Genomic DNA, 49,786 nt, shown 5'->3' on the forward strand with positions numbered 1-49,786 from the left:
GTCGGGCGGAGCAGGAACTTGTACGACCGTCTCAACGTGGCACCCCCGTGCGCCACGGCCGCTCGTTCTGCGTATCGATGTACCGGCGGACCGTCTCGGCGGACACCGCGCCGACGGTGGCAACGAAGTACGACCGGGACCAGAGCGTGGGCAGCCGGGAGCGCAGGTGCGCGAACTCGCCGCGTAGCACGTGGGACGTGAAGCCTTTGAGCTGGTTGGCGATGTACGACGGGGCGTGCTTCGGATGAGCTTTCACGAACAGGTGCACGTGGTCGGGCTCGATCTCCAGCGCGACGATCAGCCAGTCATGCTCGGCGCACTTCTCGCGGATCAGCCCGTCAAGCCGGTCTCGGACCGGACCGACGAGGACAGCACGGCGGTACTTCGGGCACCACACGACGTGGTAACCGAGGTCATAGGCGCCACCCGCGCCGACCTGCACCGTCCGKGACATGCCGTTGATTATACCAGCGTGGCCGGTATAACCGTTGCGGTCCGTGCCGGATTCCCCTGTCGCCTGAAGGCGACAGTCCCCTCCGGAGGTCATTGATGGTTGCTCAGACTACCTACTCGCTGCGTCACGCCTGCCTGTCCGGCTGGCTGGCGGCGGGTGTCCCGCCGACGCGGGTCGCTCAGTGGGCGGGCCACACGGTTCAGATGCTGCTGACGATCTACGCCCAGTGCATCGACGGGGACGAGGAGATTTGCCGGGCCCGTATCGCGGCTGCCCTGTCGGCCGACAGCGCATGATCCTTCGGGCACGTCTCAGACACAGACCGCCGCCGGTCACCGCCGCTGATCGCACGTCTTGAAAGGATGCGAAAATGCCCTCCCACCAGCGGAGACACGCCCTCACCAGCAATAAGTTTGCTATCCCAAAAAATCCTCGATCGCTTTATGCATTTCCCAGACCAGGATCTCAGCGGGAGCCGAGGCGCTGACCCGCTGACCGCCGGTTGCGGTGAACCGGACCGCGTCCCCGGCGCGCAGCACACCCGTCCCCTCCAGCGTCACCTCGCCCTGCGTCACGAACAGGTGCAGGTAGGGAGCCTCGGGAAGCGTGACGTCCCGACCAGGGCTGAGCCGGGCGGCGCAYAGGGCCGCGAACCGGTTTCTGATCGTGATCGCGCTCTGCCCGCGGTGCCTGGCCATCCCGGACGCTACCGGTACCAGGCCGCCGCGTAGCAGCTCGTCGTCGATCTCCAGCTGCTCGTAGCCGGGGTCGATGCCCCGACGGTCCGGCGCGACCCACATCTGGACGAAATGCACCGGCTCGTCATGCGGCTCCCCGCCGCCGTCGAGACGCCAGGAGTCGTTCTTCTCCGAGTGCAGGATCCCGCGACCGGCGCTCATCCGCTGCGCGAGTCCCGGGTAGATGACGCCGGAGTGGCCGGTGGAGTCCTGGTGCACGAGCGATCCGCGCAGGACCCAGGTGACGATCTCCATGTCCCGGTGCGGATGGGTCTCGAACCCGGTCCCGGCAGCGACCGTGTCGTCGTTGTTCACCAGCAGCAGACCGTGGTGGGTGTTTGACGGATCGTAGTGATGGCCGAACGAGAAGGAGTGGTGGGAGTCGAGCCAGCCGACGTGCGTCGCCGCTCTGTCGTCMGCCCGGCGAATGTCGATCCGGGGCTGTGGGCGCAGGCCCGCGGAGGAGGGTGCGGCGGAAGACGGGCCCGCGGTAGAAAGGGTGGCGGCCGGTGGGACCGCGGYCGGTGGGGTGGACGACCCAGGGGAGGACGGCGTGGCGCTCATGGTGAACCCTCCTTCACGGTAGGCAGGACAATGCCTGCGCAGTCCAGCGTCGTCGGGGCCACGGACATTCCACGGCCCGCGTYCCGCCCAGGCAGATGACCCGCCGGCTAGAGCAACGGAATCACATAAATAGGCATATAATCTGTCGATTTTGGTGGCCGGATGGTGCGACCATGCGTTCCACGCTGCGGCGGATACCGCTGTCAGATCTTGCTAGCATGTTGCGCATGTCGCGCACGATCACGCTCCGGCTCTCGGACGAGGCCTACGAGGCGGTCAAGCGGTACGCCGAGGCCGAGCACACCTCGATGAACGCCTGGGTCGAGGGCGTGCTTGACGCCGAGGACATACGTCGGCGCTGCGCCGCGCACGGGGCCTGGGTGCGGGCCGACCCGGCGGTGGCCGGCGCGGCCCTCGCCTTCGGGGAGGCCAACCAGCGGGCTCTCGCGGTGTCGGGGCTGCCCAATCTCGCCGACGCCGCCGGGTGAGGCCACCGCGGCGCGGTGAGATCTGGACCGCGGGCATCGGGCCGGCGCCGCAGGCGGTGCTGATCCTCAGCTCCACGGTCTACAACGAGATCGCCGACGAGCCGACCGTGCTGGTCGCCCTGGTCGTGGAGCACGCCACCGACGAGGGGTTCTGCGTCGACCTGGGGGAGGGGCAGTGGGCCGTGATGGGCCTGGTCACGTTCGTGGCCAAGGCCGCCCTGGGTGAATGCCTGCGCCGGGTCGACGCCCAGACGCTCACCACCGCCAACACCATGTTGTTCAAGATCTTGGCCACGCCCGAACGTTGACCTTACGGCAACGGCCCGAACTGGTCGAAGGCGAAAGCAGCGGTGGGGCAAGCGGCGGGTCACTTCCTCGATGCGCTCCAGCCCGGCGTCGGCGTCCGGCTTGGATGTCGGCCGACGTCATCGCCGCCGCGATCAATCCGTTCACGGCTACCATCCCCCAGGCGGAGGCGCAGTCTCCTCCCGGATGATTGCCTTCAGCGTCGCGTGGACGGCGGATGGATCGGTGAGGCGTGCGGCTAGCGTCTCGATCGCGAGTTCGAGGGGAATCGCCGCGGAGAACTTGAGCCCATCGGCAGCCTCGACATCGATGGCCGGAAGAGCGTCAACGAGGTCGTCACGTCGAACATCGAGCATTGTCCGTAGCGCGGCGGAGTTGACGTGCGGGCGAAGCCGCAGCCTGAGATCGCCGACCGGCGCGTCAGCGTCAACCAGCTCGCCGAGCCCCGAGGCGAGGGCCGAATTGGCCGCGAACCCGGCAAATGTCCACCAGATCGGCCGCTTCTCGGGGTCGCGGGTGAGGTAGGTGCGTTCGCCCGGCTCGTCACTGACACTGACACTGACAAAGGAATGCTGCGCGCGGAGCTTGTCCAACGCGTCGGCGGCCCGCCGGGATATCTCGATGCCGGCCGTTTGCCCGGCGAGGACGTCGAGGTGAGCCTGGGCGAGCGGATAGGACATGACCCGGGCCCCGCCGTTCCACCGGGACCAGCCTGGGTAGCGGCTCGGTTMGACCTGGACTCGTCTTCTCCGCCAGTCGACATGATTCACCTTCCAGGCACGACCGCCGAGAAGAACCACCCGCGGTCCGTGCTCCGGTCGAGYCGCGAGCGCGATCGGTGGCAGCTGGCCGAGCAGGCTACGTCCCCACCAGACCTGCACCATCGATTCGCCGGCGAAGGTTGACGTGAGGTCGAGGAAGTAGCGTCGCCCGTATTCCTTCTCCGCCCGCGGGCCGATCGATACCAGCCCGTCGGTGTGCACGACAAACCCGGAGCTGGCCAGATGCGCCAGTACGTCGACCGCGCCCGGAGTCCGGGCAAGCCCGCCGAGCCACTGCCAGACGTCGCGGTCGACGAGGCGGYCTTCCTGCAGGGCCAGTCCGAGGATCTGCTGGGCGACGATGTGACGGGGAAGCACGGGCGGGACGACCGGCTCGACGTATCCGCGTTGCCACAGCAGCGTGATAGCCGCCGCGAGCCACAGAGAGTTCTGCGACGTTGCCAGGAACAGCGTGTTGCGTCGGGTCCCGGGGCGCCGCCCGGTCCGCCCGAGGCGTTGCAGGAAGGAGATCACCGTGGCGGGGGCGCCGATCTGGATGACGCGGTCCAGGTCACCGACGTCGATCCCCAGCTCCAAGGTGGAAGTGGCGACGATGACGCAGTTGGTGGATGTCGCGAAGGCGGCCTCGGCCTGCCGCCGGTCATCCCGTGACAGGGACGAGTGGGATACATACGTCCGTACCCCGAGGTCACGCAGCGCAACCGTCAACTCCTCGACCTGGCTGCGGGAATCGCAGAAGACCAGCCTCTTCATCCCCTGATGAAGGCGGGCGACCACGAGGGCGGCGTTACGCAGGGAGCCCACGTAGTCGATCCCGACCTCCGTGGTGGCTGTCGCGTCCGTGGTGGCCGTCACGTCCGTGGTGGCCGTCACGTCCGTGGTGGCCGTCACGTCACTCGGCCGGACGACCGCGCGCGGCCGGGCGGATCCGTCCGCGAGCCAGTCGAGCAGTACGTCCGGGTTCCCGACAGTTGCGGACAAACCAATCCGCTGTACCGGCCGGTTGGCGAGCCCGCGTAACCGGGCCAACACCCCCAGCAGATGCCAACCGCGGTCGTCACCGGCGAAGGCGTGGACCTCGTCGACGACAACCGTCCGCAGGCCGGCTAAGAGCCATCGATGATCGACGCGCGCGGAGACGAGCATCGCCTCGATCGACTCCGGGGTGGTCAGCAGAAGATCCGGCGGATCCACGGCCAGCCGCCCGCGCACCGAGTCGGCGACATCTCCATGCCAGACGGCGGCCCGCCGGCCGAGCCATTCGCACATCGCGGCCAGCCGCGGTTCGAGGTTGTTCAGCAACGCCCGCAGCGGACACACATACAGCACCGACAGCCCGCGCCATTTCTCCCCGRCCATCCGGGACAGCAGGGGCAGCGCCACCGCCTCGGTTTTCCCACCGGCGGTCGGTGCCAGCAGCAGCACGTCATGCCCGTCGAGGACCGGACGTATCGCCGCCTCCTGCAACGGGCGCAGGGCAGGCCACCGCAGACTGTTGACGACGTGATACTGGACGGCCGGGTCGAGGGCGGCGAAGCCCGGGGCCCCGGAAGCCCCCGGGGCCCCGGAAGCCCCCGGGGCCCCGGAAGCCCCCGAGGCCCCGGAAGCCCCGGAAGCCCCCGAGGCCCCGGACGTCCGGGAGATCACAGCGGTAGGTCGATGTCGTCGACCGATGCCGCCGGGGGCGGTTGTGGCGGGCTGGGCATCGCCGCACGTTCGGTGTCGGTGAGCTCGGTGGCGGACAGCCGCGGGACGTACGCACGCCGGGGATCGAAGGCGGGATGCTGGTCGACGCGGTCGAGCACATCGACGAGTTTCTTCACGAAGATGCGGGGCGCGACGCCTACTCGCCCGCCGAACTGCCCGACCACGGCCTGCGCGAACTCGGCCAGGTAGCCTTCGTCCACTGCCGTGGCGAACCGCTCCGGATCACCATGGCCGGAGCTGTACAGCTCCCGGATCCGGCCGCCGAGCTCCAGCAGGGAATCCCGGTTGAACCCGGGCAGTCGCAGCTGCACCGCCCGAGGGTTATCGAAAGCTTGATCCGGGAGGAAGTCGACGTGGAGCCGCTGCGCGAGCGGGGCGAGCCGTTGCGCTCCCTGCGGTCCGTCGAAGAACGCGGGAGTGCCGGTGATGACGAGCATCAGCCCGGGGAATCGCCCAGCGTCCACGTCGTCGATGAGCTGGCGCAGCGCGTTGAGCGCCTTGTCACGCATGTCGCCCCGGACCCGCTGCAGCGTCTCGACCTCGTCGAGGACGACCACGAGACCGGCATGGCCGCTGTCGGTGAGCACCGCGAGCAGCCCCTGCAGGAAGCCGAGCGCTCCGTCGTGATCGAGGTCGCCCCGGACACCGCCGGCCCGTTTCACCGCCGCCGCCACGTGCGGTTGCCCGCCCAGCCAAGCGATCAGTCCCTCCGCGGCCGCGGTTTCGCCGGCCGCGGTCGCCCGCCGGTACGCCCGTAGGGCGGCTGAGAAGGACGGCGCGACCCGCCCGACGGCGGCCAGCCGCTGTTCCAGCAACTCGTCGACCCGGCGCGCCAGCTCATTCTCGACGACCTCGCCGCCGGCGAGAACGTCCTCCTCCAGCGCGAAGAACCAGGAATCGACGATGGGACGCAGCGCGCTCGGCGCGAATTCGGCGGTCGCGAGCCGTTCGGCGAGCCGGCGGTAGACCGTTTCGAGCCGGTGCAGCGGGGTCTCGTTCTCGGAGATCGCGATCTCGGCGGTGGCGAACCCCCGGGCCTTGGCCCGCTCGGCGAGCCAGCGGGTGAAGAACGTCTTTCCCGCGCCGTACTCGCCGCGGATCGCCCGGAACGTCGCCTGTCCGCCGGCGAGCCGGTCGAGATCCTCCTCGATCGCCGTGGTGAAGCGGTCAAGACCGACCGCGAGCACATCCAGGCCCTGCCGCGGCACGGTTCCGCGCCGAAGCGCGTCGATCACCTCCCGTCGGCGTTGTTCGGAGATGGTCACGTCAGACCGGCCTGCGTCGCCAGCAACGCGGCGTTCAGCCGCACGGTGTCACCATCGATCCGCAGCACCTCGTAGCCGTCGATGTTCAGCACCCGCTGCGCCGCGGCGAGGTGGCTGGCGATCCGCGCGTCCGGCACGTCGAGCGCGCGGGCGACCGTGGCCCGCGTGGCGGCGCCGCCACGGGCGTCGAGCGCCCGCAGGAGCAGCCCGAGCCGGTCCGCGGGCATGGCCCCGCGACGCATCCGGGCGAGCCGAGCCCGCATCACCTCGGTATCGAGCACGCGATCCACCCACGGTTGCGGCGTCACCTCGGACTCGTCGAACAGACCGAGGTCCGGCTGTGCGGCCGAGCCGGCACGTCCGGCCCGCGTGGTGCCCGTGGCCGGCGTGGTGCCCGTGGCCGGCGTGGTGCCCGTGGCCATCGGCTCCACCCACCAGGGAGGCGCGGCATGGTGCAAGGGAGTCCAACCGGGCAGGTCGAGGTCGACCCGACGCAGCAGCGCCAACGGGATCACGATCTCCTGGGCACTGGCGCCGCCGTGGTAGCCGTTGCGCAGGGCCGTATAACGTAGCCGTTCGTTCCAGGCGGCGACGATCCGGCCGCCGCCCAGCAGCACCCGCGGGCCGATGAGCGTGACCTCGTCCTCGTCGGGCGGGCGCGCCGAGGATCGCCACCGCGCGCCGCCGCTGTCGTCGGAAACCAGCCGGGAGCCGCGTTCATGGACGTGGCCGTGGTCGCTGACCAGCAGGACGGCCCGGCCCGATCCGTCCGCGGTGGCCAGCAGGTCGAGCAGCCGATCGACCGAGCCGGCGGTCCAGGGGGTGCGCCCACCCTTGTCCAGGGTGTCGTCGACGGTGTTCACAACGATGCCGACCACGGGGGCGTCGCCCCTGATCGCGTCCGCGACGCGCGGCTCAAGCACCTCGCCGGCACCGGCCGCGGCGAGGTCGCCCTTGTGGAACAGCGGCCAGYCCCGCTCGGCGAAGGATGCCTTCTCCTGGCTTTGCGTGCCGTCCACGAGCCGCCCGCACAGCAGGCTCGTCCGCGAGGTCCGGGTGACCGACGGCAGGGTGGCCAGCACCGGTCGGGCCGGGGTGAGGGTGTGTTCTACCCAGCCCCGGGTCGACAGGTCGGCGAGYAGCTCCCGCGCCACCCCGGTGGACATCCCGTCCAGTACGRGCAGCAGCAGCCGGCATCGGCCGGCCAGCGGCACCACGATCTGGTCGAGCACGTCCTCCACCGRCAGCAGCTCGCCCAGCGTCGACCCGGTGCGGGTGTGGTCGGCGAGCAGATTCGCGAACCGCCGTTCGTGTTCGCGGCGACGGGCGTCGACCGTCGTGCACAGTGTCCGGTAGGCGGCGGCGACCACCTGATCGACGTCGCCCTCCCACACCCGCGCCCGGGCCAGGTCGACCCATGCGTCCTGGTCCTGCTGCCGACGGGACGCCTCGGCAAGGCTCGGCGCCGGTGGTCGGGCGGACGCGGCCTCCTGGGCCAGCCAGCGCAGCAGCCGAACGGCCATCTCGGCGCGACTCACCCGCTCGGCATGGTCGGCGGCCAGCGCGTGCGCGTTCAGCCGCGCCACCTCATGTTCGACCGGCCCCAGATCCTCGGCGCGTGGCCGCCGCTTGCGCAGCACCGCGGCGACCTGCGAGCCAATGTGCCGCAGGCGCTGGGTGAGACCGGATTCGAGGACGGCGCTGGGATAAGACAGCTCAGCGGCGCCCTGCCCGGCCAGGATCTCCTCGGCGCGTCGCAGGATTCCGCCAGCCACGGCCCGCCCCTCCTGGCCGAGCAGCCGCTGAACCAGCCCTTCAGCCGCGCGTCCCCATTCCGCGGCGACGGACGGGGCGAGAGCGCCGTCGACCACCCGCGTCTCCAGCATGGTGCGCGGCACCTGCGCCGTGTCCCGGACCTCGGGATGGCTGAGAGCCGCGAGCACCAGTCCGACGGCGACGGCGTCGGGACCGTAGGGCCCGGCGAAGCACCGGAGAACGGCGGCCACCACGTCGCCTCGACCGCCGCGGCCGGCAAGCCATCCGCTCATGCCGGTACGCACCGCCGGGTCCAACGCGCGCCACCGCGCGAGGTGTTCGGCGTCGAGGCTCCATCGCAGCAGGCCCGCGAGGTCGAGGTCGAGCGGGGTGAGYCCGGCCTGGGTCTCGGCGAGTGTGGCCAATGCCGTGGCCCGGTCCAGGTAGCCGTTGCGCGCGGCGGGATACCCGTCCGGCGGGGGGGTGGCGAGCAGCGCGTTCACCGCCCACTGCTCGTCGACGAGGGCCGGATCGATGCCGTGTGCCCGAAACAGGCTGGTGAGCTGCTGCCAGCGATCAAGCGGCAGGATCTTCTGACCGGCGAGCYGGGCAGTGATGCTCGTCCCCAGCTCGCCGGTTTCGTACTCGGTGAGCAGGACGAGTACCTCCCCGGCAGGAAGATCGTCGACCTGTTGCAGCTCGTCGCGGATCGCGAGGGTGGACACGCATGGCCGGACCACCACGCCGCGGCCACCGGGCAGTTCCAGGCGTTCGTCGTGCGGCCACACCGGCGCCGCGGCCAGGGCGACGACGCGTGCCTTCTCGTCTCGGCGGAGCACCTCGGCCACCTTCGCCCGGACCAGGACCGGCGCGGCTACCACGGTCACCGCACGGCCTGCCAGGTGACTTTGATCCGCCAGCCCTGGGCGGTGAGCGCCGCGAGCGTGGACGTGAACTCGGCAACCGAGTCCTGATCGACCTCGCGGGCGCCGCTGGTTGCCACGCCGCCCGGTGCCGCCACGCCCGGTGCCGCCACGCCCGGCGGGTTGATGGTGCCGGTTCTGCTCGCTGGGCGGGAGACCCGTCGGCTCCATTCCAGCAGCAACCCGCGAGCCTTCCTGTCCGCCTTGGTGAGCGCCGGCTGGAGGTGCTGGACGTACTCGTTGGCCGCCCAGACCGCGGCGAGCTCGGTCACCAACGCGGCTGCCTCCGCGCCCCGCGGATGCTCGGGTCCCCAGTCGGCCACGGTGGTGAAGATGTTCCAGTCCACCTCCCGGATGGCCGCGTCGAGATCGGCGGCGGTGGTCAGGCTCCGACCGGTGTGCAGCGGGACCGCGGGGAGGTCGAAGGCGGCGAGCCGCTCGACCAGGGCCAGATTGTCGGTGATGGTCGCCRGGTCCGCACAGAGACGCAGCGCGCCCTGGGCGATCCGGACTCGTTCCGTCGCCGGGTCGGTGCCGTCCCGGAGCACGGTCGGTCCTCGGCGGATGAGGGCCGCGTGCAGCGCGCGAACCTTCGGAAGCCGGTCCGCGACGGCTGATCGTACCCGAGTGGCCAGCAAGGCGACGTTGCGCGCGGTACACAGTTCGGTGATGTCAGTGATCAGGAAGAGGGCGTGCGCCCGGCCGCGGGCCTCCTCCCAGGTGTCCCGATCGGGTAGCGGCTCGGCGACAACGCGCGCGTCCGCGGGCAGCGGGCGCGGGATGCTCACGTCGAGCGGCCGGCCGTGGAGGATGYCGCGGTTGGTCTGCTCGGCGAAGACCAGCACAACAAGGTCCGCGATCTCCTGGGGCAGACCCATCCGCTTCGGCTCGTCCAGCCAGGCACGCAGGTCTCCGACCGTGACCGGCCGGCCCGCCGCCTCGGCCTCGATGATCTTTCGGCCGAGGTGCCGTTCCCAGTGGTGGCCGAGGACGAAGTACTGGTCGCTCTGCTCGCCGAGCCCCAGCGGGTTGGCCACCTTCCGCATGACGGGCCGCTCGCTGGATTCGACCATGATCCGGTGCTCGGGATGTTCGATGGCCCGGCGCACCTGGGCGTGCACTTTTGCCAGGTCACCCGGGCGCACCTCGCCGTCGAAGTGGGGGTGGGCCGGGAACTCCCAGCTCAGTGCCTGGTCGAGCAGGTTTTCGAAGGCGGGGCGCAGGGCKGCACCGGCGGGGACCCGGGGCGTGAATCCCGGTTCGAGGCTGACGAACATGTCGATCCCGCCGTGCGCGGGATCGACGACCGTCTCGTCCGGGGTGACGAGGCCATAGGCTTGCAGCAGCGCGTTCGTCAGTTGGCTGCGCAGCTGGTCGAGCTGCGCGGTCAACTGCTGGTGGGCGATAGCCCGGTCATTGTCGGACAGGTGCCCGGCGAGTTGGTCGAAGCTCGGCCCGACGGCGTATTCCAGCCGCAGGTAGCGGCCCAGGCTCCATTGGGTGTGTGCGGTGAAGTGCCGCGGGACCCAGCAGAGGGTGCGCGCTGGGAGCGCGTCCCGCAGCCGCGAGACCCGGTCGAGGGCCTCGGCCGGGGAGTGGTCGTCCGGATCGAAGGGGACGTCGAGGGCGAGCCGCCAGCCGTTGTGGGTGGGCGTGAACATGCTGTCGCCCACGTCACCGGGGTCGCGAAGATAGCCGTAGATGAGCTCGACGTTGCGTTTGGTGCCGCGCCAGGTGGCGGTGACGATCGTCGCGCGGTCGATACCCTCCGGTTTCGTGGCGCCGAGCGCGTCGAACAGCAGCGTTCGCACGGTCAGCCGGCGGTCGCCGGGCGAGTCGGCCCCCTTGGCGTTCTCCAGAATGCCCTCGATGTCGACGCCTTCGAGCCGCACCGACAGGAGCGGGCTTGCGTCGTCCCCGCTGACCTGCACCGCGCCGAGCCGGGCCGCCCATTTGCGGACGACCTGGGTGACCGCGCCCGTCTCCTGACCCGGCACCATCGACCGGATGTACCCGTGGTTGAGGGCCACGATCCGGCGGGCGGTGAGATCCCGCATCGACGGGACCTCGGGGAGCAGGGCGGCGAGCACCAGGGTCTTGGCGATCCGGTCGTCCATGTACACGGCGTGTTTCGGGGCCACCCCGGTGACGGTTTCCTCGGTCAGCCCGTGGCTTTCCAGGATGAGCCGACGGATCTCGCCGTAGACCTTCTGCGCGTTGCGCCACAGCCCGCCGAGCTCGCCGCTGATCGGCGACGCATCCGTGATGAGCGCGTCGAACAGGTCGGAGACGGGGACGAGCTGGCCGAGCTGCAGGGTGTCCCGCTGGTCAACGAGTAGCTGCTGCATGACCCGCAGCGCGGTCCGCTCCCGCTGGAGGAACCCGGACAGCGCGACGAGCGTCTCGACGAATGCCGGGCTGAACGGATAGGTCAGCCGGAACGCGGCCCGGTCGGCGTGGGCGGTCATCAGCGCGGCCCGGATGTCCGCTCGGACCCGGTCCATCGCGGCGAACGAGGTGTCGATCTGTGCCCGGGTGGCATCGCTGCGCGGCCGCAGGACCCGCTTCGACATGATGAGCGGCAGGTTGTTGTCGGAGAGCTTGATCGAGCCGAACCGACCCTCCCACCACTTGAGACTGTCGGCGAAGGCAAGATGTTCGGTGCCGGGCAGGTTGGTGCCGACGAGCTCGCGCAGGTCCCGCTGGCGGGCGACGAAACTGATGATCGGCACCGGTCGGTCGGCGTTGGCCGCCTCGACGAGCTTGGCGACCTTGGGAGCCTCGTTCGCCACCCAGGCGTGATCGGCCATCCTGGTGGCGAACCACAGGATGAGCTCGTCGAGGAAGAGGATCAGCCCGTCGTAGCCGAGGCCGGCGGCATGCTGGCTGATCGCGGCCAGGCCGTCGTCGATGTTGACGTAGCCGGTGGCGGCGCCCCGGGCGAGCTCGGCGAACCCGACCAGCGCCTTCTCCAGGGTGCCGACCAGGTCGCGGCGCTCCTGCGCGGCGGGAGCGGCGGTCAGTGCCTGCTCGAACCGGTCGGCGTCCCAGGCCCCGTGGTTCAACGTGCCCCAGCGCGGGTCGGCAGCCGAGCTCCGGTCGCCGCCGCCGAGCAGGCCGAAGAACGCCTGGTCGCCGAGTTGGCCGCGCAACGCCACCGCGGTGTCGAGCAGCGGCTTGTCGATGAGGACGGCGGGCAGCGGCGCGTCCGGGTGCAGCGCGCGGACGTGCGCCAGGTAGCCGCCGAGGACCGCCTCCTCCAGCGACGTCTTGCCGACGAGGTGATACGGCACGACGAGGAACTGCTTRCCGATGACGTCACCGTCGAATGCGGTGATGACAGGGGCGAGCTCGCCGATCGCCCGGGCCCCGGGGTGGTTCCGCGCCAGCGCGCCGAGCACAGCCATGAAGTGGCTCTTGCCGGACCCGAACGAGCCGTCGAGGTAGGCGGCCTTGCTACTGCCGTCGGTGAGCGCGCTCTTGATCAGACCCAGCGCCTCCCCGAACCGGATGGCCAGCTCGGGGGTGACGACATACTCGCGCAGGGTGCGATCGATCTGGGTCACGCCGCGGGACAGGTCGAGGACGAAGTCCCCCGGGTACACGGCCTCGGGGATGTCGAGGAGTTCCGAGATCAGGGTCATGACCGGGCCGCCTTCGCCGGAGTCGTGGCGGGCTTATTCGCCGGCTTCTTCACCGGMTTCTTCACCGTGGTTCTCGTCTTCCTGGCCGCGGGGAGCCAGCCGGTGAGATCGTCACGGGTCAGCCCGAGCTGGCGCACCTGCTCGTCGAGGAAGCCGGTGTAGGCGTCCGCGGGCCGAATACCGAACTCCGGGTCCAGTTCCGAATGCCATTGCGCGACCCACGGCAGGAGTTCCAGCAGCCCGGCGAGCAACGGCTTGGTTTTCTCGGCGTCCCAGGCGTCGACCTCGCGCCGATCGGCGATATAGGTGGCCAGCGCCTGCGCCTGCTGGAGATGATCCCAGCCGGCCCAGCCCAGCAGCAGGGTCCCGTCCCGGGAAGCATCCGGGTACGAGATGAACCGCTCCTTGGGCACGTCCAGCTTCCCGCGGCTGCGCCAGTAGGACGTCTCGCGGAAGTCGGTCTGTTTGTACTTCGGCGGCACCTTGATGTCGATGATTTTACGCGGTGGGGCCGGTGGCAGCGGCTCGTCGGACTCCTTACGCCGCTCCTCCTCGGCCCGGATCCGCTCGTCCTCGGCATCCTGCTCCCGCTGGAGATCCCAGGTGCGTTCCCACTGCGCCCGGACCCGCAGCCCCATGTCGGTGTACCGCCAGGCGGCGAGGAACGGTACATGCTCGTCGCGCACGAGATCGGCGACCACGTCACCAAGAGCGGTGTCGCGGGCGTAGAGCCTGGCGACGGCGGTGAACTCGGCGTCGGTCCGCAGCTCGTCGGCGAGCTGGGCGACGGTGCGCGGGGTCGGTTCCGGTCGGTGCCACAGTTCGCGGGCCTCCAGCCGGTCGAGCAGCCAGTCGCGCAACGCCTCGGCCTCCATCTCCGCCCACGGCCGGCTCGCCCAGCGCCGCTTGCATTCCGGCCGCTCGATGAGGTGAAGGTACGGATCATCGTCGATCTTCGCCAGCCGCCGCTCGACGAGGGCCCGGTAGTCCTGCGGCCAGTGCGCGGGCAGCTGGATGATCGGCGTCGAGCGGTGCCGGGTGAACCATTCCGTCTCGGTCTCGCCGGCATCGTGCTGCCGCGCCAGCACGATCTCGAACGCCCGTTCGCCAAGCGCCAGCGGCGGCTTCGTCACACTCGAACCGATCAACCCGTCCGCGTCGTCGCCGAGCAGCCCGTAGAGACCGTAGACCTCCCAGTCCAGCTCCTCCTGCGCCGAGATCATCTCCGCCCGGATCCGCTCCCACTCCGCCCGCGCGTGCACGAGTGCCTCCCGGGTCGGAACAGCGTCCCTGGCCACCGCGGCCGGCGCGACCCGCTGGAGCTCCTGAGCCAACCCGTCCAGCCGCGTCGCCAACACCAGTGGCGCCCCGTCCGGCAGCGGAAACTCCTTCAGCTTGGTCCCGGTGAACTCGTAGCGGTTCTCCCATGCCTCGTCCTGGATACCGCGTCCGATCCCACTCCCGGACTTCGGCTGGCTCACCTGCTTGAGCCAGAAGYACGCCGCCGACGAGTTCAGCACCCCGACCAGCCGCAGATGTTTCTCCTCCGTGGCTCCCTCGGGCAGCTTGAGAACGGTTGCGGTACGATTGAATATCTTGCCGCCTCGGTCGAGTGTGAAGTGGTTGTGGGTCGAGAYGAACGGAAAGGCGATCGCCAGCGGGGTGTGCAGTCGGTTTGCATATATTTCTAAATATGCATACCATGGTCGATCGTTTTCGGCAAGACTTCTACCGAATATTGTGCGAGCAGACAGGATTGTTCGGTTTGGCCAGAGGAGATTTTGTACAACTTCCTGATCTTTTAAAAGGGGGATTCCTTTGGTTATGTCGGCATACGGATTAATTGCAATGGGAGGTTGTTCGATCGTGTAGTCACGTACTAGCTCGCCGAAAACATGGGGGACCATGTTGTCCTGAAACCTGGTCACCGCCGGAGAACTATGGGCAAGTATCCAAGCGTCATCTTCGCCGAGCTGGACGGTGCGTCCGATGTCAACTCCGAGATTATGTAGACGCGCGCTGGTTGTGTCTATCTGAGCTTGCAACTGAGCCGCTCCACCGCCAGCGAGTGACCAGGGATGCCTCGCAAGATCTATCCGCTTGATTCCGAGGGTGCTGATATACGCATCCGTGTGGTCAGCATTCGCGAAGTTCTCTACTATTCGTGTCCACACGAGGCCTTTGGCCGGGTCGGYCGGTGCGCTGGGCTCGCCCCTGACACCGAGTGCTGCCCGGACCTGTGCGCCGATGGGGCGGCGGTGGCGGCCGAAGATGAGGACGGTCGGGGTTCCGTGGCCGGGGATGTAGGCGCCGCTGGTGTCGACGAGCAGGGTGAGGTCGACGCTCGGGAAGAACTCCTCGATGAGTTTCTTGCCGAACTCGCGCTTCATGAAGGAGTTCGCGGTGATCTGGCCGGTGAAGCCGCCGTTGACCGCGAGTCGGAAGAACCGCTGCGCGAACGGCACGCTGAGCGCGTACTGGCGATGGCATGCGCTCCAGCGCACCCGATAGGCGTTGCTGGGGGCCCGGTCCTTGACCGTGATGTACGGCGGGTTGCCGACAACCGCGTGGTAGCGGGCTTCCAGGATCTCCTTCAGCTCGCGAGCGTCCTCGTACTCGTAGGTGAACTCACCCTCACCGGTGGAACCCGTCAGGGCGTGGGTGGCGACGCCGTCGAGTTCGTCCTGCTGATCCTCGGTGCCCCACAGCAGGGAGTCACCGATGGCGATGCGGATGCGCCAGACGGGGGCGTCGACGAGCCGGGTGATCCCGCAGACGGCCRGTGCGGCGATGACGAGGCGGAACCGGGCGATCGCCGCCGCGAACGGGTTGATGTCGACACCGTGGACCTGGCCGAGTACGCGCTCCACGTGGACCTTGACGTCAATCCCATGTTCCTGCTTCTGCCACCGGTCGAGCAGGAGGTCGAAGGCGCCGAGCAGGAAGTGCCCGGAGCCRCAGGCCGGGTCGATCATCCGAACCTCGGCGAGGCCGAACTCGTCGATCGCCGGGGCAAGGGTCCGGCCGAGGATGAACTCCTCGACGAACTCGGGGGTCTGGAGCAGCGCGTAGTCCTTACGTGCCTGTTCGGAAAGATCCTGGTACAGATCGCCGAGGAAGCGGGTGGAGGACGCCGGATCGGAGAAGTCGTGGACGAGAGCGCCGGTTTCCGGGTCGATCCGCCGCCAGAACTCCAGCAGGCCGGTCGCCGCGTCCGGTGAGATGTCCACCAGGTGCAGCGGGTTGTGCCGGTTGACCAGATCCCGGGTTGCGTCGTACRCCTCCAGCCGGGCGACCGCCGCCCGCAGGTAGTCCAGGTCGGAGTCATTCTTGTGGTCCTCCGCCTGGAAGTAGAAAGTCTGCCATTCCCGGGCCTCGGCCACCCCGTCGACCCGTTCCCTGGCCTCGCCTGTCTCGTCGGCCTCCTGCTCGGGGCGGACCGGGCCGGCCAGCATCGGACGTCCCAGCAGCGTGTTGTCCTCGCAGAATCGGGTGAACACGCAGGCCAGCACCCAACCGACCGCCACCTGGGTGAGCTGCTGGTCGAGCCACGTCTCGTAGCCGACGCCGGTGCGACAGCCGGTCTTCGCCTCCTGGTACCGCTTGTGCAGCCGATCGTCGACGTCCCGGTCCGACCGGGCCCGCGCGCGCAGGTCCGCCTCCAGGCCGCGGACCTGCCGCTGGAGATCGGCCAACAGGCGTCTCGCCTCGATCACGCTGCTCCTCCCTCAGCGCCGTCGGCGAGCCGAGACTCGTGCCGGACAATCCACTCCTCGGACAGCGCCAGGCCCTGGTTGCCGAACTGGGGCACGGGAGCGCCACCATCCAACAACGGTTGTTTGTCCACGTCGGCCCAGGGTACGAGCAGCCACACCGTACGCACCGGTGATGTCTCGGTCGCCATCCGCACCGATGCGCGCAGCTCATCCAGTACCACCAGCGCCGGATCGTACCGGGCGACCACCCCCGCATTCGTGATCAGCACCGCCGGCCCCGCGGCCTCGATCGAGGCCCGCACACCGGCGAGCCCGGCCTGCGCGACCCTTGAGAGGTTGGCCCAGTCGCGCGACGATCGGTCGGCGGCGTCGGCCGCCAGGACGATCGACCACTGCACCCGGTGCTGGGCGCAGAACTCCCGCATCCCCGCGAGCAGGGCTTGTTCCGCGTCGACAACGGTGACATCCTGCGCGGCCAGGCAGCGTTCGGCCCGGGCGAGTCGCCGCGGCGGCACCGACAGCACCAGCCAGCCGCCGTCCACCAGCGAACGGGTGAGCCGGTCATCCGCGGCCAGCACCTCGTCGRAGACCCGGCGCCATCCCATTGTCGTCCAGGCGGCGCCCGCGCCGGTGCTCCAGCGCGGCCTGGTTCCACGGGAGGTGACCAGGGAGGTGAGCCCGGTCACCTCGATGCGGCGGGTCACGTACCGCTTTTTCTCGTCGTCCCAGCACAGCGGCACCCCGGCCGCGTCGAGCAGGGCGTCCAGCTCGGGACGGCCGGGCAGCGCGCCCGCGTGCGGGAACCGCACGATGATCCGCTCGGCCACCTGCTCGGGGGTCAGCTCCGTGCGGCCGTACAGCGCCCCGGCGGCCAGCCGCAGCGCCCGTCCCGCGTCGAGGCCTCGCGGGTAGACCTCCAGGCGCGGCGTCACCGCGGCGTTCTCGGAGGCGATCATGGCGACGTCGAGGAGCCGTTCGGGGAAGATCAGGGAGGGGTCGGTGTCGCCGGGGGCGCGGACGGCGCGCAACGTCTCGATGACCCGAGCCGGAGCCGGCAGCGGGTCCGCGCCGGCGAGGTCGTCGGCCGCGCCGCCGAGCCGGGAGGCCCAGTCCAACCGATCGGCGGTGGAGGGCCCGTCCCCGGCGCGCGCGGGGCCGGCTGCGACGAGGATGCCGTTGGGCTCTCGGCTGTACACCAGCCGTGGATCGCCACCCATCTCGGAACCGCCGGAGGCGTCGTGGGTGGTGTCGTGGGTGGTGTCGTCGCGGGGGGAGTCGTCGGCCAGCTCGGCATCGATCGCCGCGCGTACGACGGCCTCGGCGAGCCGGGAGCGCAGCGGTTCCTCCACCGTGCTGCCCYGAAAGTCGAGCAGGGCCGCCGCGCAGTGCCGGGCGGAGGCGACCCCACCGACCGACTCGACGACCTTGACGATGGTGTCCCGCAACTCTCGCATCCCGTCGAGGGCCAGCCAATGCCGCTCGAACCTGGCTACCGCCTGCCGGACGGTACGTTGCTCGCGGTCAAGGGCCTTGGCCGCGTCGCGCACGCTCGTCCATGCGTTGCCGCCCTGCTCGCCGAGGCCGAGCAGGGCTTCGGCGACGGCCCGGTCGGTCGCGCGGGGGATGAGCCCGGCGGCGACGCGGTCGAGGAGCGTCGGCTCGGTGGGCCGCTCGGCCGGGGAGGAGGTGACCTGGCCGGCCAGCCGGTCCAGGTCCGCACGCAACTGCTGGCGGGTCTTCGTACCGATGCCGGGCAGCCAGACGACCTGGGCGGGCGACAGGTCGAGCGCGCCGCCCACCGTATCGATCGACAGCCGTTCGAACACCGACAGCACCGGGCGGGACAGACCGGCGGCGCCGATGGGCGTGTCCCGGCTGATGCGCGCGGAGGGCGGCTGCGGGACCACGCTGGCCGGTTCGGCCAGGATCGCGTTCCAGGCGCGGCGCATGTCCTCCGCGGTGTCGAAGCGCTGTCTGACGTCCCGGTGCAGCGCTCGGCGGAAGAACTCGGTGAGACCGGTCGCGTACGACCGGTCGAACAGCTCGGGTTCGATCGCCACGTCGGCGTCGACGAAACTCGGATGCCCGCCATGGGTTCCGTACTCGGGCCGGCGTGCGGTCGCCATCTCGTAGAGCGTCACCGCCGCGGCGTATCGCTCGGCAGCCTGATCCCATCGGCGGCGCTCGCCGCGGCCGAGGAACGGGTCGAGGTACGGGCGGGTGCCGGCTTCGATGGCCTCCAACGGCTCCTTCGCCAGGGAGAAGTCGAACAGGACGAGCTGCCGCTTCTTGCCCCTGCCGCCACGTTCGGCGACGCCGAGGTTGTCCGGCTTGATGTCGCGATGCGCCAGCCCGGCCCGCTGTAGGTGCTGGACGATCTCCAGCAGGTCGTCGCCCCACCCCTGGAGCCATTCCGGTTGTAGTCGGCCTCGCTCGCGCAGCTCCTGGGCGAGGGTGCGTTCCCCGGCTGAAGTGATCAACAGGGCCCGGCGTGGGCCGACGTCGATCACGCCGTCGCTCAGCAGCTGCACGACACCGGGATGCTCGCTGAGGGTGCGCAGCGTCTCGGCCTCGGCGACCAACCGCGGATCCCTGTCTCGGTCCAACGACACCTTGAGAACCGCGCGCCCGCCGTCCCGCTCGACGAGCAGAGCGAGCGCCGTCGAGCCGCGGCCCAGCCGGCCGAGGACCGAAAATCCGCCCTCCAGTTCGGCGCCGGCCTCGGCCTCCAGGGGATCAACGACAACCGGTGCCTCCTCCGCGATGGCGGCCAGCCGTTCCCGAACCAGGTCGAGATCGAGCAGGAACGCGGCCATGTCCCGGGTGCGTTGCTCCGGGTCGGCCTCGGTCGCCCGGGCGACGAGCTCGTTGAGCTCCTCGGAGACGGCATCAACCTGTTCGGCGAGTAACAGTCGGTTGTGTTCGGACAGACGTCGGCTGAGCTCCCCGGATGAGGCCGCGGGGGGTTTCCCGGTGAAGATCCGGTAGGCGATGGCGCCGACCCCGAAGACGTCGAGGGTGACCCCCTTCGCCGTGCCCCAGCTCCACTCGGGTGCGAAGTAGGCCGCGGCGGCGTCGTCGGCCAGTTCGACGTAGCCCCCCGTCGACGTGGCCGGGCCGGTGGTGCTCGGTATCCCTGACGTCGATTCGGAGCCGCGGGAGGCCGTCTGCCAGTCCGTGATCTGGAGGGCGAAGCGGTCGGACCGGCGCCGAACCCAGACGCATCGCGGGCTCARGCCCCGGTGCGTCAGCACCCGCCGGTGGGCGTACGCCATGGTCTCGGCAAGGACGCGCAGCAGTGCCAACCGATCGTCGAAGGACAGCTCGCGTTCGTGTTCTTGGAGGAAATGGTCCAGCCGGATCAGCTCGGGATCGTGGGGAAAGACGAGCGCGGGGCCCAGATCGTGCTCGACGAAGTCGATCGGCGCCGCGATCCCCGGATAGTCGATGCCGCGTAGTGCGAGGTACTCCCGCTCGGCGGCCCGCACGAGCTGGTCACGCTGGTGCACCGACTCCACACCACTGGCCAGATAGATCCGCACCCGCCGCGGCCGGTCGTCGGGAAACCGCTGGTTGCGGGCGAGGAAGTCCTGCCAGCCGACGCCCTCCTGGAAGGCGGGCAGCTCCAGGCGAAGGCTGCCGACGGTCCGCGCCCGCTGGGACGGGCGGATTCCGGCCTGGTCGACGGCCCGGGCCAGGGCATTACTGAGCTCGCCGTCCACCCGGCCGGGCTGCCGCGCGAAGTCCAGGAAACTCGGCAGCTGGGTCTGGTCATGCCGTCCGAAGACGTGCGCCCGGCCTTCTGGGACAAGGCGGATCTCCAGCCGCGCGTCGCTCAGGAATACCGCGCCCTCCACCCATGGCACCCGTCGGCCCCGCATCGCCGGCCGGGAAACCAGCAGCGACTTCAGTTTGCGGGCCTTGCGGTTTGCTCCGATGACGGGGTTGTCGACCGGGGCGCGGTGGCTCTGACGCCAGGTGCCCGCGTCTCCCACGAGGACACCRGACCAGGACTTGATCTCCAGCACGACGATGCCCGCCGGCAGGACGAGAAGCAGGTCGACCTCGTTGACGGAACCGTCGGACCCGAGAAACTCGGCGTTCGCCCAAGCCCGGTAGGGATCCCCGKTTGGTAGCTGCRCCTTGAGATAGGACAGGGCCGCACGCTCCCAGGCGTACTCGGACGGTGTGCACTGCGTCCAGCGCTCATCGTCCAATGGGCCCTCCCCCGATGCGCGGCCGGGCCCGGAACCGGACCGGCACAGTCCAAAGATCTTGAATCGTATCTCTGTGGCTGCAGGTGCTTGCAACCAGTGCTGTGGGTAGGCCGTCCCGCGATGGGCTCCAGCGGTGTCGGGGCTGCCCAATCTCGCCGACGCCGCCGGGTGAGGCCACCGCGGCGCGGTGAGATCTGGACCGGCGGGCATCGGGGGCCAGCCGGGCAGCGGCTGGTCCTTTCCTACCGGGCTTCTGCCGGGGCGCGTTCCACCGGCGGCCGATCAGGCCCCGGAACCGGTGCTGATCCGTTCCCGGTACCGGCTCGCCCGGTAGACGCCGAGGATGCGGTGGTCGGCGTAGAAGGACAGCTCCTCGAAGGCGCGGGCGACGGCCGGCTCCTCCGGGCTGCCCTCGATGTCGGCGAGGAACTGGGTGGCGACGAAGCCCCCGCCCACCATGTAGCTTTCCAGGCGGGTCATGTTGACCCCGTTCGTGGCAAAGCCGCCGAGGGCCTTGTAGAGCGCGGCGGGCCGATTGTGCACCTTGAAGAAGAACGTCGTGACGATCGGGCCGACACCGGCGGCCGCGCGCAGGTTCTCGCCGGACAGAATGAGGAACCGCGTCGTGTTGTGCTCCGCGTCCTCGAGATCGGCCTGGAGGATCTGCAGCCCGTACGCCTCGGCGGCGAGCCGGGAGGCGATCGCGGCCCTGGCCGGATCGCCAGCCTCGGCGATCTCCCGGGCGGCCCCGGCGGTGTCGGCGTGGGCGACCGCCGTCAGACCCAGCGTGCGCAGCGCCTCCCGGCACTGGGCCAGCGCCTGGGGATGGCTGTGCACCGTCTTCACCTCGTCGAGGGTCACCCCGGGCAGGCCGAGCAGCTGGWGACGGATCGGCAGGAAGTACTCGCCGATGATGTGCACCCCGGGGCGGGGGAGCAGATGGTGGATGTCGGCGACCCGACCCGCGGTGGAGTTCTCCACCGGGATCATCGCCAGGTCCACCTCACCCTCCTCCAGYGCGGAGAAGCACTCGTCGAAGGTCTGGTAAGGGACCGCGTCGTAGTCCGGATAGACGTCCCGGCAGGCGATGTGGGAGTTGGCTCCCCGCTCGCCCTGGAACGCGATCCTCTGTCGGGCGGTCATCCATGTCCTCGAATCCGCTGGATCGGKTACCGGCTGGGTCCGTGCCGGCTGGGTCCGTGCCGGTGTTGACTCCTCGACCGTACAGTCCCCGGGCGAGGAGTCCCCCCGCGCCCGAGGAGCGGGCTCAACCGCCGGCGGCGAGCGCGCGCGGCAGTGTCCGTGGCTCCGTCTCGGGCGGGAGCAGGCGGATGCCGGCGTGCAGCAGCACGACGCCGCGGCGGCCGACAAGCACCGGATCGAGCAGGATCTCGGCGATGGYCGGCAGTTCCTCCCCGAGCCGGGCGACGCGGTGCAGCAGGTCGGCCAGGGCGTCGGTGTCGGCGGCGGGCGCCCCGGAGCCGCCGAGCAGCAGCACACTGCCGCGGATCTCCTGGATGAGCTCGGCCGCGTCCCGGTCGGTCAGCGGCAGCGTGCGGGAGAGCGGGTCGACGAGCAGGTCCGCGACGACCCCGCCCAGGCGCAGTGAGAGCAGCGGACCGACGATGGGATCCTGCCGCAGCCGCACCACGGTCGACACCCCGGCCGGGGCCATCGGCTGCACGAGCATGTCGCCCGGCCCGACGGCGGCGCGGATGGCCTGCCAGGCCTGCGTGAGCCCGGCCGCATCGTCGACTCCGAGCTGGACGGCGCCGACGTCGAGCCGGCTGCGGAACCGTTCGTCGGCGATCTTCAGCGCCACCGGCCACCCGAACGCCTCCGCCGCGGCGAGGGCCTCGGCCTGGTCGCCGACCCGCCGGCTCGGCCAGGCGCGCAGGCCGACCCCGGCCAGCAGGGTCGCGACGGCGGCATCGGGCAGCCACGCCCCGTCCTTCGGGTAGCGCTCGGCCTCGGCGCGGGCGCGGTCCAGGTCGATGCCGGCCAGCACGGGGACGCTGCCCTGGTCCCGGGCCCGCCAGGCGGCATGGTCGGCCGCGCGGGACAGCGCGAGCGCGGCCGACTCCGGCGAGGCGTAGGACGGCACCGACCCCGGGCCCGGGGTACCCGAGCCGTCCCGGACAGCCAGTTGGGCGGGGATCCCATCCTGCCCGAGAAAGGAGGCGAGCAGCGGCAGGCCGCTCTCGACGGCCACCGCGCGCACCGAGCTCGCCAGCCGGTCGACCTGCGCGTGCGGGGTGACCAGGGTGATGATCGCGTCGACGTCCCCGGAGGTCGCGACCGCGCGCAGCGCGGCGTCGAACCGGTCCGGATCGGCCAGCGGCCCGAGATCGACGGGGTTCGTGGCGTACCGATGGCCGACCAGCGTGGCGAGGCCGGCGCAGGTCGAGGCGGACAGCGCCGGCACGTCGAGCCCGTAGGTACGGCAGGCGTCGGCGGCGAGCGCCGCGAGCGCGCTGGAGGTCCCGACGATGCCGACCCGCCGGCCGGCCGGCAGCGGTTGGCAGGCCAGCAGCTGGGTCGTGTCGAACAGCTGGCTCAACGTGTCGACGCGGATCACCCCGGCGCTGCTGAACAGGGCGCCGATGTCGCTGTGGGCGGCCTCCCGCCCGCTCTTGAGCGCCACGACCGGCTTGTGCCGGCTGAGCTCGCGGGCGATCCGGGCGAACCGGCGTGGGTTGCCCAGGCTCTGCAGATGCAGCATGACCACGCCGGTTCGTGGATCGGAGCGCCAGTACCGCAGCAGGTCGTTGCAGGAGACGTCCGAGCGGTCCCCGATCGAGACGAACGTGGAGATGCCCAGYGCGCGCCGGGAGGCGTCGGTGAGGAACGTGCCCGCGAGMGCCCCGGACTGGGTGAACAGGCCGACCCGGCCGGGCGGGGGGTCGCCGACCGCGAAGGTGGCGTGCAGCCGGACCGTCGGGACGGTGTTGATGACGCCCATCGCGTTCGGCCCGATCAGTCGCATGCCGCCGTCACGGGCGATCCGGATAACGTCCGCGAGCCGGGCCCGTCCCTCGTCACCCCCGTCGGCGAAGCCGGCCGCGACCACGATGACGCCGCGTACCCCCTTCTCCGCGCAGGCCCGCATGACCTCGGCGACCCGTGGCGCCGGCACCGCGACGACCACGAGGTCGATCTCGACTGGGACGTCGCGCAGGTCTCGGTAGGCGTAGACGGACGCCACATGGGTTGCCGCGGCGTTGACCGGATAGACAGAGCCGGTGAACTCGCTGGCGAGCAGCCGACGGAAGATCTCGTGACCGATCGAGCCCGGCTCGCGGCTCGCCCCCACCACGGCGACCGTGCGCGGGTGGAGTAGCCGGGCGATGCTGCGCGACTCCGCCAGGTTCTCCCGCAACGGATGCCTCCTCGCTGGTTYGTCGCTGGTTCGTCGCTGGTTCCTCGCTGGTTCCCGCTGGCGGCGGGGAAGACCGCGACGCCGGCGCGACGCCGTCCGGAAGCGAGGTTTACTCGTGTCGTCGCGGGTAGGTCCGGGTACGCCCGGACAGCATCAGGTAGTCAGCGAGGTGACCATCATGACCGATCCCGGGACGTCGCGCCTCCCCCGGGACGACGCGAAGCAGCAGCAACTCGACGCCGTCCGAGTCGGCGACGACGGCGCCCGCATGACCACCGACCAGGGGATCGGTGTCGAACACACCGACGACTCGCTCGCGGCGGGGGAACGCGGTCCGACGCTGCTGGAGGACTTCCACTTCCGAGAGAAGCTCACTCGGTTCGATCACGAGCGCATCCCCGAGCGGGTCGTCCACGCCCGTGGTGCCGGTGCCTACGGGTACTTCGAGGCGTACGAGTCGCTCGCCGACGTGACCCGGGCGCACTTCCTGGGCGAGGACGGCCGGCGTACCCCGGTGTTCGTACGGTTCTCGACCGTCGGCGGTTCCCGCGGTTCCGCGGACACGGTCCGGGACGTACGCGGATTTGCCGTAAAATTTTATACCGAGGAGGGTAACTTCGATCTCGTCGGTAACAACATGCCGGTGTTCTTCATTCAGGACGGCATCAAGTTCCCCGACTTCGTCCATGCGGTGAAGCCGGAGCCGCACAACGAGATCCCGCAGGCATCCTCCGCGCACAACACCCTGTGGGACTTCGTCAGTCTCGTCCCCGAGTCGATGCACATGATGATGTGGCTGATGTCGGACCGGGCGCTGCCGCGCAGCTACCGGATGATGCAGGGCTTCGGCGTGCACACCTTCCGGTTCGTCGATGCCGCCGGGCAGGGGACCTTCGTCAAGTTCCACTKGCGGCCGAAGCTCGGCACGCACTCCCTGGTCTGGGACGAGACACAGAAGATCGCGGGCAAGGACCCCGACTTCAACCGGCGGGACCTGTGGGAGTCGATCGAGAACGGTACGTTCCCGGAGTGGGAACTCGGCGTGCAGCTCGTGCCGGAATCCGACGAGCACGCGTTCGACTTCGATCTTCTCGACGCGACGAAGATCATCCCTGAGGAGCGGGTGCCGGTGCGGCCGGTGGGACGGCTGGTGCTCAACCRCAACCCCGGCAATTTCTTCGCCGAGACCGAGCAGGTGGCGTTCTGCGTACAGAACGTCGTCCCCGGCATCGACTTCACGAACGACCCGCTGCTGCAGGYCCGGCTGTTCTCCTACCTGGACACCCAGCTGATCCGGCTCGGCGGCCCGAACTTCGCCCAGCTGCCGGTCAACCGGCCGGTCGCGGCGGTGCATAACAACTCCCGCGACGGTTACGGGCAGCATCGCATCCAGCAGAGCCAGACGTCGTACTTCCCGAACTCGATCAGCGGCGGTTGCCCGGTGCTCTCCGATCCGGCGCACGGCGGGTACGTGCACTACGCCGAGCGGGTCGACGGGAACACGATCCGTAAGCGGAGCGAGAGCTTCAAGGACTTCTACAGCCAGGCCACCCTGTTCTGGAACAGCATGTCCTCCTGGGAGCGGCGGYACATCGTCGACGCGTTCAGCTTTGAGCTCGGCAAGGTCGACTACACCCAGATCAAGGAGCGTGTCCTGGGACATCTCGCCCAGGTGGACCACGAACTCGCGGCCGGGGTCGCCGAGAACCTCGGACTGCCGGTGCCACCGGAGAGCACCCCGAACCACGGACGATCCTCACCCGCGCTGAGTCAGGCCGACCAGCCCAGCGGGGTGGCCACCCGCAGGATCGCGGTGCTCGCGGCGGACGGCGTGGACGAGGTGGCATTGCGTTCGGCCACCGCCGCGCTGCGCGAACAGGGCGCGATCCTGGAGGTTCTCGCGCCGCACGGAGGCATGCTCGCCACGGTGTCCGGCGACGCGTTGCCGGTGGACCGAACGCTGGTGACCATGTCCTCGGTCCTCTACGACGCGGTGTTCGTCGCCCCGGGCGAGCGCGGTGTCACCGCACTGACACACAACGGCGAGGCCGTGCACTACGTCGGCGAGGCGTACAAGCACGCGAAGCCGATCGGCGCGGTCGGCGCGGGGGTGTCGCTGCTCGAGATCGCATCCTTGCCGGGCGCGCGGGTCGCCGACCAGGGTGACGCGGTGGTGTCCGACCGGGGTGTCGTGACGGTCCGCGACCTTGCGGGGCCGTCCGTGCTCGGCGACTTCGGTTCCGCGTTCGCCACGGCCGTGGCCGCCCATCGGCACTTCGACCGCGCGCTGGAGGCCGTCGCCGCGTAGGGCCGGGTGCCGATGGTGCCGATGCGCCAGATCGTGACTGACGGTCAAGGCCTGTCAGGTCCTCGGGGAGGCCGGGTTCACGCGTGATCACGCCGCTCGCCGCCGGTGTCGTACCGGCGGCGAGCGGCGTGGACCTGGTGTGCCGAGACCGTGGCGAGTAGTTCCTGGTAGCCGGTTTCGGACCGGGTGAGATACGGGTCGGTAAAGCGTTCGGTGAGAAAGGTGCGCACGATCGAAGGCTGCGCGCGATGTGCCCCCGCCGATCACCCTGCCCCGCCGATCACCCGACGAGTGTCCCACCCGCACCCACCGCACCACACCATCCCGGTACGACGTAGGGCCGTATCMACATCCGCATCCCACTCCGCGTGCAGCCGGGATCGCTCAGGGAACGGCCTGGTGAACCATCTGCCAAGAGGCCGAGCAGCATCATCGGACCGCCGGGGAGGACGGACCGCCGGGGAGGTCAGTGCACGAGTGTCTTCATGGCGGCGGTGAGCGCGCTCAGGCCGRCTTTCGCGTCGTTGAAGAGCATTCCGGTCTTCGGGTCGGTGTACAGCTCGTTGTCGATGCCGGCGTAGCCGTGGCCCATGGAGCGTTTGATGACGATGACGCTCTTCGCCTGGTCGACGTCGAGGATCGGCATACCGGAGATCGCGTTGCCGGGACGGCGGGCCGCCGGGTTGGTCACGTCGTTGGCGCCGACGACCAGGGCGACATCGGCCTGCGCGAACTCGGGGTTGACCTCGGCCAGTTCCTTCATCTGCGGATAGGGGACGTGCGCCTCGGCCAGCAGCACGTTCATGTGGCCCGGCATTCTGCCGGCGACCGGGTGGATCGCGTAGCAGACGTCCACCCCGTGCTGCGTGAGCAGGTCGGCGAGCTCGACTACTTCATGCTGGGCCCGCGCCGCCGCAAGCCCGTAGCCGGGCACGATAATGACCTTCGACGCGTACGCCAGCTGCAGGGCCGCGTCGTCCGCCGCGACCGACCGCACTGGGGCCGAGGMCGCCGCGCCGGCGTTTCCGGTCGAGTCCGCGGTGCCGAAACCACCGACGATGATGGCCGGGATCGACCGGTTCATCGCCTCGGCCATCAGCACGGTGAGGATGGAGCCGGACGCCCCCACCAGCGCGCCCGCGATAACGAGAACGGTGCTGTCGAGCACGAAACCGGCCATCGCCACGGCCGTCCCGGTGAACGCGTTCAGCAGCGAGATCACCACCGGCATGTCCGCGCCGCCGATCGGCAGCACCATCGTCACGCCTAAGCCCAGCGCGGCGGCCGCGACGATCGACAGCGCGATCGTCCCACCGTGACMAGCGACGATCGCCGCCACGCCGGTCACGGCGACCGCGGCCAGCGCGGCGTTCAGTAGTCGGGCGCCGCGGAACAGCACCGGCGCGCCACTGATCAGGCCCTGCAGCTTGCCGGCGGCCACCAGCGAGCCGGAGAAGGTCACCGCGCCGATGACGACGTCGAGGCCGACGGTCACGGTGGTCTGACCGGAGGCCCCGGCCAGCCCGGCCGCGCCGCCCAACCGCGCCACCTCGGCGAACGCGACGAGCGCCGCCGCGCCGCCGCCGACCGCGTTGAACACGCTGACCAGCTGCGGCATCGCGGTCATCCGCACGGTCCGCGCCGCATACAGGCCCGCGCCGGATCCCAGGAGCACACCGGCGATCAGGACGATCAGGCCGGTAGCGGTGATGACGCCGTCCCGGGCCAGCAGCCCGACGGCGGTCCCGACGGCCGCCACCATCCCGGCCGCGGACAGCTGGTTGCCCCGGCGGGCGGTCGCGGGCGAGTTCATCAGGTGCAGGCCGAGGACGAAGYAGCTCGCCGCGGCCAGGAACAGCAGGCGGATCGCCGTGTCCGAGCCGCTCATGACCGCTCACTCCCCACTGCCGGCTGGTTCTGCCCTGCCGGCTGGTTCTGCCCTGCCGGCTGGTTCTGCCCTGCGAGCCGGCTTCGCTCCGCGGCCGGGCGCCGGTGGAACATCTCCAGCATCCGGTCCGTCACCACGTAGCCGCCCACCACGTTCATCGCGGCGAACGCGGCGGCGAAGAACACCAGGACGTAGCCCAGTGGGGTGTGCGCTGTCGCGGCGACCAGCATCGCGCCGACGACGACGATGCCGTGGATCGCGTTCGCGCCGGACATCAACGGTGTATGCAAGGTGGACGGCACCTTGCTGATGACCTCGAACCCGACCAGCAGGCTCAGGACGAGGACGGTCAGGTCGGTGACCAACGTCTCGGTCATGTCCTCACGCTCCAGACTGGCTTTCCGCGGAGCCGCCGGTCAGCAGGGCGGCGGTGGCGGGGTGGACGACCCGGCCGGCGTGGGTGATGACGACCCCGGCCTGAATCTCGTCGGCGGTGTCGATGGTGAGCGCGCCGTCGTGGACCAGATGGCCCAGCAACGCGGCAACGTTGCGGGCATAGGCGGCCGATGCCGCAGCMGGCATCAGGGCCGGCAGGTTGCCGGCGCCGATCACGGTGACGCCACCCGCGGTGACCACCGTCTCATCCGGCGCGGAGATCTCCACATTGCCCCCGAGGGGGCTCGCGGCGAGATCCACGACGACCGACCCGGGCCGCATCGTCTTGACCGCCTCCTCCGTCACCAGCAGCGGCGGCCGGCGGCCGGGAACCTGAGCGGTGGTGATGACGACGTCATGGCGGGCGACGGCGGCAGCCAGCGCCTCTTGCTGGCCCGCCAGTTCCTCGGCGGTCAACGCCCGGGCATAGCCACCCTGACCCGCTCCGCCGGCCACCCCGCCCAGGTCGGGCCCACCCAGGTCGAGGAAACTCGCACCGAGCGAGGTCACCTCGCCCCGCGCCTCCGGGCGGACGTCGTAACCGCGGACGACCGCGCCGAGCCGGTGGGCCGTGCCGATCGCGGCCAGCCCGGCCACGCCCGCGCCGAGCACCAGCACCTCGGCGGGCCGGGCCGTGCCGGCCGCCGTCATCAGCAGCGGGAAATAACGCGGGTAGGCGTCGGCGGCGACCAGCACCGCCTTGTACCCGGCCACATTCGCCTGGGAGGTCAGCGCGTCCATGGACTGGGCCCGACTCAGCGTCCGCGGCAGYCCGTCGAGGCTCACCGCGGTCACCCCCGCCTCGGCCAGCTGCGCCATCACCYGCGGCCGCGGCAACGGCGCCAGCAGCCCTACCAGGGTCTGCCCGCCGCGCAGCAACGCGCGCGTCCGCGGGTCCGGGAGGCTGACCGACACCACCACGTCTGCCCGCGCGAACAGGTCGAGCCGTGCGACGACGGTGGCGCCGGCCTCGGCATAGGCGCCGTCGGGAAACCATGCGCCACGTCCGGCTCCGGTCTCGACGAGCACGTCGAGACCGGAGCCGACCAATCGGCCCACGACCTGCGGAACCATGGCCACCCGACGCTCGCCGGGCGCGGTCTCCATGGCCACGCCCACGGTAAGCGGACTCATGGTCTTTCCCCCTTTCGGGATTCTCCTCGTGTTCCCTTCCCCGTTGGGGGGATGAGGACCGATGGCCGTGCGGGCAAGATCAAAGCAGACCAGGTCAGACCGGGTCAGACCAGATCAGACCGGGTCAGACCGGATCAGATCGCGTTAGATCGCGTTAGATCGGGTCAAATTTGATCAGGCCGGACCGGTCGGAATGGGCCAGATCAGAACTCGAACACCAGCCGGGCCGGGACCCTGCTGTCCAGGACCTCGTCCATGCAGGCGTTGACGTCGTCCAACTTCCGGCCGGAAGCGATCACCCTGGTCCGGCCGGCCGCGTGCAGCCGGAACACCTCGGCCAGATCGTTGCGGGTGCCGACGATCGATCCCTTGACCGTGATCCCCTTCAGGACCGTGTCGAAGATCGGGATGGACATCGTGCCATCCGCCGGCAGGGCCACGCAGACCAGCCGGCCGCCGCGCCGCAGCGAGGCGAACGCCTGCTCGAACGAACGGGGCGACGCGGCGAGCGCGACCGCCACGTCGGCGCCGCCCAGCCGCTGGATGGCCTCGACCGGGTCGGCGGTCCGCGCGTTCACCACGTGGTCGGCGCCCAGTTCGGTGGCCAGCTCCAGCTTGGCCTCGGTGACGTCGACCCCGACGGTGAAACCACCCGCGATGCGGGCGTACTGCAACGCCAGGTGGCCCAGCCCGCCGATGCCGAACACGGCCACCGTCTCGGCCGGGGTCACCCCGGCTACCTTGATGGCCTTGTAGGTGGTCACGCCGGCGCAGGTCAGCGGCGCGGCGTCGAACGACGGCACGTCACCGGGCACCGGCACCGTGTAGTCCGCGTCGGCCACCGCGTACTCGGCGAACGCACCGTCGATCGAGTAGCCGCTGTTGCGCTGGCTTTCGCACAGCGTCTCCCAGCCGCCGACGCAGTAGCGGCAGCGTCCGCAGGCGTGACCGAGCCACGGGATCGCGACCCGGTCGCCGATCGCGCGCCCGGTCACCCCGGCGCCCACGGCCTTGACCACGCCGACGCCCTCGTGACCAGGGACGAACGGGGGAGTCGGCTTCACCGGCCAGTCACCGTGCGCCGCGTGGATGTCGGTGTGGCACAGACCGCTGGCCTCCATCCGTACCAGGATCTGGCCCGGCCCCGGCACCGGGACGTCCCGGTCCTCGATACGCAACGGTGCCCGGAAATCGGTGACAACTGCTGCCTTCATAACATCCTCCAGTCAGGGGAATCGTCGATGGGAAATGCCAAAGGACTCCGGAACCCTGGACTCCGGAACCCTGGACTCCGAGACCCTAGAACAGGCCGAGCGCGTTCTCGTCGTAGCTGACCAGCATGTTCTTGGTCTKGCTGTAGTGCTCCAGCATCATCCGGTGGTTTTCGCGGCCGATGCCGGACACCTTGTATCCGCCGAATGCCGCGCCCGCCGGATACTGGTGGTAGCAGTTGACCCAGACCCGGCCGGCCTTGATGCCCCGGCCMATCCGGAACTGGCGGGCACCGTCCCGCGTCCACACACCGGCACCGAGCCCGTAAGGCGTGTCGTTGGCGATGGCCAACGCCTCGGCCTCGTCCTTGAAGGTGGTGACAGCCAGCACCGGGCCGAAGATTTCCTCCTGGAAGACCCGCATCTTGTTGTGGCCCTTCAGCAGCGTCGGCTCGAAGAAGTAGCCGTTCGCGAACTCTCCGGCCAGCYGCGTCCGGTGCCCACCGGCCAGCAGTTCGGCGCCCTCAGCCAGGCCGATGTCCACGTAGGAGCCGATCTTTGACAGCTGCTGCGCGGAGACCTGCGGGCCCAGCATTGTCGCCGGGTCCAACGGGTTGCCCTGCTGGATCCGGCCGACCCGTTCCAGCGCCCGCGCCATGAACTCGTCGTAGATCGACTCCTGGATCAGCGCCCGGGACGGGCAGGTGCACACCTCGCCCTTGTTGAACGCATACAGCACCAGCCCCTCGACCGCCTTGTTCAGATAGGCGTCGTCGGCGGCCAGGACGTCCTCGAAGAAGATGTTCGGGGACTTTCCGCCCAGCTCCAGGGTGACCGGGATGATGTTCTGCGCCGCGTACTGCATCATCAGCCGGCCGGTCGTGGTCTCACCGGTGAACCCGATCTTCGCGATCTTCGGGCTGGTGGCCAGGGCTCTGCCGACCTCGGCGCCGGGCCCGTTGACGATGTTGATGATGCCGGGCGGGATGACGTCCTGAATCACCTCGGCGAGCTTGAGGATCGACCACGGCGTCGGTGACGCCGGCTTGATCACCGAGCAGTTACCCGCGGCCAGCGCGGGCGCCAGCTTCCACGCCGCCATCAGCAACGGGAAGTTGAAGGGGATGATCTGCCCGACCACCCCGAGCGGCTCGTGGAAGTGATAGGCGTAGGTCCTGCCGTCAATCTCGGAGATCGACCCCTCCAGGGTGCGCGCCGCCGCGGCGAAGTACCGGAAGTGGTCGGCGGCCAGCGGGATGTCGGCAGCCAGCGTCTCCCGCACCGGCTTGCCGTTCTCCCAGCTCTCCGTGACCGCGAGCATCTCCCGGTTGGCGTCGATCGCATCCGCCACCGCGGTCAGCACCTCGGCCCGCTCCGCCGGGGACGCGGCGGCCCAGGAGYCGGCGGCGGCGTGCGCCGCGTCCAGGGCGTCCTCGACATCCTCCGCCGCCGACCGCGGTATTTCACAGATCGGCTGCGCCGTGGCCGGGCTGAGGTTKGTCGAATACTTACCGGCCCGCGGCGGCAGCCACTTTCCACCGATGAAGTTCTCGTACCGGTCCGTAACATGGACGATACTGCCTGGCTTTCCAGGTGGGACGTACGTCATGACAGCCTCCCGATCTCCACAGGGCGGGCACACCTTCCGGCGTGCCCCGACCGGCACGTATGTTTCTCTGCCGAGGCCAAGCACCCCATATCGCGCCAGTCCTGAGACCATGTGCGGAAGGTCCCGACCCCCGATGCCGAACGGGCCGTTCCCGGACCAGTGCCGGGCAGCCTAAGTTGATCATGCTGTTGTGTTGGGTTTTCGGGGTGCGGCGCGGTGTGGCTCGATGACCGGCGACGGCAAAGAGGGAACTGCCCGCGCCAGGGCGGCGCGGGCAGGCCACGGGCCGAGGCCTCACCGGCAGGCCTCACCGGCAGGCCTCACCGGCAGGCCTCACCGGCAGGCCTCAGGCGGCGAGGTCGATCACCACGCGCGACGGGTTCGACAGTTCGAGCACCCGAAAGCCGACCCGATCGTCAACCCCCAGGCCGAAATGGACGTATCCCTCGTAGTCGCCGGTCATCCGATACTGGACGAGCGCGGGAAGCCCGCCGCCGGCCCGCGGTGTGCGCAGCGTCGACCTACCGGTCTCATCGTGGGCCACGGCCGGGAACAACACCACCTCCAGGAACGCCTGCCCCCGCAGCGGGACCGCAACGCCCTCGCCCGGCGACAGCACCTCGGCCACGTAACGCACCTCGTAGCCAGGGAGCTGCCCTTGGAACTCGATCGTCAGCCGATCGAAAGCCATCCCGCCGGCGACGTTGTGCGCGCCGCGCACCGCGACGACCGTCGCGTTACCGTACAGCTGATGCTCGACGCGGCGCGGTTCGCTCGACCAGACCGGCTCCCGCGGCGTCGCGGTCGTGGAAGGCGACGTCACCACCGGTCCATCCGGCGAGCGGGAGGACACGGACGGAGAAGGCACCGGCGTGGTGCCGGACACCGATGGCTTCGGCGTGGTGACGTCGGTGGAGCCGCCGCCACCGGCACCGCCGCCACATCCCAGCGGCACGAGCAGCGCGCCCGCCAGCAGCGCCACCGCCCCGATCCATCGCCGGCCCGTTGTTGTCCGCACCTTCATGCAACTCACCTCGCAGCCCAGCTCACCTCGCCGCCCCGGGTGGCCGAAAGGGACCTTCGGTAGGGGGACGGTCAGGTTAACGTCCCCCGACCAGGTGAGCCGGAAGCACCACGGAGCACCGGCGCAGCTCGAACCGATGGGAGATCTGATGTGCGTGAGCTCAGCTCCCGGGGTAGCGGGTGGACCAGGCCGGGGTGKCCGCGCCGAAGGCGTCGGAGACGGTCGCGGTGTTCTCGATCTCGGTTACCAGATCGTCCGCGACCTGCCCGACCAGCTCATAGCCCGCCAGCTCCTTCAGCCAGGCTGCCGGCAGCGCCGGCTCACCCAGAGCGGCGCCAACGAGGTTCCCGCAGATCGCGCCGGTCGAGTCGCTGTCGCCGGAGTGGTTGACTGCCGCGAGCAGCGCCGTCTGCGGATCGTCGGGCGCCGCCACCGCGCAGTACACCGCGATCGCTAGCGCCTCCTCGGCGACCCAGCCGGCGCCCAGCGATTCCACGCGTTCCGCCGTGGGCGCACCGTCCGCTGCCGTTCCGAGCGCCGCCCGCAGAGCTCTGGCTACTTCCTTGCCGTCGCGTTCGGCCGACAGGCGGCCGAGGGCCGATGCGGTGGCCTGGGTGATGCCAGCGCCGTCTACCATCGCGGCGACGATCCATGCGAACGCGCCCGCGGCGAGGTACCCGGAGGGATGACCGTGGGTGAACACGGCGCATGCGACCGCATGGTCGAAGGAGGTTTCCGGGCCCCGCCGGAGCAGCCCGAACGGGGCCGAGCGCATCACCGCCCCGCATCCCTTGCTGTCGGGGTTCGCCGGCCGCGCGAGCGTGCCCATCTCGGGGCGCCCCAGCCCGGACAGGCAGGCGTTCCCCGGAGCGCGCCGGGCATACATCAGCTGCTGCGCCGCCAACCAGCCGTCCACCTCCCCGGCGGCCGGACCGGTCCGCCGCTGCGTCGTGAGCCAACGCTGGTAGGCGCGCCACAGCACCGCGGGCGGATCGGCGATGCCCCGGGAACGGCTGCGGACCGAGGCCCGGATCAGACCCTCCACGGTAAAGAGCGTCATCTGAGTGTCATCTGTAAACGGAGCGTGTACCCCGTAGGCGGCCGTGAGGCCGATGACCCCCGCCGTCCCGTACTCCCGTCGGATCTCGTCAAGCGACTGGAATTCGATTGCCGCACCGAGCGCGTCTCCCAACGCCCCGCCCAGCAGGCAGCCCCGGACCCGGTCCCGGTAGGAGAGGCCGGAGTTCGCATCGTCCGTGGGCGCCGCCGCGCGCCGCTCTGATGGCCACAGGCTGACCGCGAGCCCCACGGCGGACCGGGCGGCCGGGGCGGCCCACAGACGTTCCTTGGTTCCGGCGGCGCCCTGGCTCTCTTCCGGGGTTTCGAGATCGGCGGCGGCGGCGAGTTCGGCGGCGGTCATGCGTTGGCGGGCCAGTGCCCGGCCCGACCTGCTGAGAATGACACCCTCGGCGGTCAGGATCTCCCGTGGATCGTCGGTGCGTTCCGGATCGGGCCAGCGGAAGTCCGGGGAGACGGAACCGTTCAGGAGCAGGACGCGGTGGGCGTTGGAGATCCGGGCACTGGCCAGCTTGGCTCCCACCGCGACGGCGTGGGACCCGATCACCTCCGCGACGTCGGAGTAACTGGTCCAGCGGCCGGGTGGGATCGCGGCCAGTACCCGGCTCATCAGGGTCCATCGCTGGTCCTGGGGCGGCGGTACTACGGACTCGTCCGGGCCGGGCCAGATCTTCACGATCCGCTCGGCGAGCGCCCGGCCACGATTCTGGATCTCCTCCCGGCCCCAWCTGTCCTGACCGGCGATTTCTCGGTTCATCGCCAGCCCGCTGTCGGCCAGCAGCTTCTTCTTCTCGGTGAACTCGTGATCGGCGAGTTTCGGATTATAGGCGGTGAGCGTCAGATTGCCCAGAGTATGGACGAGCCTGCGGTGCAGCTCGTCGCGCGTCTCACCCTCGTGGGCATCGGCGTCGAGAACCGCTTTCCATCCCGGTCTCGACAATGACTGGGGGAGGATGTGTTCAACCGTCAGCTTCACGCCCCAGTCGACTGGTTCGAGATGCTCGTAATCCTCTTCCAGGCTGCGCAACACATAGGTGCGCTGAGGGCCGCGTCCGGTCCAGTAGAAGGGATTGAGCAGGACGGCTTCCTTCACAGGCTGATCGGTCGGGAACTTCTTACGCGGGCCGGAGAGAACCCGCGTGACCGCGGCGGCGGTCGGTGTCTGGTCGCCGAGCTCCTTGACGAGCGACATGAGGATGCGGTTGCTGTTGGCGCTCGCGATGCCGACCAGCATCCGCCGCACCAGGTAGCTCTCCACCACCCGGAGTGCCGCGGCGGTCTCGGTGGCGTCGAGACGGTCATTCGCATGCGCGATCAGCATGTGTAGGACGATCGGCCGGACGACGTCCGCCCCCCACCGGCGCAGCCGGTGCAGGGCCTGCCGCAGGACCGGGTCCTCCTCCCGGTCCGGATCGAGGATCCGGCTGAACAGCAGGGCCTTTGCATGCAGCTCGGAGATCCACTGCTCGATGGCGTCCTCGTCCGGCAGCGTCTGGAGATACTGCCGCTGCGACTGGTACACGGTCTCCTTGGTGGCACGGTCGTCGCCGCGGAGCACGAGGTCGAGCCAGACCAGATCCTCCAGTCTGTCACCGAGCAGTTCCTGGAGTGGGAACCACCGCCAGTCGTACACCCGGTCCGCTCGGGTGGGTAGCCGCATGAACAGGTAGTTGCGCAGCAGGTCCGCCTGGGTGAGCCGGCGGCCGGTGTGGTTGAGCGATTCGAAGATGCGGTAGACGTCGTCGTCGACATGCGCGGCGATCTCCACGATTGYGAGCTGACCGACCACGGCCTGCTCGATCAGTGYTGCGTCCAGCGGGTCGTCGGCGTCGCGCAACGCGGCGAGTTCCTTGCGGAAGAACTGGTATGCGTCGCCGATCCCCGCCCGGCCTCCTGCCTCCGGCGACCGCTCGACGAGAGCGGTCCAGGCGGTCCGGTCGGCTCGCGTCGGTAACAGGKTGTAACGTTCGGTTCCGGCCGCGTACCTGTTCATGAGGTACAGATCGTCGATTTTCGCCGCGAGCATCTGATCGTCATCTCGGACATGATCGCGGATCGCGCAGAGCAGGATGCTCAGCGCCGTCAGCCGTTGCTGACCATCTACCACCRGCCAGATCGCCACTCCGGCCGGCGTGGTTGACGGGCTCGGCGCGAGAACCAGCGAACCCAGGAAGTGTGTTGCCGCTGGACCGGCGGCGGCCACGCTCGTGATGTCGGCCCAGAGTTGCCGCAGGTTGGCGCGTTCCCAGCTGTAGGGGCGTTGATACAACGGGACGACGTACTGACACTGACCCTGGAGGAGTTCACCCAGAGTAGTTTCGTTCGCCTTCACTGCTGCTCTCCGCCCTGCCTGGGTAGCCGAATCCGAACCGTTTTGCCACTTACCGGTGGAAAAGACTAWCGGAGGCGGCGGATCCGCCCACCGGGTCCGTGCCCGGCCGTCGCCGCGGGCCGGTATGACAAACTGGCGGCAGCGGACGAGTCCCCATACCCCACCTCAGCGCGGTGCCTGTTCCCCTTGTGGCGCGCCCGATCCCGGCCGGGTCCGGCGAGGACCGGCCAGGTGCGCCACGGCGTGCCGAGCGGTGTTGATCGGCCCCGGACCGATCCGGTTGAGGATGGTCCGGTCGAGGCATGACCGGGACGGGACCGGTTCGGCGTGCTGGAGGGGGGTGGCATGGCAGCGGGTTCTGGAAGTCCCGGCGTGACCGGAGGCAATGGCACCGTCAACGTTCATGGTGCCCTCGATGGGCATGGCACCGTCAACGCTCATGGTGCCCTCGATGGGCATGGCACCGTCAACGTTCATGGTGCCCTCGATGGGCATGGCACCGTCAACGTTCATGGTGCCCTCAGCGGGCATGGCGCTGTCAACGGTCAGGGCGGCTCGGGAGGTTCGGGCGCCTTCGGTGGTCTCGGTGGTTCGGGTGGTTCCGACTCGTCGGGTCACGTCATTGTCTGCGGGCTGAGCAACCTGGGGCTCCGGCTGGCCGAACAGCTCCGGGCGTCGGGTGTGACGGTGGTGGCCATCGACGATCGGGTCGCCCCCGCCACCCGGCGCAGGGTGGAGCGGTGGGGCGTGCGGGTCCTGGTGGAGAGTACCCGTGGCGCCGGGGCGCTGCGCGAGGCCGGCATCGCCGCGGCGCTCGCGGTCGTGTCCTGTCACGAGACGGACCTCGACAACCTGGGCACGGCGCTGGTCGCGGCCGAGACGGCCCCCGGTGTCCGGCTCGTCGTGGCCATCAGTAACCGCCAGCTCGGCGACCAGCTCGCGGACGCGCTCAGCCAGGTCCGGGTGCTGAACCGGGCCGAGCTCGCGGGGCCGAGCTTCGTCGAGGCGTGCCTCCGCTCGGACGTGACGCACGCCTTCCCGATGGACGAACGGTCCGATGCCGAGGTCTTCGCGGTGATCGAGGAGTCGATCATAGGCCGGCATGCCTTCCGGGCCCGCTATGGCGATCTGACCCCGATCTCGCTGCGCCGCGCGGGGGAGCGCCTCCCCGAGCTCTGCCCGCCCCGCGACGTCTCGCTGCGCCCCGGCGACCGGCTGACGCTCCTCGGGCGGCTGTCGGAGTTCCACGAGCGGGGCATGACGGTCGCGGGCCTGCACGACGCGCGGCTGTTCGCCGCGCTGGCCGGCGGCTCGGCCGAGCATGGCGATCCCGGCGATCCCCGCGAGCCCGGAGGGGTCCGGGGGGTCTGGCGGGCCACGGTGGCCAGGTTCCGGGAGATCGTCTCGATGATCCGTGGGGAGCTCGACCCCCCCTTCCGGTTCGCACTCGCCGCCGTAGTAACGATCATGATGGTCGGTACGGTCGTGCTGTGGTTGACCTACGCCAACCACAACGAGGCCGCACCCGCCGAGTTCGGCCCGCTGGACGCGCTTTACCTCACGGTCGCGACGATGGCCACGGTCGGCTACGGCGACTTCAACTTCGGCGCCGCCGACGAGTGGCTACAGGTGTTCGGCATCGGACTGATGCTGCTCGGCGCCCTGTCGATCGCCGTCGTCTATGCGTTCATTACCAACATCATCATCAGCCGTCGGTTGGAGCGGGTGATGGGACGCGGGCGGGCCGGGGCGGTGCGTGGCCACGTCATTCTATGCGGGCTCGGCTCGGTGGGGGTCGCCACGATGAACGGCCTGGTGCGCGCGGGCCGGCATGTGGTGGTGATCGAGCGTGACGAGAACAACCGGTACCTGCCCGTCGCCCGTGAACGTGGGGTGCCCGTGATCATCGGGGACGCCACCGTCCGCTCGACGCTGCTGGAGGCCGGCCTCGCCCATGCCGCCACGATCGCGGTGCTCACCAGCGACGACGTCGCGAACCTGGAGGCCGTGCTGTCGGCCCGGGAAGCGCACGAGGAGTTGCGGGGGGCGTGGGCGGCCCGCCGCCCCGCCCGGCGGGCCGCCCGGCGGGGCGGCGGGTGGTCCCGCGGCCGGATGCGGGAGTCCGACCCGGACACGCACCACCCCGACCTGCGAGTAGTGCTGCGGATCTTCGACACCACGATGGCCGACGAGGTCGAGCGGCGCTTCGGCATCCATACGGCACGCAGCGCGTCCGCCCTGGCCACGCCGTATTTCGTCGGCGCGGCGCTCGGTTACGACGTCATCAGTACCTTCTACGTGCAGCGCACGCCGTTCCTGGTGGCCAGGATGACCATCCACGCCGGCGGCGGGCTGGTCGGCCCGACCCTGCGGGAGCTGTCCACCGGGACCCGGGTGCTCGCCGTGATCACCGCGGCCGCGAACGCGGACACCGGCGGAGACGTGAATCTGGACAGCGGCGTGAATCTGGACAGCGGCGCGGACACCGACGGCGGCGTGGAGCKGGACGGCCAGGGGGCTCCCGGTGGMGGGCCGGACTACCGGCCGGGACGCCACACCCGGCTCCGGCCCGGGGACGAGCTGTTCGTGGTGGGACCGGTGAACCGGATCGTCGACATGGTGCGGCGCAACCAGCAGGTCGACATCACCACGGCGGGAACTGCGTAACACCATCACCGTGACGGTGCGCTACCTGGACGAGTGGCCGCGCGGCACACAGTCATGCCCGGACCACAAAACCATGTGAATATTTACCGCCTATTTGGATGAAAGGGAACAAGTGGACATCTACCTGGAGGGGATGAACCGCCTCACGGTCGATAGTCCGCAGCCGTCCGTCACGCCCGAGCCGCTCGGCCGGATCATCAACGACCTGGGCCTGTGACCGGCTCGGTAGAGAGYCGCCTCGTTTCCCTATGACCCGGAACTTTCGGTAATTCTGGACGCGGTTCGTGAACCAGCCTTCGGGTAGCCGTCGTCTGCGGTATGAATGCCTTAGCCCCACAGTCGCCCGGGGGCGAGCCCGGGTCTCTGCTCGTCACCTGTATGTCMCCAACATGCACAGGACGGAGAGCTGAAGCGGATGGTCTCGGCGCTGGTCGTGATCTCTCTCGTATTGACCGGGCTGGTGGCGGGCACGTTGACGGTCGGCCTGGTCGCCGTACGGCCCGCGATGCATTCACTGCCGCCCACTCCCTACGTAATGGTCAAGCAGGCGTTCGACATCAGCTACCCGCGGATGATGAAGCTGCTGCAGATTACAAATCTGATCGCTACGATCGCCCTGGCGGTCGCGGCCGGCGTCACCGGTGCGACGGCCTGCGCGGTGCTGGCCGGCATCGTGGCGGCCTGCGTCCTCACCAACATCCTGGTCACCGTGCGCGGCGACCTTCCGATCAACAACGCCATGGCCACCTGGCGGCCGGAGTCTCCGCCGGCCGACTGGCGCGAGCAGCGGGCGCGCTGGGACTTCTTCAACAGCATCCGCACGACCGCCGCGGTGATCGCGCTGGTTCTGCTGGCCCTGGCCGCGACCACCCAGTACTAACGCGGCTTCGCCCGCCCAGGTCTTCCAGCGGAAGCTACCGGCTTTGAACTTCGGCGAATTCAGCAAGGTTAAGGTCATCTCTTATCGTCCAGTACACGTCCAGTACACGTCCAGTACAGGAGTATCGATCTCCGTAAGAGGCGGAGAATGTCGGGGGCAGCAGCTCGTCCGGTCAGCGCATTGGTTGCTCGATGACCAAGGAGAAGTGTCGTTTTACTGGTCGGCGGGGGACCAGTCCTCGGTGAGGGTCTCCATCTGGGCGAGGACGAGGTCGATCGCCGCCTTCGGGTAGCTCCAGCGGGATGTGTGCCGGTTCAGAGCAGCGCGTGCTCGGCGGTCGCCAGGAGCCGGGCCGCGACCTCGTCGACCGACAGCCGGCGGCCGGTGTAGAGCAGGTCGAACGCGTCGAAGCTGGTAAGCAGCCAGAGGACGTCGACCGCGGCGGCCACCGGCACKCGCAGGAGGCCGTGGGCGGCCAGGCGTTCGGCGAGATGTTCCATCCCGCCGAGACGGTCCTGCTCGGCCCGTTGCAGCGCGCCATCGAGCGCCTGTTCCATCGAGCGCAGGGCCCACAGGGCGTCGCGCTGCCCGGCGTACACCCGCACGCTTGCGGTGATCCCGCCGCGCAGGTGAACGAGTGGGTCCGGATCCTGCACGGCCCGCACCAGGTCCGCGAAACCGCCCCGGTCGAGCACGTCCTGGGTGAGGGCATCGAACAGCCCCGCTCGGGAGCCGAACACCAGGTAGACCGTCGACCGGGCCACGCCCGCCTGCCGCGCGACCGCCTCCACGCTCGCGAGCCGGGGCAGCTGTTCGTACATCGCGTCGAGGATCCGGCGGCGGGTCTGGTCCGCACCAGCCGTGCGCAGCCGTTGCTCGTAGCGACGGGGAGACATGACTGCACCCTACGTGCGATGGACAGGCTGTCTTCGAGACGAAGACAAGYCGTCTGTCAACCGTGGTGAACCGGACGGTCGGGGCTGCCCRGTGGGAAGCGAGAATCACGGTGGGGAGCGGCTGCTTCGAACAAGTTCGAACAAGAGGGATGGCGAACAAGAGGGATGGCGACAGTGAGCGGAACCGCGACGAGCACCCCGTCACGGTGCGGTTCCCGTCACCGGGCGCCCGTGCCGCTCCGGCCGAGGACGAGGTCGATCCACTCGGCCACGTGGCGTGCTATGACAGCGGGTTCCTTCATCCAGTCGAAGTGACCGAGGTGGGTGGATCCACTCGTGCGGTCCAGGTGGACGCGATGGACCTCCGAGCCCGTCAACCGCCTGGTGAAATAGTCGACCGCCCGGCGCGGCGCGAGATGGTCGGCGTCCAGGGAGATGGCCAGTACCGGCAGGGTCACCGCGCCGAGAAGACCGAGGAGGTCGGGCTCCGACCTGGCCAGCCGGTAACGGCCGGTGCGGGCACTTCTGGCCCAGTCCAGCATCAGCGCCCTGGGCTGCCGCCCGCCGAAGCCGAACCGGTGCCCGGGCCAGTAGCCCAGCAGCTGCGACACCCCCGCGACGAACGTGGAACCGCCCAGGACCCACGCTGAACGAAGGGGCCTGAAGACGCGCCAGTACGAGGTGCCCGCGCCGATGACGGCCAGGCCGCTCAGCCCGCCGCTGTCGGGGGCCTCCCGCGCGGCACGCAGGATCGAGAGTTGTCCGCCGAGACTGTGACCCACGACGAACAGCGGCGCCCCGGGGAATCGTTCCCGCGTCGCCGCCGTGATCGTCGGCAGGTCGTCCTCGACGCCCTCCTGGTAGCTGCCCCGGCTGCCGGCCGAGCGCCGGAGCGCCGCGGCTCCGTGGTGATGCCAGCGCAGATCGGTTGTCACGACCGAGTACCCCAGCGACCGCAGTGCCTCGGCGAAGGGGGTGTAGTACTTTGTCCGAACCCCCATCGCCGGAAGCAGGAGAATCACCGGCGCGGACTCGTCGGCCTGCGGAAGAACACGCAGGCCGAATCGCGTCCCGGCAGTGGTGGCGACCTCGAGTTCCGTCTCGCTTTCCGCCGCGGGTTCGGTCTCACCGGCGGCCGCCGACGGGGGAGGAACAAGAGCATCTGCGGACACGTGCCGCTCCTTCCATCCGGATCGCCGATCGTCTGATCGGTATTTCCGACAGCGGGTCCGATAAAGGTTGGTGAGCGCAGCCGGAAAGCCGGGCATGATGGTGAGCGTAGTAACGTCTGTGGACTTCTTCCAGTGAAGTCGCGGAGGACGCCCGGGCCGGGATGCYCGGCCCGGGCGAGGGAGAGCCGTGGTTACGGGCTTTACCTGCGGGCAGGGCCCTCCTGCTGCCGGCGGCGCCTTGCCTGCAGGTATCTTTCCTGCAGGTGTCTTGTCAGGAGGCGTCGAACCAGGCGCGGTAGTCGAACTCCGCCTTGGCGACGAGGGCGCCGGCGTCGTCGTAGAGCAGCGAGCCCCCGCGGATCTCGAAGCGTTCTTCGGCGGTCCGCTCCGCTGCCGGGTGCGCCACCTCGATGTCCACTGAACCGTGGGCCCGGATCCGACCGACCGCCGGCCGCAGGTACATGATCCGGCAGTCGCGCAGCACGAAGCTGCGGAGGCTGAAGATCCTCGGTGCCAGGGCGCCCGAGAACGCCGCGGCTCCGGAGACCTCGGCGGCGAGGAACTGCGCCGCCGCATGCACGGTGCCCATGTGGTTCTGGAGGTCGGGTCGGTTGGGGAGCTCCGCCACGCCGCCGTCCCGGCGCAGCTCGACGACCCGCACCCCGGTCAGGTTGCAGAATGGCACCATCGTGTCGATGACGGAACGGAGTTGTTCGAGATTTGGTGGCGCGTCACCGTTCGCCTGAAAGTGCGCCTCGCGAACCATCTCCAGTGGGGATCGTATCTCCGACTGAGCAGACATGTTACTGAGCATCCGCTGGAAAGGTTTCTTCGGGATGAATTCGAGGCGACTTTACGAACCCTTTGCCATTGGTGATTCCTATCGTGCGATTACATCACCTTGTGACGCCTTGCAGGTATATAGGGGAGCCTAGGAGGATGCCCAGGAGGATAACGACAACACATCCGCCGGGGACCCGTCGTGCCAGTGTAACGATCGGTTGACCGGCATACTTCAGGGAGTCTCCGACCATGTACGACGTGATTGTCGTGGGAGCGCGCTGCGCCGGCTCACCTGTGGCGATGTTGCTTGCCCGGCGCGGTCACCGGGTGCTGCTCGTCGACCGCGTGTCCTTTCCCAGCGACACGATCTCCACCCACTATCTTCAGCAGGCCGCACTGCTCCGTCTGCGGGAGTGGGGGCTGCTCGACGCACTCACGGCGACCAACTGCCGGCCGATCACCGACATGACGGTGTCCCACCTCGGTGTGGTCATCCGCGGGTTCGCCGATCCGGTCGACGGGCTGGYGTTCTCGATGGCGCCGCGCCGCATCGTGCTGGACAAGCTCCTGCTCGACGGCGCGGTCGCGGCGGGTGTCGAAGTCCGGGAGGGCTTCTCGGTCCGAGATCTGATCCGTCACGACGACGGCACGGTCGCGGGGATCGTGGGCCGGGACGCCACGGGAGCCGTMGTCGAGGAGCGGGCCACTCTCGTCGTGGGCGCCGACGGCCGCAACTCCGTCGTGGCCGACCTGGTGGGAGCCGACTTCTACAAGGTCGTGCCGGCGGCCAGCTTCATCTACTACTCCTATTTCAGTGGGCTGGACTGGCAGTTCCACAGCCGGTTCGGTGACCACGAGCAGTGCGCCGGCTGGCCCACCCATGACGGGCTCACCCTCGTCACCGCGATGCGCAACCTCGAGGATTTCGAGGAGTTCCGCGCCGATATCGACGGGAGCCTGCGCCGGACCTTCCGCAGCGTCGCGCCCGAGCTCGCCGAGGATCTCGACAGCCATGGCGTCCAGGAGGACCGTTACTACGGAATCCGTTATCCGGACAACTACTACCGCACGTCCTATGGTCCGGGTTGGGCGCTGACCGGAGACGCTGGTTACCACAAGGACCCGGTGACCGGTCTGGGCATCACCGACGCCTTCCGCTGCGCGGACCTGTTGACCGAGCACGTGGACCAGGCGCTGCGTGGCGACCGGCCCATGGACGAGGCCCTCGCCGAGTATCAGCGGTTGCGCGACGAGGAATCGGCCGGTGCGTTCAATTTCACCACGACGCTGGGCGAGCTGAACTTCCCGCCGCACCTCGTGGCGCTGTGGCGGGCCTTGCCGAACAACGAGACGGCGCGGGCGCAGTTCTTCGGAATGATCGCGGGTGTCGTGCCGTCGTCGGTCTTTCTCGCGCCGGAGAACGTCGAGTCCATCATGTTGGCCGCGGCGGCCGTGTAATGGACAGTCGACCGATCATCGGCGGTCCGACGCCGTCGCCGATGCTCACCGTGGTCGGCGACAGCTTCGCCGAGGGCCGCGGTGACCCGGCTCCCGACGGCGCCTGGATCGGCTGGGCGCCCAGAATGGCCGCGGCTCTGGGTATTCCGCGCAGTCGCGTTCTCAACCTGGGGCGGAACGGCGCGACGACGCAGGATGTCATCGACACGCAGCTCGACGTCGCCGCCTCCGCCCCGGCGGCCCTCGTCGGGATCGCCGCGGGCAGCAACGACCTGCTCGCGGACTACTCGCAGGACAGGTTCGAAAAAAACTTCACCCACCTAGTCGCGACTCTCGCGGTCCCGGGAACCACCGCGTTCACCTTCACCTTTCCGGACCTCACCACCAGGCTCTCGGCGCCGCCGGCGATCCTGGACGTACTCCGCTCCAGGATCGAGCGGGCGAACGACCATGTCCGCTCGACCGCGGCGAACCACGGAATTCTCCTCGTCGATTTCGATCACGTCGACCGCGCCCACGACTCTCAACTGTGGAACCCCGGGGACTATCATCCCAACGCGGCCGGATACGAATTCGTCGCCAGTCTCCTTGCGGATCTGGTGCGCGAAGTCCTGTCGCGCCCGGCTCCCCGGATTCCGGTTCCGGTTCCATCCTGACCCTGTTCGGTTGACCGGCCTCTCGACGTATTCTGACCCGACGTCGAGTGGATCGGGAGTGAAGCATCTCACGACRCACCGTCGCGGCGATTGCCTCGGCCGATCGAGTGTTCGGCAGGTTGTTCTTGCGGAACAACAGGACGTCGATGACACTGGTTCCAGGATGCCCGCGCGGATCGGATACGAGTAAACTGTCGCCAGGCCTCGCGGTTCGCTGTCACGGCCACGAAGACCTGCGGCAGTGCTTCGGAACAACGTTGTTCCGGGACAACGTTGTTCCGGAACAACCCGCCGGCCGTCTGGCTCTCCGGCGGACCGGCCGGTCCGCTCCGGTGAACCGGTTCCCAATACCTCACACCTGAATACCTCCGCCGGATACATCACGCCCGACATATTAGGGCACCACGCCCGACATATCAGGGTCCCGCCGCACGCGGTGGTGACCTGCCGGCCAGTAAAGGGGAGAAGCACGTGGACGAGTCCRACCGCCCTGACGACCGACGACTCGCGAACAACCCGATCGCGATCGTCGGGCTCGCCGGACTGTTCCCGATGGCGCGCGACGTGCGGGAGTACTGGAGCAACGTCATCGACGCCGTCGACTGCGTCACCGAGGTGCCGTCGACGCACYGGCGCCCGGAGGACTACTACGACCCGGATGCGACGGTGYCCGACCGTACCTACGCGCGCCGGGGCGGCTTCCTCCCCGAGGTCGCGTTCAGCCCGGTGGAGTTCGGCTTTCCGCCMAACCTGCTGGACGTGACCGCGGTCGTGCAGCTGCTCAGTCTGATCGTCGCGCGGGATGTGCTCGTCGACGCGGGCGCACCGGGATCGGCGTGGTACGACTCCGAGCGCACCGGGGTCATCCTGGGCATGGCCGGCCCCACCACGATGGCCCACCCGCTGGCGGCCCGGCTGGAGACGCCGGTCCTGCGCGAGGTCGTGCGCGCCGCGGGACTCGACGAGGCCGAAACCGCCGCGGTCTCGGAGGCCTTCTCGCTCGCGTTCCCGCCGTGGGAGGAGAACTCGTTCCCCGGGCTGCTCGGCAACGTCGTCTCCGGCCGGATCACCAACCGGCTCGACCTCGGAGGCACGAACTACACGGTCGACTCCGCGTGCGCGAGTGGGCTCACGGCCRTCCGCGGGGCCATCGCCGAACTCATCGACCACCGTGCCGATCTCATGATCACCGGTGGTTGTGACACCGAGAACTCGATCTTCAGTTACATGTGCTTCTCGAAGACGCAGGCGCTGTCCAAGTCCGACCGCATCCAGCCGTTCGCCGCCGGCGCCGACGGCACCCTGGTCGGCGAGGGCATCGGGATGCTGGCGCTCAAGCGGCTGGCCGACGCCGAGCGCGACGGGGACCGGATCTACGCGGTCATCCGGGGTCTCGGGTCGTCCAGCGACGGTCGGTTCAAGAGCGTCTACGCGCCGCGCGCGGAGGGCCAGGTCCGCGCGCTGCGCCGGGCCTACGCGGACGCCGGGGTGAGCCCGGCGTCCGTCGAGCTGTTCGAGGCGCACGCCACCGGTACCGCCGTCGGTGACGCCACCGAGCTGTCCGCGCTCGGGGCCGTCCTGGCCGAGGCCGGGGCACGCCCGGGCCGGGCGGCGATCGGCAGTGTGAAGTCGCAGATCGGGCACACCAAGGGCGCTGCCGGCGCGGCCAGCCTGATCAAGCTGTCGCTGTCGCTGTACAACCGGGTGCTGCCGCCCACGATCAACGTCCGCGAACCGAATCCGGCGCTCGCCCAGGAGGGCTCGCCCTTCTACCTCAGCACCCGCACCCGGCCCTGGGTGCTCGACCCGGACGTGGGGCGGCGCCGGGCGGCCGCCTCCGCCATGGGGTTCGGCGGTACCAACTTCCACGTCGTCCTGGAGGAGACCCCCGACACGGCACGCCCGGACGCCGATAAGCGTGCCGCCCGGGCGACGCACCGTGCCGTCCGCGCCCACCTGTGGCATGCCGCGACGCCCGCGGAGCTCCTCGACCTGGTGCGCGGACAGGCCGAACCGAACGGTGACACGGGCATCCCGGGCAGCGCCGCGCGGGTCGGGTTCGTCGCGCGCACCGGCGCCGAGGCGGAGCGCCTGCGCGCGATCGCGATCGAGCAGCTCGCGGCGCGAGCCGACGCCGCCGAATGGTCGCATCCCGCCGGGGTGCACTACCGCCGGCAGGCGGCCGAGCAGCCCCGCGTCGGCGTCGTCTTCGCCGGCCAGGGCAGCCAGTACGTCGACATGGGGCTCACCGCCGCCGTCGAGATCCCGCCGGTGCGGGAGGCCTTCGACGCGGCGAACGCCACCTTCGCCGGGGCCGAGCTCACGCTCGCCCGTGCGGTGTTCCCGCCGCCGAGCTTCGATCCGGGCGACCGTGCCGACCACGAGATGAACCTGACGCGCACCGAGTACGCGCAGCCCGCGATCGGTGCGCTCTCCGTCGGCCAGTTCCGGTTCCTGCGGGAGCTGGGACTGCGCCCGGTGAGCCTGCTCGGCCACAGCTTCGGGGAGCTGACCGCCCTGTGGGCCGCCGGTTCCCTCGCCGACGCCGACTTCTTCCGGCTCGCCCGGCGTCGCGGCCAGGCCATGGCCCCGCCGGACGAACCCGGCTTCGACCCCGGCACCATGGCCGCCGTCCGCGCCGACCGCGACGCGGTCGCCGAGCTGCTGACCGCGCACCCGGACGTGGTCGTGTGTAACCACAACGCCCCCGACCAGGTCGTCGTTGGTGGTCCGACGCCCGCCGTCGAGGAGTTCGTCACCGCCGCCACCGCGAACGGGCTCGACGCCCGGCGCATCTCCGTGGCCGCGGCGTTCCACACCTCGCTCGTCGGGCACGCGGTGGACGACTTCGCCGCCGCGGTGGACGTCACCGAAATCGGATCGCCGGCCGTGCCGGTGCACGCCAACACCGCCGGCGCCCGGTACGGCGACGACCCCGCCGAGAACCGCCGGGTCCTCACCCGGCAGCTGGGCAACCCCGTCGAGTTCGTCGCCGGGCTGCAGGCCCTGCACGCGGACGGCGCGACGGTGGTTGTCGAGATCGGGCCGAGCCAGGTGCTGACCGGTCTGGTCCGGCGCACCCTCGGCGACGATGTCGTGGCGATCCCCACCGACGCCGGTCGCGACGGCGACGGCGCGGTGGCTCTGATGACCGCGGCCGTGCGCCTCGCGGTGCTCGGCGTCGAGCTCAGCGGGCTCAACCGCTATACGGCCCCGCTGCCGCAGCAGGTGCAGCCGACCGGGATGACGGTTGCGCTGACCGGGGCGGACTACGTCTCGGAGCCTCGCCGTCGCGCCTACGCCGACGCGCTGGTCACGCTCGCGGCCGCCGCGGCCGTCCGGCCGCGGGAGTCGGCCGCCGCGGCGCTCGAAAACGTCCCGACCGCCACCGAGCGGCGCGTCCCCGAAGCGGCACCGGCGCCCACCCGGCCAGTACCCACCCAGCCGGCACCGGCGCCCACCCGGCCAGTACCCACCCAGCCGGCACCGGCGCCCACCCGGGCGGTACCCGTCCCGACGGCCATCGCTCCGGTAGCGCCTGCTCCGGTAGCGCCTGCTCCGGCGGCAGCCACCCTGGCGGCCCCGGCCCCGAGCGCCGGTGAGGTCGCCGGCATCAGCGAGGTCGCCCGCGACCATCTGGCCCTGCACTCCCAGTTCCTCGACACCCAGCTCCGGGTCGCCGAGGGCCTCGTGCAGGTCCTTCGCGCGGCCCCCGCGGACAATGGGGCGGGTCAGGAGATCCGGGCCGCTGCCGACGCTGTGACCCGGCAGAGCCTGGCCGTGGGTGAGGCCCATATCCGGGTCAACGAGATCCTGGCGTCCCTGACCGACCTGGAGTACGGCAACGGCGTCGGCGGCCACGGCGTCGGCGGCCACGGCGCCGGCGGGCTCGCGGCCGGCGGGGCGCCGGGCGGCGCGCTCACCACCGGTACGGAACCGACGGACCTGTACGGACGGGGAACGGCGGGCGATCTGCGTACGCCGGGAATCCCGGCGCCCGGGCTGCCGGCCGTCCCGCTTCCGATCCCCAGCACCGGGAACAGTAACGGGCGTCCGGCGGGTGCGATCGCGGCTGCCCCGCCCGTGCCTCCGGTGACCGTCCCATCCGTCCCATCCGTCCCATCCGTGCCTCCGGTGACCGTCCCATCCGCGGCCCCGGCGACCGTGGGGTCGCAGCCGGCCACCGCTGGGATTGCCCAGCCGGCGACGGCCGAGCCGCCGGCGGGCGTCGACGTGTCGGTTATTGAGTCGGCGGTGGCGGAGGTGGTGGCGGAGAAGACGGGTTATCCGGTGGATGTGCTGGAGCCGTCGATGGCGTT

General features: G+C 70.0%; 30 protein-coding genes. 9 read left to right on the plus strand and 21 right to left on the minus strand.

The features are described from left to right. Nucleotides 1-31 precede the first annotated feature (31 nt). Nucleotides 32-454 (minus strand): IS200/IS605 family transposase, encoded by a 423-nt coding sequence (gene tnpA / locus Manayef4_RS13835; protein ID WP_011437650.1) that lies wholly within the window; start codon nucleotides 452-454, stop codon nucleotides 32-34. 95 nt (nucleotides 455-549) lie between these two features. Here tnpA and Manayef4_RS13840 point away from each other — a divergent pair, with 95 nt between their 5' ends. Further along, a complete protein-coding gene (locus Manayef4_RS13840; RefSeq protein WP_011437347.1) occupies nucleotides 550-750 on the plus strand; it encodes an integrase in 201 nt (66 codons plus the stop codon). Between the two features lie 120 nt (nucleotides 751-870). On the opposite strand, the gene Manayef4_RS13845 is transcribed toward Manayef4_RS13840, so the two are convergent. After that, nucleotides 871-1,755, minus strand: a complete 885-nt coding sequence (locus Manayef4_RS13845) for a pirin-like bicupin family protein (protein ID WP_254665647.1) — start codon at nucleotides 1,753-1,755, stop codon at nucleotides 871-873. Between the two features lie 227 nt (nucleotides 1,756-1,982). Between Manayef4_RS13845 and Manayef4_RS13850 the strand changes: the two genes are divergently transcribed. Beyond that, on the plus strand, nucleotides 1,983-2,243 hold the full coding sequence (locus Manayef4_RS13850) for a toxin-antitoxin system HicB family antitoxin (RefSeq protein WP_070131877.1): 261 nt from the start codon (nucleotides 1,983-1,985) through the stop codon (nucleotides 2,241-2,243). Further along, the gene (locus tag Manayef4_RS13855; protein WP_011437344.1) at nucleotides 2,240-2,551 is read left to right on the plus strand and encodes a MazF family transcriptional regulator; all 312 of its coding nucleotides are present in this window, start codon (nucleotides 2,240-2,242) and stop codon (nucleotides 2,549-2,551) included. Before Manayef4_RS13850 ends, Manayef4_RS13855 begins: the two co-directional genes overlap by 4 nt. Before the next feature lie 147 nt (nucleotides 2,552-2,698). Here Manayef4_RS13855 and Manayef4_RS13860 read toward each other — a convergent pair whose 3' ends face one another. From Manayef4_RS13860 to Manayef4_RS13895, 8 genes are all read right to left on the minus strand, one after another. Then, the gene (locus Manayef4_RS13860; RefSeq protein ID WP_254665648.1) at nucleotides 2,699-4,978 is read right to left on the minus strand and encodes a DEAD/DEAH box helicase; all 2,280 of its coding nucleotides are present in this window, start codon (nucleotides 4,976-4,978) and stop codon (nucleotides 2,699-2,701) included. Continuing rightward, entirely contained in the window at nucleotides 4,975-6,303 is a 1,329-nt protein-coding gene (brxD, locus tag Manayef4_RS13865; RefSeq protein ID WP_023841470.1) for a BREX system ATP-binding protein BrxD, read from the minus strand. The genes Manayef4_RS13860 and brxD overlap by 4 nt, the downstream gene beginning before the upstream one ends. Beyond that, nucleotides 6,300-8,945 carry a BREX-2 system phosphatase PglZ gene (gene pglZ, locus Manayef4_RS13870; protein ID WP_070131878.1) on the minus strand — a complete coding sequence of 882 codons (2,646 nt, stop codon included), beginning with the start codon at nucleotides 8,943-8,945 and terminating at the stop codon, nucleotides 6,300-6,302. Before pglZ ends, brxD begins: the two co-directional genes overlap by 4 nt. Then, nucleotides 8,942-12,625: a hypothetical protein gene (locus tag Manayef4_RS25020; protein ID WP_070131879.1), complete on the minus strand. Its 3,684-nt coding sequence runs from the start codon at nucleotides 12,623-12,625 to the stop codon at nucleotides 8,942-8,944. Before Manayef4_RS25020 ends, pglZ begins: the two co-directional genes overlap by 4 nt. Further along, on the minus strand, nucleotides 12,622-16,341 hold the full coding sequence (pglX, locus tag Manayef4_RS13880; protein ID WP_070131880.1) for a BREX-2 system adenine-specific DNA-methyltransferase PglX: 3,720 nt from the start codon (nucleotides 16,339-16,341) through the stop codon (nucleotides 12,622-12,624). The genes Manayef4_RS25020 and pglX overlap by 4 nt, the downstream gene beginning before the upstream one ends. Further along, complete coding sequence (gene pglW, locus Manayef4_RS13885; RefSeq protein ID WP_070131881.1) at nucleotides 16,338-20,558, minus strand: BREX system serine/threonine kinase PglW; 4,221 nt, start codon at nucleotides 20,556-20,558, stop codon at nucleotides 16,338-16,340. The genes pglX and pglW overlap by 4 nt, the downstream gene beginning before the upstream one ends. Before the next feature lie 282 nt (nucleotides 20,559-20,840). Beyond that, nucleotides 20,841-21,701, minus strand: a complete 861-nt coding sequence (locus Manayef4_RS13890) for a prephenate dehydratase (RefSeq protein ID WP_070131882.1) — start codon at nucleotides 21,699-21,701, stop codon at nucleotides 20,841-20,843. A 124-nt stretch (nucleotides 21,702-21,825) separates the two neighbouring features. Next, nucleotides 21,826-23,937, minus strand: coding sequence for an acetate--CoA ligase family protein (locus Manayef4_RS13895; RefSeq protein WP_070131883.1), 2,112 nt, complete (start codon nucleotides 23,935-23,937; stop codon nucleotides 21,826-21,828). 178 nt (nucleotides 23,938-24,115) lie between these two features. Here Manayef4_RS13895 and Manayef4_RS13900 point away from each other — a divergent pair, with 178 nt between their 5' ends. Then, a complete protein-coding gene (locus tag Manayef4_RS13900; RefSeq protein WP_070131890.1) occupies nucleotides 24,116-26,245 on the plus strand; it encodes a catalase in 2,130 nt (709 codons plus the stop codon). Nucleotides 26,246-26,322: 77 nt separating this feature from the next. On the opposite strand, the gene Manayef4_RS25025 is transcribed toward Manayef4_RS13900, so the two are convergent. The 8 genes from Manayef4_RS25025 to Manayef4_RS24280 all read right to left on the minus strand — a co-directional run bounded on the left by Manayef4_RS25025 (nucleotide 26,323) and on the right by Manayef4_RS24280 (nucleotide 36,955). Continuing rightward, a complete protein-coding gene (locus Manayef4_RS25025; protein WP_157493469.1) occupies nucleotides 26,323-26,475 on the minus strand; it encodes a hypothetical protein in 153 nt (50 codons plus the stop codon). A gap of 236 nt (nucleotides 26,476-26,711) precedes the next feature. Then, nucleotides 26,712-28,133: an NAD(P)(+) transhydrogenase (Re/Si-specific) subunit beta gene (locus tag Manayef4_RS13905; RefSeq protein ID WP_070131884.1), complete on the minus strand. Its 1,422-nt coding sequence runs from the start codon at nucleotides 28,131-28,133 to the stop codon at nucleotides 26,712-26,714. Beyond that, a complete protein-coding gene (locus tag Manayef4_RS13910) occupies nucleotides 28,130-28,510 on the minus strand; it encodes an NAD(P) transhydrogenase subunit alpha (protein WP_070131885.1) in 381 nt (126 codons plus the stop codon). The genes Manayef4_RS13905 and Manayef4_RS13910 overlap by 4 nt, the downstream gene beginning before the upstream one ends. Nucleotides 28,511-28,514: 4 nt before the next feature. Further along, nucleotides 28,515-29,702 (minus strand): NAD(P) transhydrogenase subunit alpha, encoded by a 1,188-nt coding sequence (locus Manayef4_RS13915; RefSeq protein WP_070131886.1) that lies wholly within the window; start codon nucleotides 29,700-29,702, stop codon nucleotides 28,515-28,517. A 203-nt stretch (nucleotides 29,703-29,905) separates the two neighbouring features. Next, complete coding sequence (locus tag Manayef4_RS13920) at nucleotides 29,906-30,916, minus strand: zinc-dependent alcohol dehydrogenase (RefSeq protein WP_011437331.1); 1,011 nt, start codon at nucleotides 30,914-30,916, stop codon at nucleotides 29,906-29,908. Nucleotides 30,917-31,001: 85 nt separating this feature from the next. Further along, nucleotides 31,002-32,522, minus strand: coding sequence for an aldehyde dehydrogenase family protein (locus tag Manayef4_RS13925; RefSeq protein WP_070131887.1), 1,521 nt, complete (start codon nucleotides 32,520-32,522; stop codon nucleotides 31,002-31,004). Nucleotides 32,523-32,868: 346 nt separating this feature from the next. Then, complete coding sequence (locus Manayef4_RS13930) at nucleotides 32,869-33,546, minus strand: hypothetical protein (protein WP_011437329.1); 678 nt, start codon at nucleotides 33,544-33,546, stop codon at nucleotides 32,869-32,871. Between the two features lie 160 nt (nucleotides 33,547-33,706). Next, a complete protein-coding gene (locus tag Manayef4_RS24280; RefSeq protein WP_139140093.1) occupies nucleotides 33,707-36,955 on the minus strand; it encodes an ADP-ribosylglycohydrolase family protein in 3,249 nt (1,082 codons plus the stop codon). A 345-nt stretch (nucleotides 36,956-37,300) separates the two neighbouring features. Between Manayef4_RS24280 and Manayef4_RS13940 the strand changes: the two genes are divergently transcribed. Beyond that, nucleotides 37,301-39,622 carry an NAD-binding protein gene (locus Manayef4_RS13940; RefSeq protein WP_083282461.1) on the plus strand — a complete coding sequence of 774 codons (2,322 nt, stop codon included), beginning with the start codon at nucleotides 37,301-37,303 and terminating at the stop codon, nucleotides 39,620-39,622. A 415-nt stretch (nucleotides 39,623-40,037) separates the two neighbouring features. Beyond that, nucleotides 40,038-40,502 carry a DUF1772 domain-containing protein gene (locus Manayef4_RS13945; protein WP_011437325.1) on the plus strand — a complete coding sequence of 155 codons (465 nt, stop codon included), beginning with the start codon at nucleotides 40,038-40,040 and terminating at the stop codon, nucleotides 40,500-40,502. Between the two features lie 314 nt (nucleotides 40,503-40,816). On the opposite strand, the gene Manayef4_RS13950 is transcribed toward Manayef4_RS13945, so the two are convergent. From Manayef4_RS13950 to Manayef4_RS13960, 3 genes are all read right to left on the minus strand, one after another. Continuing rightward, nucleotides 40,817-41,398: a TetR/AcrR family transcriptional regulator gene (locus Manayef4_RS13950; protein WP_011437324.1), complete on the minus strand. Its 582-nt coding sequence runs from the start codon at nucleotides 41,396-41,398 to the stop codon at nucleotides 40,817-40,819. Nucleotides 41,399-41,616: 218 nt separating this feature from the next. Continuing rightward, nucleotides 41,617-42,570, minus strand: coding sequence for an alpha/beta fold hydrolase (locus tag Manayef4_RS13955; protein ID WP_011437323.1), 954 nt, complete (start codon nucleotides 42,568-42,570; stop codon nucleotides 41,617-41,619). 271 nt (nucleotides 42,571-42,841) lie between these two features. Then, complete coding sequence (locus tag Manayef4_RS13960) at nucleotides 42,842-43,372, minus strand: PaaI family thioesterase (protein WP_023841482.1); 531 nt, start codon at nucleotides 43,370-43,372, stop codon at nucleotides 42,842-42,844. 230 nt (nucleotides 43,373-43,602) lie between these two features. Here Manayef4_RS13960 and Manayef4_RS13965 point away from each other — a divergent pair, with 230 nt between their 5' ends. The 3 genes from Manayef4_RS13965 to Manayef4_RS13975 form a co-directional block, all read left to right on the plus strand. After that, entirely contained in the window at nucleotides 43,603-44,811 is a 1,209-nt protein-coding gene (locus Manayef4_RS13965) for an NAD(P)/FAD-dependent oxidoreductase (RefSeq protein WP_070131888.1), read from the plus strand. Next, on the plus strand, nucleotides 44,811-45,467 hold the full coding sequence (locus tag Manayef4_RS13970; RefSeq protein WP_011437320.1) for an SGNH/GDSL hydrolase family protein: 657 nt from the start codon (nucleotides 44,811-44,813) through the stop codon (nucleotides 45,465-45,467). Before Manayef4_RS13965 ends, Manayef4_RS13970 begins: the two co-directional genes overlap by 1 nt. 471 nt (nucleotides 45,468-45,938) lie before the next feature. Then, on the plus strand, nucleotides 45,939-49,786 hold a 3,848-nt coding region (locus tag Manayef4_RS13975), incomplete at its 3' end, for a type I polyketide synthase (RefSeq protein WP_217494119.1).

This window comes from Frankia sp. CgMI4 (assembly GCF_001756285.1).
GTDB classification, from domain to species: domain Bacteria; phylum Actinomycetota; class Actinomycetes; order Frankiales; family Frankiaceae; genus Frankia; species Frankia casuarinae.

Bases quoted from the DNA above. Each gene is read 5' to 3' on its own strand.
- Manayef4_RS13930 (WP_011437329.1), bottom strand. From the start codon at position 33,546: ATGAAGGTGCGGACAACAACGGGCCGGCGATGGATCGGGGCGGTGGCG.
- Manayef4_RS13970 (WP_011437320.1), top strand. From the start codon at position 44,811: ATGGACAGTCGACCGATCATCGGCGGTCCGACGCCGTCGCCGATGCTC.
- Manayef4_RS13850 (WP_070131877.1), top strand. From the start codon at position 1,983: ATGTCGCGCACGATCACGCTCCGGCTCTCGGACGAGGCCTACGAGGCG.
- Manayef4_RS13945 (WP_011437325.1), top strand. From the start codon at position 40,038: ATGGTCTCGGCGCTGGTCGTGATCTCTCTCGTATTGACCGGGCTGGTG.
- Manayef4_RS13840 (WP_011437347.1), top strand. From the start codon at position 550: ATGGTTGCTCAGACTACCTACTCGCTGCGTCACGCCTGCCTGTCCGGC.
- Manayef4_RS13960 (WP_023841482.1), bottom strand. From the start codon at position 43,372: ATGTCTGCTCAGTCGGAGATACGATCCCCACTGGAGATGGTTCGCGAG.
- Manayef4_RS13910 (WP_070131885.1), bottom strand. From the start codon at position 28,510: ATGACCGAGACGTTGGTCACCGACCTGACCGTCCTCGTCCTGAGCCTG.
- Manayef4_RS13920 (WP_011437331.1), bottom strand. From the start codon at position 30,916: ATGAAGGCAGCAGTTGTCACCGATTTCCGGGCACCGTTGCGTATCGAG.